Source organism: Vibrio jasicida CAIM 1864 = LMG 25398 (genome assembly GCF_000400365.1).
Lineage (GTDB): Bacteria > Pseudomonadota > Gammaproteobacteria > Enterobacterales > Vibrionaceae > Vibrio > Vibrio jasicida.
On sequence record NZ_BAOG01000063.1, the window covers coordinates 115,344 to 173,014 of the forward strand.

The following is a 57,671-nucleotide window of genomic DNA, read 5'->3' on the forward strand; positions in this document are numbered from 1 at the left end:
GAGTGTTTATGTGGCTTTAAGTCAAAAGAGTTCTTCCCAACTAACCCTTGATCATGCGTCCAGTGCTATTTTTTGTAGGGAATGAGGTTTCTATTGGAAGAATGATCAAGGACGGTACATGATCATTCTTCCGAGGTAAGCATCAAAACTGAAAGCATGATCAAGGAAACCATGCTTCTATTTACATATCTGGTTAATTTTTAAATCAGATCAATTTATCGGAAAAATGATCAAGAACGTTTTTAACACGGAAGCATGTATTTTTCCCTCTAATTTACGGAAGAATGTAGATAGACTGGGGGATAGAGAGAAAACCAGAGCGTAAAAGCCGGAACGATGAATTAAAGCATCATGTAAAATGTAGACAAGACAATCATGATCATGCTTCCGTTGATTTCATCTTAAGCCCTGTTAAGTAGCGAGATTCAACCAAAATGGTGGCGTTTTCATCAATTGAATAATTTCCGCGCGATATTGAGAGCAGAACGATGAAAATCTTCTCTCTTGATCATCGATCCGACGTTAATATGAAGACAAGTAAGCAATAACACACGATGAGTTTTCCAAGTGAAGCCCTAGCTTCTGTGGATAAGTTGTATAAACATCATGATCATCGTTTCAGCCCTATTTTGATCATCTTTTCATAAACTTAATGATCATGCTTACGGAGAGTTGTGATCATGCTTTCTGACTTTCGATGATCATACTTTCGATAGTTACATGATCATAGTTCCGAAATGGCGATTAAAAATGTCTAAGTTAAACAGCTACTTACGACGCTAAAAATGTCCAGATCATTAGATCATATAATCAATTAAGATCAGATTAATCAAAAAGATCAGTTATTTAAAAAACAAAGATTTTTTCTTTATTTATGATCTGTTTTTCTTTATTCTTCGGAACCATAGCGAAACTACGGCTAGTGTGATCTGGATCTAAAATGACGGCTGATGAAAAAATTCTGATTAAAGCGCCAAGAAGCCATAAGGATGGGCACCTTTTTGAGGTACACGAATCTTCTGCAGATTGGGTAGAACAATACCAACATTTCAAAGGGGTAACCAAAAGCATCTTAGAACTGCTTAATCTTATTTCACTGCGTGGATTCAGCAGCAAAGATGGATTAGTTTCAACAACAGAAATTGTTGGTGCTACCGACGGTCAACTTACGCGTGCTGCATTACAGCAACGTTTACGAGCAGCGGTGAATATTGGTTTATTTACGCAAACACCAGTCCGTTTTGAAGAAGGCCTTGCTGGTAAAACCATGCTGCATAAGTTCGTAAACCCGAACCAATTAATTTCGGCATTGGGAGCCACCAGCCTGGTGACAGAAAAGGTTCGTCAAAGCGAGAAGCAAAAGCGTTCCAAAGCGTTAGCACAAACACAAGTGAACAAACGCTTGCTCAATGAGCACGGTCTTAACACACCTCCAATGATGAAAGATGAAGCGGATCAATTCATCGTATCACCGACCAATTGGGCAGGGATCATTGACCAAGCCCTCGCACCACCTCGTACTCGTAAGAGTTATCAGAAATCGATGGTATCGATCTCTGGCACCAAAGCCGTGATTGAAACGCGATCTTCTAAAAACATCATGACCGTTGATGATCTGATGACCTTGTTTGCGTTGTTTACGCTTACAGTTCAATACCATGATCATCACAAAGATCAGTACCACATGGATGCAGCGCATGTCCCTAACAAGACGCCGTTGTACATTACCGATATTCTGTCTTTGCGTGGCAAAAAAGACAGTGGGCCTGCTCGAGATTCTATTCGTGACAGTATTGATCGTATTGAATTTACCGATTTCCAGTTGCATGAACTGACTGGCCGTTGGCTCAGTGAGAACATGCCTGAAGGGTTTAAGAGTGATCGTTTCCGGTTTATCGCTCGAACCATTACTGCCTCGGAAGAAGCGCCTACAGAAGGTCTGGATGGTGAGATTCGAATCAAACCTAATCTTTACATCTTGGTTTGGGAGCCTTCGTTCTACGAAGAATTGCTCACTCGTGATTACTTCTTCCTATTCCCGCCAGAAATTCTGAAGCAGCATACGCTGGTATTCCAGATGTACTCATTCTTCCGTAGTCGCCTAGTACGCAAGCATACTGATTGCATGCTGTTGAGCGAGTTAAACCAGAAATTGGCACGTAATATCGAATGGCGCCGATTCTCAATGGATTTGATCCGCGAGTTGAAGCGTTTGTCAGACGGCAAGGGGACGGAAGATCTTTTTGTCGTCAATCTTTGGGGCTATCACCTAACGATCGAAACGATGATCGAGAACGGTAAGGTGATGGATTACCAAATCGACATCAAATGTGATGTCGAAGAGGTCTTACGTTACTCACGAGCACGTACAACCAACGCTGGTAAGCGCAATATGGCGCCTACACTGCCAAATCCACTTCGCAATGAGATGGTGACAAGGCAGCAGCTAGACGAGCTCTCAGGCATCATAGACGGCGAATTTGAGCCTATTCAGCGTAAAGCACCGTCCCCTCGTGGCAATTTAGGCCGCCGAGTGAAGCAGAAAAAGCACTTGGTTGAGATCAATGCTGACGAGATCACCATTACTCTATCCAAATATACCTCTCCAGAGGCTCTAGAACGCAGTGTAACGGCTTTGTCAGCGATGACAGGGCATTCGTATGCCTCAATCAAAGAAGAGTGTTCTGACTTCATTGAGAAGCTTGATTTCTTGAGAGTAGGGGATGTTCCTCTGCCATACGAGACACTGAGTAAGACGGTGGAGCTGTTCAACAGCCAAAATGATGTAAAGCATTTGACCATTGAACGTTTGATTGCGGGCTTGGCCGTTCGTCGGAAGGTATGTCGTCAGATTTTTGATGGGCACATGGACGAGATGGTATTCAGAGCACTTGATGAAATGGCCATTTAACATGTGTTGGGTCGATGCTTTTTAAGTAATAAGCATGACCAATTGATTCAGAATGTAACAATGAATTGCACTGATGGAAATCAGACTTAACTCTTACAAACCACTGACATTGATGATCGGATGGCAGACTAAGATTTATCCCGAATAGACAACCTTTTGTCCTTTCTGATGATTAATAGATTGGCTCATATTGTTACATTCATTCTGAATAGACTTCGCGAGTTTCTCCTCAAGAAACTCGCTTTTTTTTATCTAAAATTCCGCTCAAAACCTAATTTATAGTCATCAACGGCTTGATCATTCTTCCGAATTAATGACATAAGCCTTGATCATGCTTCCTTGGTTCATTCCAATTCAACGATCGCATCAACGCTACATGCGACTCTATCAAGCAATTCGCTTGTTGTTGCCATTCGCTTTGATCTTGTTGCTGATTGCAAAATTCCAACGCTAATACCGTTAAATGTTGTAAGCGTTTTAAGCTCCAATCTTTAATCAGAATGTCTGTCATTGGTTGACATGCAGCTTGTTCGAGCTTGGCACTCGTGTATTGCAAGGTCTGATAGGCTTTTTGATGGTTTTGATACCTGGCATATTGAAATACTCTTAAGCAGCCATCGAGCCAACAAGCGATCGCTTTGCTCTGCTCGTCAGTCAATTCAGGACCAAACACTGATTCCGGTGCCTGATACAGGATCGCTTCCAATCTTTCAACTTGATCATGCTTCCGGTTTTCGTACCAATCCGAAATAAGATCTTGCCAAGTATTCAAGTCCATTAAGCTGCCTTAGTCCATTGTTTTACAAAGTGGTTTGGTCCAATTTGATCAAAGTCTTCTACCACAATACTGCTGCGGTTTCGGATCTCATCTGCATTTACTGAATAGTTTGGTTCACTTTCCACGAGATTGCCAAATGGCAGATCAGGATCTGGTACCGCAGAGATCAATAACTTAGTGTATGGATGCTGCGGATTTTTCAAGATCGCTTGCGTGTCACCCCACTCAACAATCTGGCCCTTATACATCACGGCGGTTTCTTCGGCGATGTAATGAGCGGTTGCCAGATCGTGGGTGATGTACAAGAAACCGATGCCCAAGTCTTGTTTCATTCGCTGCATCAGGTTTAACACGCCCAGACGAATTGAAACGTCCAACATTGATGTTGGTTCATCGGCAAGAATGATTTGGGAGCCTACTGCCAATGCGCGCGCCAAGTTAACGCGCTGACGTTGTCCACCACTCAGTTCATGTGGGAACTTATTTAATGTTTCTTCTGGTAGCTCCACTAGATCCAAGAGTTCGAGTAGTTTGCCCGGGATCTCTTTGTCGCTTTTAACTTGCTTATGAATCTTAAGTGGGCGAGTCAGGTGATGACGAATCGTGTGGGTTGGGTTCAAAGAGCCAAATGGGTCCTGGAACACCATTTGTACCTTGCTGCGATAGTCCTGAATTTCTGCGCGAGCGGTAATATCGTTGATGTTTTTTCCATTAAAAAGGATTTCACCATCGCTGGCCGGATACACCTTGGTAATTAATCGCGCACAGGTGCTTTTACCGCAACCTGATTCGCCAACCAGCGCGAGAGTTTTGCCTGCATAAAGGTCAAAGCTCACGCCTTGAAGCGCACGGAAGGTTTCTTCTTTCGCGAAACCACCACCGACTTTAAATTCTTTGATCACGTTTTTCATTTGGATGATTGGTTCGCTCATGATAACGCTCCTTCAGTGGCTGATTCTTTATGCACGTCGTGGATATTCGGGAATGAAGCCCATAGTTTTTGAGTGTAAGAATGCTGAGGGTTATTGCGAATTTCGTATGAACTGTTTACTTCGACAATCTTACCGTGACGCATGATGGCTATGCGGTCGCACAACTGGCTCATGAGTGCCAAATCGTGAGTGATAAACAGCACAGAGAAACCGAACTCATCACGCAGTTGATAGATTTGCTGTAAGATTTCACGCTGTACCACGACATCAAGCGCTGTGGTTGGCTCATCCATGATGATCATCTTTGGGTTGAGAGAAAGGGCGATGGCAATCACTAAACGTTGGCGCATGCCCCCGGAGAACTGGTGTGGGTACTCGCCAAGTCGATCGCGGGGAATGTTGACCAAGTCGAGCAACTTTTCTGCGCGGTCCTTGGCTTGTTCATTGGTCATGCCTTTGTGATGGCGCAGTACGTCGGCAAATTGCTCCTGAATGGTTAATACTGGATTGAGGGAGTTCATGGCACTTTGGAACACCATCGCAATCTCGCTCCAACGCAGTGTGTTTAATTCACTGTCGGATAGACTCAGAATATCTTTGCCTTCAAATAGAATTTGGCCTCCTGAGATAAACGCTGGCGGCTTGTGTAAACGGTTGATAGAGAAAGCAATGGTACTTTTACCACAGCCAGACTCACCAGCGAGGCCAAATATCTCGCCTTTGCCAATATCGAAGCTTACCGATTTCACTGCGTTAAAGTCGCCGTGATCGGTGATGTAGTCCACACATAAGTCTCTGATCTGGATGACCGGATCAGAGTGGTATGCCTGAATCAGGTTTATGTCACTCATAAAAATACCTTACCAATACAAAAGATAATTATTATCATTATCAGGTGTGCGAGTTTTACGAAAGACAGAACCGTCTAATAAGTGAAGTGACTCGAAAGTTGAGTGTAATAAAAAGAATTTTTTCGGTTATAGAAGTGTGAAGAATCACGGGAAAAATGAGAGCTGGATCAGCTCACTTTTCGTAGGGGGAATTCTTCAAATTTAATCGCTAAAACTGTGGTTTGCAAAAACTAAATGATGAATCTATTAACGAGTTGATGAAAGGTCGGGAGGGGTCACATTTCCCCACTGTTTTTCTTACCTCTGCATTGGGGGTTTGCTATAGATTACCCATCGAAAACATGGTGTGTTCGGAGGAAATATGTCCATTAATTCTATCGACCATGAAGAGATGAGCAACATCGCTCACAAATGGGAACTCCCAGAAGAAGAATCCGTTGTGAGACCTGAGAAAATCGTGAAGTCAGCAGAAGCAAGACGACGCATTGAAGCACTTCGTGAAATCCGTGAAAGCGGTTTGAGCATCGAAGAAGCAAGGGAACTTGGCTTGATTCACTAATTCTCGCACTACGGTAATACCAATCATGGGGTAGTCATAAGACTGCCCTTTTCATTTTTTGTTTTACAACCAATTGTTTGACTTTCTCCTACAGCGTTACTAAAGATTATATCAATAGCAATATGCTTTTTGTTGACTATTAAAACAGCAACGTCAGGAGTACGATTATGGTTGATCAGATCCTTTTCTATGAGCCCGATGAATCTCACGGCTTTCTTTCTAATTTCTGTCATGCCCCGATTCAAGTCTCAGCTCAATCTTGGCCCACCAGCGAACACTACTACCAAGCCCAAAAGTTCAACGACCTCAAACTGCAAAGTAAAATCCAATCAGCGAAGACGCCTGATGAAGCTTTCGCCCTCAGTCGTCAATATCAACACTTCGTGCGTGAAGACTGGGATGACGACAAACTCTCTGTGATGGCGTTTGTTGTGCGTGAGAAGTTTTTGCAAAACCCTCAGCTTGCCAAACAGTTGATGCAGACAGGAAACGCCTGTCTTACCGAACATTCACACAAAGATGCCTTCTGGGGCGATGGCGGTGATGGCTCTGGTGAAAACCATTTAGGGGAGATTCTGATGAACGTACGTGCTGAATTAAAACATATCGAGCCCAGCAGCTTGGTGAGGTTTATTGATAAAGCCAAATTACCGACTCAGTGGGGCACGTTTGTAATGTACGGTTTTATCGAGAACGCGACAGGGAAAGAACATCTCGCCTTGGTGTATGGCGACCCTACAAACACTAAAGCGCCGCTGATTCGCCTGCATTCAGAATGCTTAACTGGTGATGCGCTGTTCAGTACGCGTTGTGATTGCGGCTTCCAGCTTAACCGTGCATTGCAAAACATTGTCGAAGAAGGCTGCGGTGTGTTGCTTTATCTGCGCCAAGAGGGTAGGGGGATTGGCTTAATCAACAAGATTCGTGCGTATCACTTGCAAGACGAAGGCGCAGACACGGTCGAAGCCAATGAACGTCTTGGCTTTGCCGCAGATATGCGTGACTACGCGTTTTGCAAAGGGATGCTGGAGCATCTTGGTATTGGTGAAGTAAGGTTGATGACCAACAACCCACGTAAGCTTGCAGCGTTGAAAAAGGTCGATATCAAAGTTGTTGAGCGGGTGCCACTGCAAGAGGGCAATAACCCAAACAACCAACACTACTTACAAACCAAAGCCAATAAGCTCGGCCATATGTTCGATCCCAAATTTGTCGAACAAGATTAAGCGCTCGAACAAGATTAATCACAGAGAAGATATAAAAATGAAACCGCCAGCTTCGATAAGCTGGCGGTTTTTTCATGATTGGTTAGGTATGAGTGGTTAGATGTATTTTTTGATGATGTTGTCGATTTGCCCCGAACTTTTGAGCTCTGCTAGGCGCTTATTGATGAAGCTCTGTACTTCCGGCTTCATGTTCGGAGAGAAGGCTAGATAGATAGAGTAATCTGGGATCACATTACTAAAAGATTGGATCTGGAAATCGCTCATCGGAAGCTCTAAACGTTTGATGTTGTATACCACCCGCGATTCCATTTCAACAAATGCGGTATCGCCAGGGGTTCTTTGCAGAACTCGATACGCTGCATCGTAATCTTTGACGCGCATTTCATTCACGGTGCCGTTATCAAAAAACGGGCTGAGGTTTGGGTAATCAAAGCCGAGTAGAAGTACGATTGAGCGGCCTTGCATGTGCTCCATATCGCTGAATTTAAATGGTGCTTTACTGCTGGAAACCAATACATGTTTTACAGTGTAAATAGGTTGCTCTGACAAATTTTCTGATTGTACCTTGCCCCAATTTGGGCTGCCGTAAGTCACCCAATTCTCTTCTCCGCCCGCTTCCAAAACGGAGAGCATGCGTTTAAACGGATAAGTATGGTATTTCACTTCATAATTGGACTCGGCAAAAATTTCACTGACGATGTCCGTCACAATTCCGGAATGTTGTTCACCCTGTTGTTCTATTTGAAATGGTCTGGCTTGTTCAGAAATCACGTAGTAGTTCACTTCACTTGCCATACTGTGCGTGCTTAGGGCTATGAAACTAAAGCCCAATGTCCGTAAGAGTCCTTTCATCCTAACCTCGATTATTGTCGTGACCAGACTATATTTATAGTAGCGCAAGATTAAGGGAGTAATTTCATATGGAAAAAAAAGAGCGAACTCAACGTCGGTTTAGCATCGGCAACCAGCTTATGTTGGCGATTTTTGCGTTGAGTTTTATCTTTACCGTGATTATCTCTTCTTTGAGTTTGTATCGTGATTTCAATGATGACCTTGCTCGTTTAGATATGGAGTTGAAGCAGGTTGAAACCAGCTACTTGTCTGGTTTTTCTGCCAGCTTATGGGTGGAAGATCGAGAGCTATTATTGACACAGGCTGAAGGGGCGATGCGTTTACCTTCGGTCGACTATTTACTCATTGCTACGCCGGATGAAGTGATCGTGGAATTAGGATCGCCATTAGGATCCGACAGTATCAAGCGCCAGTGGCCATTACAGTATGACATGGGCGTCAAAACTTATGATCTTGCAGAGGTTACGGTGCAATCGGATCTGAGTCCGATCTACCAAGGATTATGGCAAACTTTCTTTTTCCTTGTGATCGCCGAGGCGATCAAGATCTTCTTGCTCATTCTTGGGGTGCTTTGGGTTACCTTTCGTTTGATGGTGAAACCATTGCAATTACTCTCTGGAGCGGTGAGCGATTTCAGTGGCGGGCATGTGCCAAGCAAATTGCAACTGCCTCAGCGTTGGTTCTTTGATGAAGTAGGGTTATTAGAACACAAATATAATCGAAGCGTTGAACGAGTTCGTGAACACCAAAGTGAAATTGAAGACGCACGTGAAAAAGCCGAAGTGGCCAATCGCAAGAAGAGTGAATTCCTTGCCACAATGAGTCACGAAATACGTACGCCGATGAACGGTATCATTGGAGTTGCATCATTACTCGGTGATACTAAGTTAGATGATCAGCAGCACGAATATGTCGACATCATCAACAGTTCATCCGGCTCACTAATGGTGATCATCGATGATATTCTTGATTTCTCCAAGATTGAAGCGGGTAAGATCGAACTCGAAGCGGCGACCTACAATCTGCTGCAGTTGCTTAATGAAGTCGGCAGCTTGCACACAGTAAAAGCACAGCAAAAACATTTACAGTTAGTGTGCGATATTGATCCGCAACTGCCGTCTGAGGTGGAAGGGGATGTTGGCCGACTGAAGCAAGTCTTGAGTAACTTACTCAGCAACGCCGTGAAATTTACAGAACGAGGCCACGTGAAACTAATGGTTTCCCTTGTGAGCAAAGAAGATAAGCTCGCACAAGTGCACTTTCGAGTTGTGGACTCTGGGATCGGTATCGCCAAAGAAAACCAGCAAGCGGTGTTTGAGAAGTTTCAGCAAGCAGATGGCAGCACCACACGTAAATATGGCGGCACTGGATTAGGATTAGCCATTTGTGCGAAGTTAGTTGAAGTGATGGGAGGGCAAATTCGTCTCACGAGTGAGCCCGGACTTGGTAGTTGTTTTGAGTTCACCATTCCTTTGATTGTCGTCAGTGATAAGCCTATCTCTCCGAGCACGCCCAACATTCCCAATATTCTCGACTTTCCGAACGGAGAAAGTAAAACGCAGAGCGTGCCTTCCTCCCCAAGAGATGAAAGTAAACCTTGGATACTAGTGGTCGAAGATACGGCTGTGAATCAGAAAGTTGTACGCATCATGTTGGAAAAATTGGGTATGCAAGTCAGTGTGGCTGAGCACGGTGAAGAAGCGTTAGAACTATGCGAAGCAAACCATTTTGATCTCATTCTCATGGACTGTCAGATGCCCGTCATGGATGGCTTTATTGCCACAGAAAATATTAGACAGATGAGCGAATGGGGCAAACAAGTGCCAATCATTGCTTTGAGTGCGAATGTCATCAAAGAAGACCAAAAACGTTGTTTTGATGTCGGAATGAATGAATTTGTCTCTAAGCCTGTGACGAAGGAGCGGTTGCAGCAAATTTTTGAGCAGCACTTACCACAAGAGCTGCAAACTCGGGATAAACCTAAAGAAGCAACTTGAAATTGATCAAGATAAGCGCGTTTCTATTCTTAAATGGTAATTCTGTATGTTATAGTGCGCGGCTAGTATTTAAAGTACCTTGAGGCTGTGAATGTCGTTCAATCTATCCTTGTTGCCGCCTAACGAGAAAAATAAAATCGAACTTGATAAACAAGCGTCGTTTTTAGTTTGGAAACTCAAAGAGGCCAAATCTGGTCCTGAGGCGATAGAAGAACAATTGTCTAAGATTAACGACGCTGGCGAAAAAGTGTTTTTTCAACAGGCAGTCGATAAGTACAAACGAGTAATGGGTGTCGCGTAAAGCGAATCGTGGCGGTAAATGAAATTACCGCGGCGGAAGAGGTGACCTCCCCATTCCTTTGCAGGGCGAAATGGAAAAAGTTTCGCTTTTTGCTAAAATCCTTCGCATTAAATTTGAATTTAGAGAGACATCCCGATGGGAAGAAGTTTTGAAGTGCGCAAAGCCTCTATGGCGAAAACTGCAGGCGCAAAAATTAAAGTTTATTCCAAATACGGTAAAGAAATTTACATGTGCGCTAAAAACGGTGGCGGTGATCCAGACATGAACTTGTCTCTGAAGCACCTGATCAGTAAAGCGAAAAGAGACCAAGTACCTGCACACGTTATCGATAAAGCGATCGATAAAGCGAACGGCGGTGGCGGTGAAGATTACGCACCAGCACGTTACGAAGGTTTTGGCCCTGGCGGCACAAGTGTGATTGTTGACTGTCTAACAGACAACGGTAACCGTACTTTCCAAGACGTTCGCCAATGTTTCGTTAAAACAGGCGCGAAGATCGGTGTTGAAGGTTCAGTTTCTCACATGTTCGATCACCAAGCAGTATTCCAGTTCAAAGGCGAAGATGATGAAGTCATTCTTGAAACGCTAATGATGGACGAGGTTGATGTTACTGACGTTGAACTAGAAGACGGCGTGATCACTGTATTTGCTCCTCATACAGAGTTCTTCAAAACGAAAACTGCACTTAACGCAGCATTCCCAGATCTCGTGATCGACGTTGAAGAAATCACATTCGTTCCGCAAACTCACACGCCAGTAGCGGGTGAAGATGCAGAGAAATTCCAGAAGTTCCTAGACCTTCTAGATGACTGTGACGACGTTCAGCAGGTATACCACAACGGCGAACTGTAATTCGGTTCTCCAGTTGTAAAAAAGGCTTCCCCGAGGGAAGCCTTTTTTGATCGTGTTGTTTGTCTTTTCTATTGTGACTAGCGTTTAGGTGTTTCGGTACTTGGAATAACACAGCGACATGATCACGCCAAAACAGATGCCTTGAGTCAGCATCGCCGTACCACCGTAGCTAAAGAATGGCAGTGGACTCCCCATTACTGGCAATAAACCACTGACCATACCTGTGTTGATGAAGGCATAAAGGAAGAAGCTCATTGCCAATGCGCCACTCACTAAGCGACTGAAGAAATGCTCAGATTGGCACGCCAGCAGCATCACACGTGCCGTAATGAACAAATACAGCGCTAACAACACCACACAACCAATAAAGCCCCATTCTTCTGCGTAGGTCGAGAAGATGAAGTCAGTATGGCTTTCAGGGATAAAGCCTAGTGTACCTTGAGTGGCATTCATCCAGCCTTTACCTTTCATGCCGCCAGAACCAATCGCAATCAATGATTGGATGATTTGGTAGCCCGAACCCAATGGATCCGATTCAGGGTGCAAGAACTGCGTTACACGGCTTTTTTGATACGCTTCCATCACAAAGAACCAAAGTATTGGTGCCAGCGTTAGAATACTCACCAAAAAGCCGCCAATTATCTTCCAGCTCATGCCAGCAAAGAACAGCACAAACAACGCGTAGATCACCGTGAAGATAGCACCGTCCAAGTCTGGTTGTAAGGCAATCAAGCCCGCAGGCACAAAGGTGATCAGCAAACAGAAAGCAATTTTGCGAATGTCTGGTCGGCCACCTTCTAGATGCAGCATCCACGCGATCATAATGGGGATTGAAAGCTTGATAAGTTCCGAAGGCTGGAAGCGGAAGAAGCCGATATCGAGCCAACGCTGCGAGCCATTGGTGCTATCGCCAAATAGGGCAACTGCCGCCAAGAGCGAAACCGCAACCAGATACAAATAAGGCGCTGCACGTTGATAGCTGGACGCTGGAATCGACGACATGACCAAAATACACACCAGCGTCAAACCGCATCGAGCGAGGTGCTTAAATAGCATAGCTTCATTAAATCCACTGGCACTCCAGAGAGTGAGCGAACTCAATAGCATGATCGGAATGATCGCCATTAGCAATGGCAAATCAATCCTAGGGAAGAAACGCTTGTTCATCTTCTACAACCTAAAAACGCCCCAACTCGGGGCGAAAACAACCAGAACTCTGCGAGCTCAAACTATTCCGATGCTAAGAATCCTATTTGGAAATAACAGACACCACGCAAAGGTGTGCAAGAGAGGAGTGTGCGACGCCGTCTGTTATGGGTAAGCTGACCTGGAAAGTCGTGGGATGGATAAATACACCAGGCTGAGGTTTTGCGCCACACTTTTTATAAGGGTGAAATAGAAATTGGTACAGACAGCGCAATGAAATGAGCGCGATAAGAACAAGGGCGCCTTAAGTATTGGGTTCTTAAGGCGATGGCACGCTTAGGCTTGAGCTTTTTCTGGTTTGTGCGTGAAATGGTATAACGCCCACAGCACAAATAAAGTCACGGTAAGCTCCCAAGCTCGGAGGAAGGTGCTCTCCAAGCCCAGTTCATTGCTGGTCATGTACAGTTGAATCGGCAACATGGTCGCCAATAACGCATCGGCATGGACGTCTTTGGCTGGGCCTTTCGCTTTTGCCATTGATGCGGTGATCATAAAGGCAAGCAGACCCAATACGATGGTGTAGTAACCGAACGTGGATTGATGCCCAGCCATCAGTAAGGTGAACACTACAGCCAATGCACAGCCGCCCACCTGAGTTTGAAAACGGCGGTCAACCACGTCGATAAAGCTTTTGTGTGTGGTTTGCGTTGCTGCGGCAATCACAGGCACCAAACAAAACGTTGCTGAGATGATGTCGACAATCATCAAGAATGCCACACCAAGACCAATCAACGCGAGTGAGATCGCTCGGTTCTCAAACGTAACAGGCTCTTCTTCAAATGCTGGTGGTTTGCCGCCACGTTCAACAGGGAACAGAGTCACCATGATTTTTGCGACGATCATGGTAATCAGCATCGATAGCAAGATTTCATGAATGCGCATTGGCATGTCCATGGTGGTGTGCTGAGCAAACACCACAATCAGAATCCAGTTGAAAGTTGGCATTAACATCTGACCTTTCTTCGGCGGCGTGGTCGCTCTGCGGCGCATAAAGTCGAAGAAGAACAAGCTAATGGTCCACACCACAAACGGATGCTGTGAAAACACTTCGGTCACCACCAGCGCTGCACTTGCTGCCGCCACAGTAGGTAAGAAAGTGCGGATCAAACCAAGCCAAGAGTAGTCTTTGTTTTTGGTCATGATGATGGTTGGGTACAGCGCCAGATAAACCGGAGAATCAAGGTTCAGCAGTTTGCCCAGCACCATACAAATTGTCACAGTAAGGGCAACACGCAATGCTTCATTGCGTTCAGAACGACTTTGAAACAAGCTTTCGAAGGTCCACATGGTTCACCCCCTAGTAGATGTAGCGGAACATCGCCACTAAGTGAATCCAAGCTGAGCCAATGACATCCATGATTGGATTGCCGCTTTCAACGATCACGCTCGCTCGTGAACCAGAAATCATCGAAGGATCCAGCTCGTTAACTGTAATGCGAGTACGCACTTTCTGTTGCTCACGGATCCAACGAGTATCATTGGTTACGCTAGAAAGCTGTCCATTAGCATTGTTGGTATCGTAAATCGCACGCTCTTGGCTGCTGACTTCACCAGTAAATACTTTGCCTGGTAGCGCATCGAAGGACACCAACACTTCGCGACCATTCGTTAGCTTATCAATGCCTTTTTCGTTGAAGTCTGCACTGATCCACGCATGAGCTTCGTCCACCAGCATCAATGACGCTGTGCCTTGTGTGATGTAGCTGCCTGATTGCAGTTGCAAGTTCGTTACCACGCCTTCGGTTTGCGCCACGATTTGGGTGTGGCTTAAATCCAGCTCCGCACTGGCAAGTTTTGCTTCTGCCAACTCGATAGCTGCCGTACGGTCTTGAGTAGAAAGCTCTGCCTCAATGCGCTTCACTTCTGCGTTCGCTGCTTCCACCGCACTGCTGGCGACTTGTGTATTAGTGATCGCGTCATCCAGCTCTTGCTCAGTTGCTAGCCCTTTATTGCGAAGTTTCTGGTTACGCGTCAGTTTTTGCTTCGCGTTATAGTATTCGAACTCGCGTTGGCTTTGGGTTTGTTTCGCTGCTGCCAATTGTTGCCATTTCGCGGAATCTGATTCACGTGCTTGGCGCAGTTCGGCTTTGGCTTGTGCCACTTTCAATTGGTAGCTGCTGGCATCGATAGCAAACAGTGGCTGACCTTTTTCAACCAATTCACCGTTATTCACCATCACATCTGTGATTACGCCAGATACCTCCGGCGCAATGGTTGCGACATTACGATGCAGTGTCGCTTGGGTGGTGAAAGGAGAAACATTGTCTGAGGTGACTAAAAAAGCGGAGAATAAAGCTGCCGCTGAAAAAACAGTGTATATCGCGTATTTATAAAAATTTTCTTTCACGTCTGTACCTAGTATTCATTCGTTAGTACGCGCCGCGTTCACGGCATATTCGGGTCTCTTTTCTACGTGGGCTAGGTTATACTCATCTAAAATTGGAAAAAATAACCAATGGAAGAAGTATGAATTCCATATTTGGAAACGTTGATGATCTGTACCTGTTTTGCTCAGTGGTTGAGCAAGGCTCTCTGCTCGCGGCGGCGAAAAAGCTCGAACTGCCGGTCTCTACTATGTCTCGTCGTTTATCGGCGCTGGAAGCGCGACTAGGATTGAGATTGCTGGAGAAGAAAGGACGTGAGTTGGTGGCAACCGAGACAGGTTTACAGGCGTTTGATCAGCTCAGCAGTGCGATGTCTCAGATTGAATCCGGCATCTTGCAGCTCAATCAGCAAAGCCAAGAAGTGGAGGGGCGAATCCGATTGGTGATGCCAAGCCGCTTCTACAATGACTTGGTCGACAAGGTGGTTGAGGATTACATCAAAACCTATCCAAAAGTGACCATTGATCTATTGCTTAGCCAAGTGAATTCGATTCCAGAAACCGATCGCGATCTGGTGGTGACGTTCGATTTGGATGGTTTGGACGATATGATCGCGCGCCCATTGTTTAAAGTAGAGCACGCTTTCTTTGTTAGCCCTGAATATCTAGCGCAAGCGGGCGGCAATATTGAAACCTTACAAGATTTAGCCAAGCAAGACTGGGTAGCCAGCACACACACCACACAAGTGCCTATCTATCAGCAAGACAAGCTGGTGGACATGCTCAACTGCAAGCCGCGTTTAGTGGTCAATGACATCACCGCGGTGATCAAAGCGGTGGAAAACGGTTTGGGAATTGCGTCGATCCCATTACGCCACGTTAAGCCTGAATTGAATCTCGTGCGCGTCGCAACATCCTACAGCCGCGGGGATCGCGAAGCCTATTTGGTTTATCGTCAGCGTAACTATCAGCCTAAAGCGCTGACCTTAATGGTCGAAGCGATTTTGCTGGCTTCAGAGGAGCGAAACCATTCATCCTCTCTCAATACCATTCACTCCACATAACTGCCATTGGTCGCATGCAAAAGCAGCGTGCGATTTTCTCCCTTAATCTGAAACCATCAAATCACGTTCAACTAAGGACAGTACATGATGGTTTCTCAATCTCGCTCAATTAAAGCTCTTAAACTCGCAAGTACGTTTATCGCCGCATTTGCACTCAGCAGCAATCTGGCTCTGGCTAACCCAAGCGAGCGCACACTCAGTCAATTCAACCAAGCGGCGCAGGGTGACTCTGGTTTAGTTGATACCGTTTACGGTGAATTATCCAAACAACTCGAAGAGCAGGGCGCAACGCCGGTGACCTTGGTTTACTTGGGCAGTGCGGAGACGTTGCAAGGTCGTGAGGCGTTTATGCCTTGGAACAAGATGAAGTTCACCGAGCGCGGTCTTGCCACAATCCAAAAAGGTTTGGATTTAATGGCGAATCAGCCAGTACCACTGCAAGAGCAACAACGCTTACAAGGCTTGCCGGAATACCAATTAGCCACCGCCATGGCAGCCACCACCTTTACTTCTCTACCTGACATGTTCAATCACTTTGAGCGTGGCTACGAGCTGTACCTTTCATTGCTCGATGAGCCGAGTTTTAGCCAACAACCTTTCGCCGCAACGTCTTGGATTTATCGCTACGCCATTGAAGCTGCACTGCGCGCAGAAGATGTTCAACAAGCCAAAACATGGTTAGCGCAAATGGAGCAATTGGGCGACAGCAATCTAGAAACGCAAACCGCGAAAGCGCTGCTAGCGAAATATTAGGGAGGCGTCATGATCGTTTTTAATCAACTTAGCCGCGATTACGCCCTTGGCAGCCAAACCGTACGTGCATTGCGAGACGTTTCTGGTGAAGTGTTTGCTGGCGAAATGGTGGCACTGTGCGGGCCGTCTGGCTCAGGCAAAAGCACCTTACTTAACGTGCTTGGCATGCTGGATACTCAATACCAAGGTCAGGTGACATTTGCAGGCAGCCCATACCCAACCGGACAAATGCAGGCGGCGAAAATGCGTCGTGAAAAGCTTGGCTTTGTGTTCCAAAAATTCAACCTTGTGCCTGTGATGACGGCGTTGGAGAACGTGGCTTATCCGTTACACCTCAACGGCTTTTCAAAAGCAGAGCAAACCGAGCTCGCTACGCAAATGCTAGAACACGTTGGTTTGGGCGAGTTTATTCATCACATGCCCGATAACCTATCAGGCGGTCAGCAACAACGCGTGGCAATTGCGCGCGCCTTAGTGCACAAACCGGCGTTGGTGATTGCCGATGAACCTACCGCAAGCCTTGATAGCCAAACTGCCAATAAGGTTATCGACATTATGAAAGGGCTCGGACACGAGCTAGGCACCACTTTTATTGTTGCTACGCACGACCCTCGTATGGCATCTCGCTGCGATCGAACCATTGAGTTGGTGGACGGCAAAATTACCCAAACGCACGCAAGTGTGGAGGAGGTTTCATGGGCAAGCTAATTCCAGTTTCCGTTCGCCTTGCTTGGTTGAACCTGCAACGCAATCGCCGTCGCAGTTTGTTGTCGATGCTGATCATTGCCATTGCCGTGTTTGCGTTAACCAGTGCGGGTGGTTTTGGGCTATACACCTACGATAGTTTGAAAGAATCGACAGCGCGTGACACGGGGCATCTGACGTTAACCACTCCGGGTTACTTCGCTAAAGAAGAAGAGATGCCACTGAGTAACGGTTTAACTCACGCCGACGATATCACCAAGCAATTGATTGGCTTAAACGAAGTGCGAGGCGTGCAACCACGAGTTGAGTTCAGTGGTTTGATTTCCAACGGCAACAAATCATCGATCTTTATCGGTATTGGCGTGAACGAGCGCGAATTCGATATGAAAGGACCGTTTTTGGATGTGCGCGAAGGGCAAACGCTGTCCAACATTCATGCATCGCGTTATGACCCAGCAGAGCCAGAAGTGATGCTTGGCGTTGATTTGGCGAACAACCTAAGCGTGCACGTTGGCGATTGGATTACCTTGCTGGCGACCACTACCGATGGCGCATTGAATGCGTATGACTTCAAAGTACGAGGCATCTACTCAACAGGCGTGCCTGAGCTTGATAAACGCCAGCTTTACGTACACATCAACAGCGCGCAATCGCTGCTCGGTTCAGACAAAGTCAGTGCGTTATCGGTCTTCCTGTTCGATACCAGTTTAACTAACCAAGTCGAGCAACAAGTGGCTTCGGTCCTGAGTAAGCAAAAGCAGAACTTTGGCGACCAAGATATTGAGATTACGCCTTGGCAAGAGCGCGCGTTCTTCTATCTCAAAGTGAAAGATTTGTACGACCGCATCTTCGGTATCATGGGCGCAGTAATGGCGTTGGTAGTCTTTGTCGCGCTGTTTAACACCATGACCATGTCGGTAACGGAACGCACACGTGAAATTGGCACCTTGTCAGCACTTGGTAGCTACCCTCGCGAAATTATTGCTGGGTTCTTGCGCGAAGCAGTGTTACTTGCCGTGATTGGCAGCTTAATCGGTGCTTTGTTTACGGCGCTAGTCACCGTCTTACTGATGGTCGTGGATGTGCAAATGCCGCCACCGCCAGGACGCACAGAAGGTTACCCATTAACGATTTACTTCTCTTGGGAGCTGGTAGCTATAGCAGGATTTGCAGTATTGATGATTTGTTTGGTTGCGGCGTTTTTCTCGGCACGCAAAGGGGTGAACAAGCCAATTACGGAGGCACTGATTTATGTTTAATTTCAAATCACTATTACCAATTGCATTGCTAACGGTAACTGGCGTTGCAAGCATGAATGTCAGTGCGAATGAAACAGCGTTAGATGCACAGCAAGTCGCGCAATTGATTGAAAAAGCCGACAGCTACCGCTTGCACGATGATTCTTCCAAAGTGGTGTCACTGGTGCGCTTATATCAAGACCAAGAGTTAGATAAAACCCGCCTTTACCACGTGTACACGCGTCCAAATCGTGAATCGCTGGTGGTATTCAAATCGGCGGTTGAAGCAGGGCAAAAGATGTTGATGATGGGCGATAACTACTGGCTGCAAATGCCAAAGAGCCGTCGGCCTATTCGAATTACGCCAATGCAAAAGCTGCTTGGTGAAGCGTCTATCGGCGACATCTCAACCCTGACGTGGAGCCAAGATTATCAAGGTGAATGGAAAGCGACAGAAACTGTTTCGGTGAATGGAGAAAGTGTTGCGGCTTATCACCTTGCCTTAACCGCGAAAACCAAAGGGGCGAGTTATCAGAAGATCGATTTATGGTTGTCTGAGCAAGATGCGTTCCCAATTAAAGCCGATCTCTACTTGCGCTCAGGCAAACTCGCCAAGCAAGCGCAATACGGACGTGCAAGCGACAACGGTGAAGACTACGTCAGTGAGATGACCTTGCTTGATAGCATTCAGCCGAGCAAAAAAACTGTTATCGAGTATCAAGAGATCGTGCCTTGGCAGCTGGATAACAAGTTCTACAACCCAAGCTATTTGCCGAAAGCCAATACGACTCAGCTTTAACCTGAACTCCGTAAATAGAACCATGAAAACGAGCAAGGAAGACACATGAAATTGCGCCAGCCTAATCTTAACAAAAGCACCAGTCTATTGATTGCTGCCTCATTGTGTGTGGGCGCATCAGCCCCAGTTTTTGCCAATGATGAACTGAGTTTTGAGTGGGATTGGGCTGTCAGTTACGAAACGGCCAAGCAACGTGACAGCGCATTTATGCAGGCGCAGGGCAGTTCTCGTGATTCACTTAATGCACTGTTGGATGTGCAGGTGAATTATCAGAACTTCAGTGGTTTGTTCGCTCTGTATAGCCAAGGTTTGTACCTCAATCAACAAGGAAAGAGTGATTGGTGGAGTGACGCTGATAACCAACTGTTGATTCGAGAGCTTGCTTGGCTAGGAGAGTGGCAAGTCGGTGACACCACTCTTGATGTGAGTTTGGGTAAGTTGTGCGTAGATTGGGGCGTGGGTTATGGCTACCGACCTTTGGATCTGTTTAAGCCTTATCGACAAAATCCTGTTGGCTTAGTAGCAGAAGAAGGTGCGGGTGTGTTTTCACTCTCACACTACGATATGGCAGGCGAGTGGACGGTGATTGCAACGGATTCAAGTTGGGGGCAACAAGACCAAAGTGCACTGGATCAAGCCGCAGAGCAGCAAGGTGTTGGTATTCGTCGATACGCGCTGGTGGGGGACACCGAGTATCAACTTATTGGTTATTACGATGATGTGCGCCGAGGTTTACTCGGAGCCAGTGCCATTGCGGTGTGGGATGAATCCATCGCCATGCACGGTTCCATGCTGTGGCAAAAGCAAAGTGTTGGGTATCAGTTTCAGCAGGATGATCTTTACCAACCCGTTTCGGTTGAGGAGCAGGGCAGCGCATTCCAAGCCTTAATTGGATTGAACTGGGCAAACCAAGCCGGACACAACGTGATTGCTGAATATTGGTACGACAGCCGAGCATGGTCGAAAAACGAATGGCAACAAGCAATAGAGCGTGGAGAATTACTCTCTCAGATCCCTGATCCTAACAACTCTCTGTTGGCTAGCAGCGCTCTACTTGCGACAAGCTACGCCCAAGGGTTTCAGCACGCTAATATCGTTCAGCATAACGTAATGCTGCACTGGAGTTGGGATGTGGAAGCGTGGGCTGCATGGAACGGTAAAGCGGATATGGGCTGGCTAAGTGATGTAACCCCCATGTTGGATGTGATGTTGTCGCCCCAAGATGGTGGTGTGATTGTCACGCAGTGGCTTAACTACCAATGGATTGATACTGGCGATCAAAGTGTAGAAGTGGAAGTTGCCGCACGCTTTTTAACCGGAGACGACCAATCTGCTTACGCACAAATCAATGATAAGCATATGATTGTATTTAACATCAAAGGGAAATTCTAAATGTGTTCAGCAAAATCAGTGGTGAAAAGTGGATGGCCGCGTAGCTTATTAGTGACCACGGCATTTTGTCTCTTTATCGCAGCAATGACGCTTTCTGTTTGGGGCGGTCCATTTTACATTCATGTAGCGGTTAGCTTTGGATTTGGCTATTCGGCTATCTTCTTCTCATGGCTTGTCGACCGCCTGTTTCCTACCATTCCTCGTTTGGCGGAAGTGGCTATCTCGCTGACGGCTTGCCTATTGTTTGGTGTGGTGAACGCCCAGCTTTGGCTTGGGGAATACTTCGGTATTTCAAGTATGCTGTCGGTTGGTCTCATGGGGTTGTTATTCAGTGCCATGTGCTTTTTCTATTTCTACTCACGCGAGCAACATGCAATCGCTCAACGAGAGTTGGAAGCCATCAGACGCGAGAAAGCAGAGCAAGATCGTGCGCTGTTGCTGAGCCAGCTTAAGCAGATGCAAAGTCAGATTGAACCGCATTTCTTATTCAATACTTTGGCAAATATCAGTGCGCTCATGTCGCAAGATGTCGATAAAGCCAAGCTCATGCTAGAACAGTTAACCGCGCTACTGCGTGCAACGCTTAAAAGCTCACGCGAAGAACACACCACCATAGACAATGAAACGGCGTTACTTGAGGCTTACTTAGGCATCCAACAAACTCGTTTGGGTGATCGACTCAGTTACAAGATTGAGGTGGAAGAGGGGTTAGGCAGAACCGAATTACCGCCGATGATGCTCCAACCTTTAATCGAAAACGCCATCATCCATGGTATTGAGCCGAAGCGAGAAGGTGGCGAAGTCAGCTTACTCATTAAGCGCGAACAACAGAACTTGAAGATTGAAGTCAGAGACACGGGTGTTGGCTTGAATCACGTTAGTGGGCACATGGGCTCTGGCGTGGGTCTAAGTAATCTCAAGCAGCGAGTTGAAGCTTTGTTCGCAGGGCAAGGAGAGGTCTCTATCAGTGAGTCTGTTCAGGGTGGCGTTTGTGTTCGCCTGAGCTGGCCAATGGAATCGTAATCAAGGAAGAAAGGAATGAATACAGGGTTTACTGCCATTATTGCTGATGATGAGCCGCTATTGAGGCGTCATCTTGATAAAAGCCTAGCTGAAGTGTGGCCAGAGCTAGAGGTAATAGCCAAAGTCGCCGATGGTGAACAAGCGTTGCAAGCCATTGAGCAAAACCAAAACCAACCTGACATTGCGTTTCTTGATATTCGTATGCCAGTTCTGGATGGCATGACACTAGCGCAAAAACTCAATCAACTCGCCAATCCACCTTTGATTGTGTTTGTCACTGCGTACGATGATTACGCCATCAAAGCCTTTGAACAAAATGCCGCCGATTATTTGCTCAAGCCTATTTCAGATGAGCGCCTCCTGACGACGTGTGAAAGAGTGAAAGCACGCCTTGCCAAGCGAGAGCAAGAAAGCAGTAATGTGCAGATGAGCAGCCTGTTAGAACAGTTACAACAATTATCCGCGCCACAAACGCCGCAATATCTTCAGTGGATCAAAGCGACGCAAGGGGAAGACATTCATCTGATCGCCACGTCTGATGTGTTGTATTTCAAAGCGGAAGAAAAATACGTTTCTGTGTATGCCCAACAAGGACAGGGCAAAGTGCAGGAGTATTTGATTCGCACATCGTTGAAAGAGTTGATAGTGCAGCTTAACCCAGAACAGTTCTGGCAAGTACACCGTTCAAGCGTTGTGCAAGTGTGCAAAATTAGCAAAGTAAACAAAGACTTTGCTGGAAGAATGTTTGTTCACGTTGGAGAAACTAAGCTCGCTGTGAGCCGTGCATCTCAAAGTTTGTTCAAAGGGATGTAATCGCTAGAACTGCTCACTCTTTACACTGTAAACTCGCTACTCTTAACCCAAATTATCAAGGAAGATAAATGAGTTATCGCGTAACCCTGTTAAATGCGACAGGAGAGTTGTCTCCAATCTCTGAGTATTTGCATCAGAAACTTGATGATCTGAGCTCACAGCTTTCTAGTTACTTTGATTTGAGTAACATTGACCTGACCGTTAGCCCGTTTGATCGCAATGACGTACCGCAGACAGGGATTGGTGGCTATTGCTTAAGTGCCTATCGTGTAGAGATTCTGCTTGATACCCAACGTGCTGATATTAAAAACGTTATTGAGAAAGAACTGGCTGCGGTGTTAGCGCATGAGTCGCATCACCTGTTCCGTATGCGAGCCGGAGAGAATGGCGTTGCACTTGGTGATGTGCTGATTATGGAAGGGTTAGCTTGTCATTTCGAACGTAAGATGAATGGCGGCGTCACTCCGAGCTTGTTTGAGCAAATCAAAGATCAAGATTGGCGTCCTTTCTACGCTGAGATGAAAGACAAATTGACCAGCTTAGATTACAACTTCGACGCTTACTTTCTTGGCAGCGATGAAAGCTGCTGGCCGAAATACATGGGGTATTGGGTTGGGTACAACCTTGTTGCTGAATATCTGGCTGATTTTCAAGGCTCTGAGCTTGATTTAGTCGGAGCAAAAGCCGAGCTTTTCTATCAATAACTCCGACACAAGCCAAACTAATCGGCTGAGTCATAAAAACAAAAAGCGCCTAAGTCACATGACGTTAGGCGCTTTTGTCGTTTTATAGCGACGATTTCTCCGAAGAGATGAATGGGTTTATTCGCTGACCGTCACTTTCTCGATAATGATTGGATCGCATGGCACATCATCGTGACCAAGCTTAGAGGTCGTTTTTACTTTCGCGATGCGGTTTACGACATCCATACCCGCGGTCACTTTACCAAACACGGCGTAGCCCCAACCTAGGTTGGTGGTTGCGGTGTGGTCTAGAAAATCATTGTCTTCCAAGTTAATGAAGAACTGTGCTGTTGCAGAGTGCGGAGCGTCGGTTCGTGCCATTGCGATAGTGCCAACAAGGTTTTTAAGACCACGGTTTGCTTCGTTCGCGATAGGGGCGCGCGTTGGCTTTTCTGCCATGTCTTCGGTGTGACCGCCACCTTGGATCATAAAGCCGTCGATAACGCGGTGAAAAATGGTGCCGTTGTAGAAGCCATCTTCACAGTATTTTTTGAAGTTCTTTGAGCTAACCGGCGCTCGTTCTAGGTTCAGTTCAATCTCGATGTCACCGAAATTGGTGGTCATAATAATCATCTGGTTTGCCCTTGTAGGTGCTTAGTTGGCGGCATTATAGCTAAGACTTCTGAGGATAGCAGAAATAAAAACAGCGACGTTTTGTCGTCGCTGTTTGCATGATGTAAGGGTGAGGAAAGCTTTAAACCGTAAAGCGACCGACCAAGTCGTACAGCTCGTTAGCTTTGTGGTTTAGGTTGCCACTGCCTGCGCGGTTTTGATTCGCAAGGTGCGCCGATTGGCTGCTTTGTTGAGAGATGACCTCGATGCGTTGTGAAATCTCTTGCCCAACTTGGCTTTGCTCTTCGGTTGCCGTTGCGATCAGGGTGTTCATGTCCATGATGTTAGCAATTGCGGCTTGGATTTCTTGCAGTGCGGCAGAGGCAGCTCGTGCTTCCTCAACCGTTGCTTCACCGCGCGCTTGGCTTGAACCCATGGCTTTCACTGCCGCATCCGAACCAGACTTCAACTGCTCAATCATTTGGTGAATTTCGCCTGTGCTGTCTTGAGTGCGACTCGCCAGTTTACGAACCTCATCGGCAACGACTGCGAAGCCGCGGCCTTGTTCGCCTGCACGGGCTGCTTCAATGGCTGCGTTCAGTGCCAATAGGTTGGTTTGCTCGGCGATGTCTTGAATCACTTCTAGCGAAGAAGAAATGTTTTGTACATCGCTTTCTAAGCGAGAAATCACCGTGCTGGCTTCCGACACCTCTAGCGCGAGCGCTTCGACGGAGTTCGCTGCGGAATCAACAATGTGTTTCGCTTGCTGTGAATTTTCATCGGCGTCTTTGGCGGATTGCGCCGCTTGGTTAGCGTTGCTGGAAATCTCGTGCGCCGTTGCTGTCATCTCGGTCATTGCCGCAGCGACCTGTTCGGTTTCTTCACGTTGACCTGAAGCCAACTCGTCCACTTGCGATGCTCGCTGTGACATGTCGTTGGTCTCTGAAACCACTTCTTGCCCGACATGGCTAACGCTCTTGATGATGCCTTGCAGGCTTTCAACGAAGATATTGAAGTTACGGCTCAACTGAGTGAACTCCGGCACGCTTGATTCTTCCATCCGCGCGGTTAAGTCTGCATCGCCTTGCGCGAAAGAGTGAATTGAAGCATCAAACTGCTCAATAGGCTTCATGATGCTGCGGTTAACAAACACCGCGAAGACCGCGACGATCGCAGCAATCGAGACACAGAACAGAGCAATTGCCGTCAGTGTGGTGTTGAGGGCCTGATGCGCGGCTTCTTCCATGTTTGCCACAATGGCGTCGATATCGTCAGTGTAGAAACCCGTTCCCAACATCAAATCCCATTCAGGAATAAAGACCGAGTAGCTCAGTTTCGGTAGCGCTTCGCTCTGACCGAGTTTCGGGAAATAATAAGTCGTGAACGCACCTGTTTTGGAATTTTTGATCAAATCCTGAATCAGGTAATTGCCTTTCTTGTCCTGCAAGTTATAGAAGTTCTCTCCGATGCCTTTGGTGTTTTTACCCACCACGACACGCACGCCTTTTGAATCGTAACCGAAGATGTAGCCGGATTGGCCAAACTCCAACTGTTTCAAGATAGGCAGTGCTTCTTCAAGCGAGGCATTTTGAGCGAGTAGTGGCTCGACGGCGGAGCGCGCCATTTGGACGTAGTTTTTGAGCTCGGCTTTTTTCATCTCCATCATTTGACTTCGAGTCTGCTCAATCTCGTGTTCGTTGTAGGCTGTGGTTTGTAGATAGGTGAACCACATCATGCCTACTGCCATGGTTAGAATTGGAATTATTGAAAGGATATATAGTCGTTTTCTGATCGTCAGATTCATAGAGACGTCCTTCTCTCGGCGCAGCGTTACAAGTGACAAGCTGAATAAGCTTGCCTGATAAAATTATTAATACTTATTGTTGTAATGCTTAGAGATTAACCGAGTTAATCAATCAGAAGTACTGGAAGTTTATAAATTTAGACTAAGGTCGTAGCATTTTTAAGCAGGATCACAATTAACGTGAACACGAACCGTTATTGCAGCGAGAAGTGCCCGTTAACCAGTAGGAGACGCGGTAACGGTTTTTGGCAAATTTGAGGTAAAGCCAATCCGCAACAGGTTTGACAGCGCGCCAACGCAGCGGTGCATACAACCAACCGCGACCGACCAGTTGCCATGCACGATGAGTCACGTCCAACCCAAGCAGCAGCTCACCCTTATCGTTGAGGGCGTGCAAAATGGTGTTGGCTTGCTCCGGATCGATCTGCGGATAAGCGACGAACGCCTCGCTGTAGATGTCGACGGTTTTGATTTGTTGCTTGGCATCGCGTTGTTTTAACGCCTTCATCTCTTTGGCGCACAAGGGACAAGTGCCATCGTAAAATACGGTCAGTTTGGTCATGATTGAGCTCATTATTGGCGGTTCTTATCCCTTTTACGCGATTATTTTTCTTTTAGTTCATTGTCTTGCAAGTAATGCAGCCAATTATCACGGATGTTGCCGTAATTGAATTGGCAGAACTCTTTACGATCGCGTAAGTAATCTTTTTCTACTTCATCTAATAAGGCTTTGTATTGCTCTGGATCGCTGCCGTAGACCAGACACAGGGTAGAGAAATAACGCTGTAGATCGAAACTGTGCTCGTCAATGTACTCGCCAAAATCGTAGTAGTCCGGTCTGTCGTCGGATTCGAATGCGAACATGTCTGCAGCACTGATCGCCACATCGGCACCTTCATCAACGTAGTCAATCAACAAAATGGTAGCGAAGTTATCGACCGCATCTTCCTCTTTACCCAGTACCGGAATGTTTTGATCGGCAATGTAAGCGTGTCCGGCTTCGTGCAATAGCATGTGCAGCAAAGTATCGAGCGCGCCCGTTTTCGGTGATTTACCGTAACGTTCTTGGTATTTGTTGTTGGTGAAGTAGTTGAATGATTCCAGATAGAAGGTGTAGGGAATATGGATGGTGTGGGTTTCTGGATCGTAAAGTGGACCGTCTTCGCCACCGTAGGTCAGTGTTAGTGGGTTATCAAACGGGAAGTAATTATCAGAAAGCTGGACAAAGATGTCGCTCACTTCACTGCTTTCAATCACTTGCGCAGCAAAGCGATCGTCGGCAGTTTCCGCTGGAAGGTATTCGATTTTAATGTTTTCGCTCGCAGACACTGTGGCAGCAAACAGCAGCAGAGAGGCAAAGGCAGAGTGACTTTTCATTTTCGGAATCTTGTTATTTGTTTGGTTTGCTTGAAAATTATACATGGTTTTTATAGGGTGCACGCTGAACTCTGCATGTTGAGGATACTTAGGTATATGAACAATCCATTATTACTGCAGCCCCGCATCCAATAGGCGTCGTTGACTGAGAACGCAGCAACAACGCCACGAGAAATCGTTCCGTGGCATACATTTACTCTATTGAGGTAATTGCCATGAAAAAACATTGGTCCAAATTTCAGTACCTGCACCAAGTGGTGCAAAACCAAAACATCCACATCAAAGGCACCCACAGTTATTACAGCGATTGTTGGGATAACGGCTTTGAAGATTCGGTCGTGCGTTATCTGCATGGCGATGAAATCAGTAAAGCGTGGCAGCCGAGGTGGGAAGTCGATCAACTCTACATCGGTGATTACGTTTGTATCGCGGCTGAAGTGGTGATTTTGATGGGCGGCAACCACAATCACAGGACTGACTGGTTCTGTCTGTATCCGTTCCTTGATGACATTGAGCAATCTTACCAAGGCAAAGGCGATACCGTGATTGGTGACGCGGCTTGGATTGGTATGCGCGCGATGATCATGCCTGGTGTCAAAATTGGGGAAGGCGCAGTGATTGCCGCAAACAGCGTCGTGACTAAAGATGTTCCACCGTACACCGTGGTGGCAGGATCTCCGGCAAAGCCTGTTAAGCTTCGCTTTGAGCAAGACACCATCGATAAGCTGCTCGCGCTGCAAATCTACACGTGGGATGAAGATAAGTTTGAGGCGCTTCGCTCTTTCGTCTGCAACAATGATATAGAACAGTTAATCATTGCAGAAGAAAAGTATAAAAGTGGCGAATAGCACTGAAATGAGGAAAATTTTCAGCGATATGTTATAATCTCGCTCCGTTGTAACGAGAACACTTGTTGCAAGCTTGAGAATTTCCTTGGATTCGGCTCGTTTTAATCATCATGAGTCAGAGTTATTGAACTACGATAGGATACAAGCAAACCCAGATGTTAGAGCGCCACCACGGCGCTCTATTCGTTATAACGGGAAGGAACTTTGCCCAATAGTGAGGATGACTTTCTGTTTAAGTAAGGGAGCCCGATAGCGGTTCAGAAAGTCTCTCTCGGACAATACTCACAACACTATATGTCCATCCACATCAAGCAGTCATTTTTGCTTGGAATGTGAACCGGATAAGAAGGAGCTTAATCGGCTCCTTTTACATTTTAGGGCTTGCGAATAGCGCATAAATCAGAACATCGCTTAACGACCGTCCCTTAAACTAGCCTAAGGCGCATTTAACACAACCTTTTGAGTATTTTCGAAAAAATATAGCGAGAAAATTTGCTATTGAGCGAAGGTTAAACTAACACTCAATCATTACGGAGGATGAAGAGAACAATAATAAGAGGCGATATGAATCATTTGATATCTGTAGGTGCACTGGAGTCCTTTTTGGTTGCGATCAGTGTGCTTTTTTTGGGGCATTTCATTAATGCTAAGCTACCGATCTTAAAGAAATTCAACATACCTGAGCCGATTGTAGGGGGCTTGATAGTCGCCTGCGCCATTACTGCTCTTCATTTCAACGGTATCGATCTGGAATTCGATTTGCCGTTGCAGAACACATTTATGCTGATGTTCTTTGCTACTGTTGGTTTAGCAGCAAACTACACTCAGTTGATGAAAGGGGGCGCGAAGGTCTTTATCTTCTTAGCGGTCGCGTCGTTCTACATCATCATACAAAACGGTGTCGGTGTTTCATTAGCGGCGGCATTGGGTTTAGATCCGCTGATGGGGCTTATCGCAGGTTCGATTACTCTTTCAGGTGGCCACGGCACAGGTGCGGCATGGTCACAAACGTTCCAAGACGTGTATGGATTAAATAACGTGTTGGAAATCGCGATGGCGTCAGCAACATTCGGTTTGATCATCGGTGGTATCATCGGTAGTCCGGTTGCTCAGCGATTGATCGAAAAGAACAAGATCGAATCTGAGTATGGTCCTGGGGGCAGAGATGCCAAAACCCACGAAAAATTCCCAGAATTGGTGACGTACAACGAATACGAAGAAGACAAAGTAACCGCGAAAAAAGTGGTTGAGAAATTGTTCTTCCTATTGATCTGTGTGACAGGCGCTAAGTACGTAGAGCAATGGGTGAGCACTTACGATATTCAATGGCTGATGATTCCAGACTTCGTCTACGCATTGTTCATTGGTGTGATCATCACTAACTTCTTGGAAGTAACTAAAGTCCGTAAGTTAGATACAGAAACGGTCGATATGCTAGGTACGGTATCGTTGTCTCTGTTCTTGGCAATGGCATTGATGAGCCTGAAACTGTGGAACATTTTCGACCTAGCGATCCCATTCTTGGTGATTCTGGGCGTGCAATCGGTGATTCTGGCTATCTTTACCTACTACGTAACGTTCAAGGTGATGGGTAGTAACTATGATGCAGCGGTTATCTCTGGTGGTCACTGTGGTTTTGGTTTGGGGGCAACCCCAACAGCGGTAATGAACATGGGTTCTATCGTTAACCGCTTTGGTCCGTCGCCACAAGCTTTCATGGTTGTACCGATTGTTGGTGCCTTCTTCATCGACATCGTTAACTTGATCATTCTGCAAGGCTACATTTCGTTCCTTGGCTAGATTGATAAAAAATACTTATAGAGGCCACAGTTTATCTGTGGCCTTTTTTTGTATTTATTGATGATGTGAACGGGTAGAATAAAAAATATTCTAAATAAATGTATGAATAATAAGGAAATAACCAAATATACCTATTGGTAGGTAGATAAAGTTGTTGACGTGAAAATAATATGATCTTAGAGTAACAACCACTGACGAGGAGCTGGTTCCCAAACCACCTCCTTTTTTAATAAAAACACTGCCTACTTACTAGTAGGTAGTCTAATAAAGGACAGGAAACGTATTATGTTCAACACATCTTCAATTGCACTTATCGTAGGCGGCTCATCAGGTATGGGTAAAGCGACAGCGGAGCGACTTCTTAAAGCTGGTGTACCCGTCATGATTCTTTCGCACGATAAAAACAATCTTGCTGAAGCAAAGCAGGATTTAGAAAGTGTGACCAAAGGCCTAGTAGAAACCGCTCAAGTTGATCTGTATGACCCAAGTGCAGTGAAAAGCTTCATCGAACAATTGAATGCTGAAAAACGTCATATTGGTTACTTGGTTAATGCTGCTGGCTTCTTCAAACCGGTTGATTTCCTTGACCACTCAGAGCGTGATTACGACCTACAACTAGACATGAACCGCGCGTTTTTCTTCATCACTCAGGCTGTGGCGAAAAACATGAAAGAGCACGGTGGCGGTGCGATCGTAAATATCGGTTCTATGTGGGCTCACCAAGCAATTAAAGCAACGCCATCATCAGCGTACTCAATGCAAAAAGCGGGTCTTCATGCTCTGACGAAAAACCTAGCAATTGAACTTGGTGATCACGGCGTACGCGTAAATGCTGTAGCACCAGCTGTTGTGATGTCGACGATTTACAAGTCATTTATCGCGGAAGAAGAAATCGAATCAGCACTACAAGGCTTCAATGATTTCCACCCGATTGGCCGTATCGGTTCAACAAAAGATGTGGCGGACGCGATTGAGTACTTACTGTCAGACAAATCATCTTGGGTGACTGGCACTGTGCTTAACGTCGACGGCGGCGTAATGGCTGGCCGTAATTAACCTCACTAAACGTGCGAATTGGGGCCTTTCACTCGATCCCTAAAGGCCCCAATTAAAAATTCAGTAGTAAACACGACATCAAATAATAACAAGGACATATCATGGATAACTCACCACTAAACGGCATTAAACTCGATGACCTAGCGGCTTACACTCAAGTGATCACTGAAGACGCAACGCAGGCGATCTCTGAATACGGCATTGTTGCTGAATGGAAAGGCGGCGTTCACAGTGAAATCCGTACTTTGAATCAAAAGGTTGGCGGAAAAGAAATCGTAAAAGACTTCAGCTTTGAAGTTGGTGAGCCAGAAGAGCTATTGGGCAACAATGCATACCCAACACCTCAAGATTACCTATTGGGCGGCATGGCTGGTTGCATGATGGTGGGTTTTGTTGCGGGCGTAAGTGCTCGTGGTATCAAGCTAGATGCTGTGAAGTTAACCATCAAGGGCGCTCTGGATTTACGTGGCTTCCTAAATGTGAGTGAAGAAGCGCCAGTTGGCTTTGATGAAATCCAATTTCAATTTGAAGTAAAAGGTGAGGGGACTCAGGCTGATTATGACGAAGTCATTGCGAGCGTACAGCAGTTCTCTCCAAACTATCGCACCATTAGCGATGCGGTCAAAGTTTCAGCCATCGTTGCATAACTAAAATATTAATCAAAATCACGCACACTTTTTCACTGCTTTGAGCCTATATTTCGATATAGGCTCTTTTTTTATTAAGCAGTACCGAGTACAAATTATTGCGCTGATACGCAGTCTTTGACCTTCAATCGATTTTTGTTGTCTCGGTTGGTAATCACTTGTTGATGGTCGTCAATCGTGCCCAGATTTTTAGCCAAACGATCATACAAGACAACATTGACCGTTGCCGCCAAGTTCATGCAGCCATTGGTGGGAACATACACTACGTGGTCAGCCTTATCGACAACCTCTTGCGGCAGTGAGCCATCTTCTGGGCCAAAAATATACACCGCGTTTTCTGGGTGAGTAAAAAGAGGCAACGCCGTAGCGCCAACTGCCAACTCAACACACACCACTTTCACGTCTTCAGCAAGGTGAGCGGTGAGATCGTCCATTTCGATCAAATTGATACGTTCGTGCATGTTCTTCGTGTCGGTTCGGAATTTTACCGCACGATTATAGCGAGTACCGTTATAACGAACTTGTGTGGCGTCATAACAACCTGCTGCGCGCATTACCGCTCCCACATTGGTTGGATCTTTCGGGTTATACAGTCCAAGAATGACCGTTGACTGTGCTGTCATTGCTGTTGTTCTACTTAATGGTTTCAAGATAAGAGCTTGATGCTCGTTGATCGTGGGATTATGGACTTAACCCGCCAGAAGTACTATCACAATATTTTTTAGAAGTAGAAGTAGAAGTAGAAGTAGAAGTAGAAGTAGAAGTAGAAGCAGAACTAAGGGACGAGTGGGTTACGGGGAGCAACAACCTCCCCATAAATGAATGGATAGAGCAATTTAACGAGCGGCAAGCTTTTCAATAACACTCTCTGCTGCTTCTAACGCGCCCTCAATAAATCCACCGAACTCTTGTGCTGATTCCGTTCCCGCAAAGTACATGCCCTGTTGGCTTAATTGCTCCAGTGATGCGTTGAGCCCATAACGCGGGTGATGAGTTGGCATGGTGTGATCCTTTTCAACCGCCGTGTATGCCTCTTTCGACCAGTCGAGCAGCTTTACTTCAGTGACGTTATACGCCTCGGGGCCAAAGAGTCTCGCTAGTTGCTCAACTGCCATGGTTTTCAATTCGGTGGCGCCTAGCTGTGCGCGAGCTTGAGCATCGTAACCGATAAAACCGAACAGGGCGGCATGGCCATTTTCAGCACTGGCGTCATGAATTTCCACCAATGGACCAACTTGGCTGTTTGCGTAACCAGACAATCCGTTTTCACGCCAGAAAGGTCGGTCATAAATGGCGAAGAATTTCGCGTGAGCGGCCATCCATGTGGGCGTTTTGTCCAGCGCATTTAACGCCGTTTCTGGAAGGGTTGGCGTAAAGCGGATGTTATTAGCAATCAAACGATGAGGGAGCGCAAAGATGATGTTCTCACTCTCTAAAGTCAGCAGCTCTGCTTGGTGGATGACATCGACGCTATAACCTTGAGCTTCATTATGGCTTACTGCGTGCACTTGATGCTCATATTTGATGTTTTCTGGGTTGAGTAACTTTGCTACTCCTGCTACCAATTGCGCCATGCCACCCGATACTCTCATGGATTGAGGAGAAGAAAAGAATTGATTCGATACTTGACGAATACCAGCCTGCCCGGCTTGTTCGATTAACATATCGCCAGTTTCATACTGTTCTACGATCGGAAGCGATAAGTTGTCGACAAGCCTCATGACGCGATGATTCATCTTGGGCCAAAACCAAGATGGGCCGAGGTCAAATTGGTCGTGTTGACTGTTTGCTGCCAAGCTCGCAGAAGAAAGAATTCGACCGCCGAGTCTGCTTCTCGCCTCAAGTAGCAAGTAGTTATGCCCCACTTTTTCTAGGTACGCTGCGGTGTAGAGACCGCTCAAACCGCCTCCGATAATAATAAAATCGTATTTCATTGTTTGCCTTTAATGTTAATTATCTACTGGTAGGTAGGTTAAGTCTTTTTTGAAAAAGAAACAATACCTACCAGTAGGTAGACAGGTTTGTGAGGGCATGCTATCTTTTGCAAAAATGTTTAAGGTGGAAGCCACATGAAAGAACTTAGCCCGACGGCTGCAAAGATTGCCGACCTTGCTGAAAGCTACATACAAAGCCGAGGTTTTAATGGTTTTAGCTTTCGCGACATCCAAAATGAGCTGGGTATTAAGACCGCGAGTATTCATTACCATTTTAAAACCAAGCAAGACTTGGCTGAAGCGGTGTTTGAACGCTATCTCGCAAACTACGAAGCGGCGTTAATTCAGATCGAGAGCCAACCAAGCAGTGCTGAGGAAAAAATTGAAGCGCTGGCTGATATTTTTATTGGCGTACGCGAGCAAGATAAGTTGTGTTTGTGTGGTATGTACGCTTCTGACTTTTACTCTTTGGCAGATGGCCTAGAAGGGCTGCTGTCGCGTTTTGTGCAAACGAATGAGCAATGGCTACAAAAAATCATTGATCAGGGTGTAGAGAACGGAGAGTTCGACTTACGAGTGGAATCAGCCCAAGTTGCAAGGCTAATCTTTGTTGCGCTGGAAGGCAGTATGTTACTTTCTCAGTTTAAAGATGCCGATTACATTCGCAGCGTGAAGGCGAGTTGTCTCGCACTCCTTAAACGCTAATATTATTCATAATACTGCCCGCGATAAGTGCGGGTATTATTTTAAATTTAATGGCTATCTACTAGTAGGTATGTGATGGTTAAAGACAAAAGAACGCTAGAGATGAACGGCATTGATGCTGCAGGCGCAGAACAATTTGAACGGATTCTCGAAGATACGTTGACCTTTCTTCCCAGTGCAATGAGCGATCTCGATCAACTGCTACTGCTCTATCCGGACTTTATGATGGGATGGATTTTTAAGGCGTACAGCCATGCGAGTGATGGGCGTCGTTCTACTTTACCCATCGTGGCTAAAATGGTTACGCAGTTGGATCAGTTAGCGCAATCGGCCACCAAGCGTGAAGCGCTGCACATGCATGCGTTGAAACAATGGAGCCAAAGCAATCTGAAGGGGGCTCTGGATACATGGCAACATATTCTGAGTCTTTGGCCTTTGGATATCATTGCCTATCGCCAATTTACGGGGCAAACATTTTGGTTTGGCCAAAAGCAACGGGCACTGCACGTTTCTTTGCAAGTCTTACCTTATTGGGATGAGCTGACGTCAGGATATTGGATGTTTGCCGCCGCTCATGCCTTTGCACTCGAAGAGGCGGGGGAATATGAATTGGCAGAAGCGTTTGCGCGCCAGACGTTAGTGTTGAACCATCAAGACCTAATTGCCAAGCATACGATGGCTCATATTTTTGAGATGCAAGGCGAGGCGAAAGAGGGCATCGAGTTCTTACAAGGTCATGCGAATACGTTTTCAAATCACAATGCGTTTCGCGGCCATCTTTGGTGGCACCTAGCGTTGTTCCATCTTGAGCAAGGCAATATTGATGGCGCCTTGGTTTTGTTTGATCAGTACATCTACCCTGCAGAGTCTTCGATATACCTTGATATCCAAAACGCAGCTTCGTTATTGGCTCGCTTGGAGTTCATGGGAGCTGATGTTGGAGAACGTTGGCATCGATTGAGTGCCGGAGCACTAGAGATTTCTGCCGACAGCACTATCATGTTTACTGAAATTCACAATGCCATGGTGTTAGCGAAAACCGATCATCATGACCAGTTAGATGCCAATATAACGCAAATTATCAGTTCGCCACTACAAACTCAGGAAGTGGAGTTTATGACAGGCAGCAAGTTGATGCAGGCCATCAAGGCGTACCACAGTTCGAACTACCGTCATTGCATTGAGTTGATTAACCAGGTGAGAGATGTGCACAGCAAGCTGGGGGGAAGTCACGCGCAGCAAGACGTCATTTCACAATACCTGCTGATGGCCCATGCGCATATACAACAGTGGGACCAAGTGGCGTGTCTGTTGAAAAATCGCTATATCGCAAGAGCACAAGCGCTGCCAGCAGAACAGATAAAGCGAAAGTTGGCTCAGTTCGATGAAGTGAAAAACATCGACGCTCTGCTGCCTAGTTTAGTCAAAGTGGTTTAGCACAAATGCTGCTTGGGCGCGGAAATAAAATGGGCGCGGAAATAAAAAAGCGAGGACAGTACCTCGCTTTTGATGGGTTTGTTTTGCCCGTGTTTGCTAGTTCACGGTGCGGCTGAATTTGATGCTCGCTGTCCAAGCAAGTACGCCGATGAACGCATAAATACCGACATTCATCCAACCTGCATCTGGAATCGCGCTGAACGGGTTTGGCGCAAGAATCGCGTGCAGTGGTAGATAGAAAATTGCTGAGAAGAAGTCATCCAGACCATAGTAGTTGAACATCGCAATTGGCATCCAACGTAGCGCGTAAATACCAATCAAGATCACCAACAGTGGTGAGTTCACTTTCTGTGAGATTGCCATTGCGGTTAGTGCGAGCGGTAATAACAACACGCCAGCTACCACCATTCGAAGCAAGAATTCAATCCAGTTCAGCAGCACGAAGCCCAATGATGCCTGGCGATACAATAACGCCAGCTGGTGGTCGGTTGAAACATTCAACATCCACAGCATAAAGTCGGCAGCGAAAACCAATACCGAGCACACCAATGGAATAACCAATAAACCAAACGCCAGCTTCACCAGATGGGTTTTTACGTCACTGACAGGCATACTGCGCCAAAACATGATACTGCCCTCTGAGCGCTCTTTACGCAGCGTTCTTGGGAAGTATTGAGTGCCAAGCAGTATAGACAACAAACCAATGCCACCGGTGATCAGCATGTTGACGTCATCGCCGAGTTCTTTGTGGATGTCACTGACATCACCGCCAAAGCTCATTTGGAAGAACATATTGTGTTGCAGTGTCGAGCTACTCATCAAGCTGACAAACAGCAGCACGCCACAGGCAAACATAAATAATGGCACGCGCGTAGCCAATGGGTTCTCTAGCCATTCTTTACGCAACATCGCGACAATCGATTTCATTGTGTTGCCTCCTTCTGCAATGCCAAGAACAGATCCGCAAGCTTGACGCCATACACATTACCCAGACCTGCAACTTGCTCTGCGTATTGGGAAGACAGCAACCATTTAGTTGTACCTAAGCCCTTTTGCGATGACAGTGGTTTCAGCGCTTCGATTTGTGCACGATGCTCATCACTGGCATCGAGAATGAAGTAATCTTCGCTGATGCTGTCCATTGAGGTTTGCAGAACAGGTCGACCGTGTTTAAGGATCAGCACGTCCGTCAGTAGGTGTTCAATTTCCGATACTTCATGGCTCGCTATGATCAGCACACGCTCGCCATCGTGGAACCATTCCAGCAGATGACGGTAGAAGGTATCGCGATAAACCAAATCCAAACCAAGCGTTGGCTCGTCTAGAATCAGAATCTGCGTATTGGTCGCGATGACGACTGCCAAGTGCAATTGTACCTTCATGCCCTTCGATAGGGATTTGATGCGTGCACGCGGCTTGATGTCGGTTTGACGAAGCATGCTATCGGCTTTGCTGCGATTAAAACCTGGGTGTACGCCCTCGGTGTAATCGAGCAGCTGAGCAACCGTCATCCAGTTTGGCAACACGTTCACATCCGAGATGTAAGACAAGCTCTGCATGATTTTGTTGCGTTGCATGATTGGCTCAAAGCCGTTGATGCGAATGGTGCCCTGATATTCGTGTGCACCAAGTAGGGCGTTAATGAGAGTCGATTTACCCGCACCGTTATGACCTAGCAAACCAAGCACCTGACCCGCTTGTAGATCAAAGCTCACGTCATGCAGCGCTTCACCCTGCTGACGATATTGCTTGGAGACGTGTTTTACACTGACTAATGCGCTCATTGGTCACCTTCAATATGTGTTTGGATTTGTTGGATAAATTCATCAAGAGACATATCCAGACGTTGTAGTGTGTCGGCGATCTGCGGAATTTGTTGTTCAAGGAAACGGGCTTTTTCATCAGCAAGCAGCTGTTTTTTTGCACCTTGGGCGACAAACATGCCTTGCCCACGTTTCTTCTCAATCAATCCTTCATCAACCAATAACTGATAGCCCTTCATGACCGTCAGGTGATTAATCTTCATATCCGCAGAGACACTGCGTACCGAAGGCAAAGCTTCGCCCTCTTGCCAGATGCCTTGCAAAATTTGCTGGGTGATCTGGTCAGCCAACTGACGGAAAATCGGTTGGCGATCATGCCAATGCGTCATGATTGGTTTCCTTGGCTGAATTGGTGTTATATATATGTATAACACCTTGGCGATGGGATAGAAAGCGCCAATCTTCTTGCGCTGTTTTCTCAATCACTTTTGTCGATGAAAATTCGACAAAGTTTGCACCAGACTTTCACGCAAAATTTGCACGCAATCGCATACGTTTTTGCCTTCAAAAACTGGTAAAAAATTGTTCACTTCTCATAAGTTGAGAAGATCCAAAAAAACGAGAAAATTGCGCCAAAAAACTTGGTGAAAAAGTATGTTTTTTCATTGAATGAGAATTAGGTAAATATCCGAGCTATTGCTTTCTTATTTAATGAGAATTTGGTGGGTTTGGACCCTAGAAAACCACACGTTCAGTAGGCACTCTGACCTGCCTAAATACCGCTCAACCTGCGAGTTGTTACTCAAAGGATGAGAAAAAGGAGGCAAAGAGGTTTTATGAATCAGGTCATTTCTGTCGGTCCACAAGAGTCGTTTCTCGTCGCTATTTGTGTGTTGTTCTTGGGACAATTCGTTAACGCTAAATTACCGATCTTAAAGAAATTTAATATTCCCGAGCCAATCGTGGGTGGTTTGATTGTCGCATGTGCGATCACCGCGATGCATTTCAATGGCGTGGATTTAGTTTTCGATTTACCGCTGCAAAACACTTTCATGTTGATGTTCTTCGCCACCGTTGGCTTGGCTGCAAATTACACCCAGTTGATTAAAGGCGGCGCTAAGGTGTTTATCTTCTTAGCCGTGGCATCGGTGTACATTCTTATCCAAAACGCGGTCGGTGTCTCCTTGGCAACGGCGCTCGGCTTAGACCCGCTAATGGGCTTGATTGCAGGTTCGATTACGCTGTCTGGTGGTCACGGTACGGGCGCAGCATGGTCACAAACCTTCCAAGACATGTACGGCTTGCACAACGTACTAGAAGTGGCAATGGCATCCGCTACCTTTGGTTTGGTCATTGGTGGCATCATTGGCAGCCCAGTAGCACAACGCTTGATCGATAAACGTAACCTTGAATCTGAATATGGACGCACCAACCAGACTCACGAACGTTTCCCTGAATTGGTGACCTATAACGAGCACGAAGAAGACCGCGTGACGGCGAAGAAAGTGGTCGAGAGTTTATCGATCATTCTATTGTGTGTTACTGGTGCCGATTACTTAGAAGGTTGGGTGAGCAGCTTTGGTATCAAATGGCTGATGATTCCAGACTTCGTTTACGCGCTGTTTATCGGTGTGGTGATCACCAACATCATGGAAGTGACCAAAGTACGCAAAGTGGATGTCGAGACGGTCGATATTCTTGGTACGGTTTCGCTGTCTTTGTTCCTCGCGATGGCACTAATGAGCTTAAAACTATGGAACATCTTCGACTTAGCAATCCCGTTCCTCATTATTTTGGCGGTACAATCGGTGATTCTGGCAGTCTTCGCGTACTACGTGACGTTCCGCGTGATGGGCAGCAACTACGATGCAGCAGTCATCGCAAGCGGTCACTGTGGTTTTGGTCTGGGCGCAACCCCAACCGCAGTCATGAACATGGGCTCCATCGTTAATCGCTTCGGTCCATCACCACAAGCCTTTATGGTGGTGCCTATCGTTGGCGCGTTCTTTATCGACATCGTTAACCTAGTGATTCTGCAAGGCTGTATTTCATTTATTAAGTAACCAGCCGTGCTCCACAAAACAAAGCCAGTCCCGAGAGACTGGCTTTTTTGATTTGACGTACTTCTTCTCTTGAATGAGTTGTGGCGCAAGGCTTCTCTCCTTTAGATTCTCAAGCAAGTTACAGTGAAAAACCGTCAACTTCCGGTATGAGACCCAAATAAAAAACGAACGTGCTAGGGTGCAGAGTCACCATTAAGTTTGTTTGTTAAGGATATCAACCTCTTGTAGGTCTTTAGGAGATTTATGGGCCTCTTAAAACGTATTTTTGGACACTCGTGCGAGAACACGCATTACCAAGTCAACCGTGTCCAATCACACTATGTTTCTATACCTTGTGAAGCTTATTGTAAAACGACGGATGCTTGTCTGATTCACCTCTACAGGGATAAACATCAACGTTTGGCAGATCGCTTCATCAACCGTTCTACTTTTTATTACTCGGATCAGGAAGATCCCAATGAGCTTGTGACTTTATTGGACCTTGCTTGGCGTGGTTTATGCCCGAAGGCTAAAGTGCCAGCGGTGAGAAAGGCCATCTGTGAAAAGCAGCAGGAAGCACTTGAGAGCCTCCAAGGTATGGACAGCTACATCTTGCTGGTCGGTTCATGGTTGGGTGTGGAAGTCAGTAATTTCAAACGCAATGTGCAAACCAAGCATCAAGAAATGATAGAAGATTGCTTGTTGATATTTGGCGAGGAAGCGGAGGCGTTCCCTATTACGGAGGAATATGGCAGTGAGCTGTATTTTTATAAGTACCAACTGCTGCTAGACATTACGATTAGGGCAAATGAACTTAACGTAAAAAACGTCGTCGCTCGGTGTACTTTCCGCTGGTTTGACACGATATTAGCGGGCATTTTTCTGGGGAGTTTGGATCGAGAGGTGATTGAGGAAATCCTTGATATGCACAATTACCATCAGAACGTGCTTAATCAGATTTTTGAGCTGGCGGGAATCGGTTCACTAGAGCAATTTCTTTTAAACGTAAAGCTGGCGTAGATGCATGATAAGCGTATCAACCAAAGGTGTGGTGATACGCTTTCACAAGTTTTAGCCTTTTCGATGCAATTTCTCATAGGTTGCAAAGCTAAAAGCGCAAGCTGAGGAGATCAGATCTTGCTTTATGATGGTGACGGCATTGGCATCAGTGTTGGCGTAGTGCTTAGTAAAATGGACTTCTAGCGTACCCTTGTCTCGATACCCACTCATTACCGGCTTTATCGATATCTCTTGGTTGAGTCCTTCCGCTTCGTTGGGCTCGCCTAAGCTGAGTACTTTCCCCACATATAACCTTCTATCCGACAGTGTCAGCATGACCATTTTGTCCCCTTTTTCTAACGCAGACTTAAAGAGAAAGTCATCCAGTGAGCTGTCGGAAAAGACTCTCGCATTAAGCCGTTCTTTTGGGCTTAACGTCATGTAGCGAACGCAATATTTGATGTAGGCGAGTAGAGACCAGAACACAGGCACAAGCAACATCGAAAACGTAATCATGGTTACCCAGGTGAGATTGATTACCTCTTGATTGGTAAAGGCATCCAGTTCATAGAGTAGGTTCGATGTGAACTCATAAGGCGTCTGTGCAAATAATGCGTCAGGCAACCATTTTATCGGAGCGACATGTGTGATGGCTGTGAAAAAATACGCGTGGCGATTAACGATCAAGACTAAGCCTAAGGCGATAAACAAACACATCATGCCTAAGTTTGCGCTTTTTAAATACAGGTACTGCCCTTCATAACGGTGTACCTTGTATCGATAGAACGGATGGATATGACAAACCAAAAAACCACTTACCAAGATTGGTAAGATTAGCAACAAAAACAACTATTTCTCCTCAACGAGTAACCGAGCTCTTTCATAAGTATTGTTCGTCATTAGGTCTTGATGAACCTCTTTGGCAGATATAAACACGGTCCCCCTGCCAACGACTTTTAATGATGTGTAAGAATGATTGATCTTTCTTGAAAGGTGTCGCTCTTCCTTCGTTCCCCAAAGTCCGAAAGTAAAAAATCGAATAATTCGCTCCATAATTCCTTCGATAAATGTGGTATGTCATCAGATGATTTAAAAAATATAAACAGAAACCCAGATAGTGTACCAACCTAGCTGTGTTATATCGAATAAGCGAATAACTAAGTGGTTGTTATTATAAGTTATTAAATAACAAGGGCAGGATTTTCTGTCTGTTTTCTATAATAAACAGCCGCTTATCATGTTAACTGCATTTTTTTACCAGAAAATACACCAATAAATACGAAATGTAGAAATACCATCATATTATTTTGAAAATATCTCATTGATTATGGCTCACGATGTTTTCAGTAGGAGGAGTGATACTCTCAGAAAAAAGCATCAGGTTATTCGCATATGTTTTTCCATCAAGTTCAATCAAAGAAAGTCACATTGAAGCCCTACCGTTCGAAAAGGAGCTTACTCGTTCGGATCTCCAATTACCAAGGGTTCATCGCCATCAACGGAAACGAAGTGCCATTGTTTAACAATAGCTTACTGGTTATCCCAGAAGGGGCGATGGTGGAGTGCGATCTGCTTAGGCAGGGGGATGAGAACTCATTTGAGGTCGTGACTCTCAACAAGACTGACATCAAAAAGATGAAGGTGAAGCTCGAAAAGCTTAATGACCTCATCTTAAACAAAAACAAGAATGAGTCATTTATTCTGTATAAGAGTAAAGAACTGTGCGAAATTTTTTACTCAAATAGACAACTTAATAATTGCCAAAAGCTGAAAAGCATTAAAAATATCGCATTGAAGCAGAGTATCTTTCACTTGGTATTACTGCTGTATAAAAAAGGTGTGGATGTCAGCATATTGTTTAACAGTGATTATCACATATCGTTGTCTTCTCGTTTAGCCAAGCTGTTTATGTCTGAACCAACGAAGAAGTGGACGTTAGACTTGGCGGCGAGTTGTATGTTTACCAGCCCTTCTACGTTACGTAGAAACCTCTCTAAGGAAGGAGGAGCCTTCTCGCACATTCTCAATGATGTAAGGTTAGGTATCTCCATCAACTACTTAACGTTCACTTCATACAACGTTTTAAAAATCAGTGAACTCAGTGGTTTCAATAGCTCGGCGTACTTTTGTACGATCTTTAAGAAGAAGTATGGTGTAACGCCTCAGGAGTTCAGAAAAAACTCCAAAGAAAACAATGTCTAAAGATGATGGTTATATGGTAGCTCAGCGTTAGTTTGAGAACTGAGACCTAAAAAAGTAGATGGCATGGGTTAGTAAATCTTTATCCATGGAAGATAGAGTATCGTCATTTTTCTTGAGCAGAATGTCGAGTGAATTGATGAGTCCATTGCTCATGATGGAGCTTAATGGCAAACAAAACTTCGAGAGATATAAATCAGTGGTGGTTTTGTATAACTTGACATAAACCGTTGTTAAACATGATGTAATTTTAATTTTTTCACTGCAATTGCTCAAGGGGGATGAAAAGTCTGTGTTTATATAGCAGTTACTCGACATCGAATAACTCGGTAATAGAGGGATCTTTTTAGGCAGAAACATAAAGTTATAAATATTAAGTCAGATTGTTTTTAGTCAGTTGTTTATCTCAATGTAACGAAACGATAAGAATAAGTCATTGCGCGATCTGCCTATTGTGTTTTGATGTTTCTCCCTAATAAATAGCATTATTTATATTTTTGCTCATATTATATCGGTCATTGATTTAACCTTATATATCAATTGAATTTAATTGGGAAAATTGAATAAATAATAAAGTTGTTGGTAAGAATAAATGAACTGATTTTTAATGATTAGCTATAAACCAGTGTTTCTCGTTTTGGGATTCCTGTTATCTAAACTCGCATTGTTTATGTATATCCCATTTTTGATGGCTGTAGTGACAGGGACTCAAGGGGCGTTAGATTTTGGTTTATCAGCAATCATTACCCATATCGGTGGATTAGTGTGCGTGGCGATTGGCGGGAAAACATCAATCGCTCTCAAGGTAAAAGATGCATTTTTGATCACCACGCTAGTCTGGGTTCTAGGCAGCGCGTTTGCGTCACTTCCCTTTGTGTTCATCAATGAAATCAGCTTCACCAACGCTTATTTTGAAACCATGTCTGGTATCACCACGACTGGGTCTACGGTTCTTGCTGGTCTTGATAACATGGCTCCCAGCATATTGCTTTGGCGTTCGCTGCTTCAGTGGTTTGGTGGCGTAGGGTTCATCGTGATGGCTATCGCTATTCTACCCATGATCAATGTTGGTGGGATGCGACTCTTCCAAACCGAATCCTCTGATTGGTCAACAAAAAGTGCACCTCGAATGAAGAGTGTTGCCAAGAGTATTCTGTCTGTTTATCTGCTGCTGACTTTTCTTTGTGTGATGAGCTACTTGCTATCTGGCATGACTGTATTTGATGCGATAAACCACGCACTGACCACTGTATCTACCGGAGGGTATTCAACGACCGATGCCTCCATGAACGGCTTCTCGCCAATGGCTCATTGGGTGGCGATCATCTTTATGTTTGCGGGTGGTATGCCATTCATTCAGTTTGTGGCAGCAATCAACCAAAAGAGTCTGTCGTGTTTAGTGAAAGACGCGCAAATCAGAGCCTATTTTAAGTTGGTGGTTGCGTTGAGTTTGGTTGTTGCTTGCTGGTTGGCATTGAAGCTCGATTACCCGTTTATCGACGCGATTCGTATTGCGACCTTTAATATCGTTACGGTGATGACCACCACGGGTTTTGCATTAGACGATTTCTCCAGTTGGGGGAGTTTACCAACCATTTTGTTTTGCTTCGTTCTTTTGATGGGTGCGTGCTCTGGCTCAACGTCAGGGGGCTTCAAAATCTTCCGAATTCAGATAGCGACCTCACTCCTTAAAAAGCAGGTTTTCCAACTGGTACACCCTTCTGGTGTCTTTACCTTGCGTTACAACAAAGCACGTTTGTCAGACAGTATTGTGCAAGGTGTAACGGCATTCGCTTTTGTTTATGCATTAACCATTATTTTTATCGCAATGTTATTGGCAATCATAGGCTTAGACCCTGTCACGAGCTTGTCCGGTGCCATTACTTCGGTGGCGAATGTTGGTCCTGGTCTAGGTTCCATTATTGGTCCTACTGGCAATTTCTCGACACTACCAGATGCAGCAAAGTGGATTTTGAGCCTCGGAATGCTGATGGGACGCTTGGAGATCCTAACCATTGTGGTCGTTTTGTCTCCTTGTTTCTGGCGTATTTAACCTCGCCGATTTTTCTAACACTCACTTTAAATGCTAGTGAGCTCTTCAGGTCTTTATTTTTAAATTATGATTATGAAATTGGTATTTTTTGCGAAAGAGATTCATCACTTTATCTTGCGTATTCATGCTGTGGATGGGAGAAAAAAGAAAGAAATTAGAACGTTAAGGCAAGGCTTATGTCGCACCCTACAGTTTGAAGGCGCGGGGTTTGAGCTCTATTCCTTGTTAGAACCAACACATGATATCTCCAAGGCTCAAGTGATACGTCTTGCTAAAGATAAACTGAAAATCTTAGTCCGAAAGTTCAAAAAAGAATTCGAGGAAAAAGAAAACGATGCCTTTGATGCTTTAGAGAACCAAGTTGTTGGTTATTTATTTAACTCTGAGCAGAAGGTGAGCCTAAAAGAGCTTTCTCAAAACCTCTATATCAAGGGTGTTTATGACCAAGAGATGCTCGTTACCACCATGAGTCGGTTGGTAAAAAATAACAAGGTGAATGTGATCCACACGGCTCTGGGCAGTATGTATTACATTAATTATCGCAATAACTGGGTCTATGATGGTTCCAACCAATCCTACGTCCAATGTAAATGTCATTATCACTGTGCAACCTGCGAGCTGAACTTGGACTGTGCCTATCAGCCAAAACACAAAATCGTGCGTGAGTTCTATAAGTTGATTGATGCTGGCTTGGCTGTCGCTACGGGAAAGTTGGAGAAAGAGAGTGATAGCTTGCTTGGTGACACCATTCGCTTTTACTCGAGTATTAAAACACCGAGCGAGACAAGAATATCGGAAGGTGTGGATTACACCGTGATCAACTCAACGGATGATCAGTTCGTTGTCATTGATAACTTGGGCGACCCATATAACGTGTTATTGGAAGACTTAAATTGGTTTCGTATGGATTTGGGTAATCAATGTAAGAGCAAGCAAGAGGAGGTTGCCGTCAAAAGGCGATTTATCAGCAACTACGAGTCAAAGCGTAAGACCAGAAATTGCATTGTTCAGTGCTTGTCATCCATCGGCGACACTTCGGTATCGGTCGATACGTTAATGATAAAGCTAGGGTTGTTAAGACTGCCTATTGAAAAAGCGCTCACTCTGCTTGAAGAAGAAGGGGTGGTCAAAAGCCTAACTGAGGCTAACACCAAGAAGTACTTGCTATGCTAGTTGAGTTTCGTGCTTTTAGCGGAGCGGTCATCTTTTCCTATCAAATCACGCCATCTTCACGATGGCACTGCGACCAGTTTTCTATAAGGGTAGGGGAGTGATTTAGATTTGAAGTCATATACCTTCATTTATGGATTGATTATCTATACATGTCGCACAAAGAATCGACTATCTTGCTAGTATGCTTGACAGTATATAGATGTTAATTATTTGATAGCAATGTTTTTTCATAATATTAATGCCAGCAATTTTAGACTACACAATTACAGAACTAAAAAGACCATATTTGTCAGAGTCTCAGGTTATCAAGGAGACATTACTATTAATGGTTCTCCCATTCAGGAGTTTAACAATAGCTTAATTATCATTCCAAAAAACTCGTTTATTCACGTTAATATATCAAAGTTAACTGAGCAGTCTGAATTAGACTTCATTAGCTTAAATGATTTTGATATTGGCTTTATTAAGCGAGACCTTTACGAGTTAAACAAGTTTATCTTTGATAAGAGAAATCGAAAATTGTGTCGTTCGAGTGATGGCGGAAATTTCTTAAAAGCTCATAACAAAGATTTTTGTGATGTCTTTTTAATGAATCGGGTCGTTGATGGGCACCGTTGTATGGGGCGGTTGAACAAAGCGCTGCTTAGACAGAGTGTGGTTGACCTTCTGATTCACCTACATCTGGAAAACAAAGACATCAATATCGTCTTAAACATGAAAACTGATCTGTCGGTTTCTGAGAGATTGTCCAATCTGCTTATGCGTGAACCGAGGAAGCATTGGACGCTTGAGGCGGCGGCTTTGTCTATGGCGACCAGCATTTCTACCTTGAGGAGAGGATTATCAGCAGAGCAGAAGTCTTTCTCTTGCATCCTCAACGAGGTGAGGCTCAATGTCGCGATTCGGTATCTGAAGTTTAGTAACTTCAGCATATTGAAGATAAGCAACCTGAGTGGATTTAAGAGCTCCGCCTATTTCTGCACTGTGTTTAAAAAAAATAAACTTACCACACCTCAGCAGTTCAGAAGCCGCTTCAGAAAATCCATTGTTTAAGTTTATCGGTTTCCGGTAGTTCACTCTTATCTCATCGTTTAGCAATGATAGAAATTGTGAGTAAATTCACTGTTTATATTTTTTATTTAGTAACTCAGAAATAGTTTTAAACATTCCATTAATAATGAATTGATGCTGACATTTATATTGTAATCTTTTGGGCAAAATGTCTAATTTAGACTCCGCTTGATTCCTGTATATTGTGTCCATTCGTTACAGCATCGATATAGAAATCCATGTGATTGTGTCAGTTTATTAATAGTGACGCTATGGGTGAAATTAAAGAAGAGAATTATTAAGCCTCTTTTTTTTTCACTAGGCGTTATTTATTACTCGTGATTTCTATTCCTATTCAGCGTTATTCGTTGAAGTTTGACCTATTTCACTCGTTACCAATGAAACGGTAATAAGCATTTTAATCCTAAATTTTTATTTAAAGGTAGGTAGAAAGGTATGTTCATATGACAGATTTCCAAACGACAACGACTGACAAAACCAATACACCTCGTGTTGAACAAGGTTTTGGTCTCAATCGTCAGTGGTTAGCGTCTTTGACATTAAAATTTGGTGCTCATGCTGAAGGCAATTCTAGTGTCACACGATTAAATACCCTACGACACTTTGGACCCCTGATTGTCCAAAGACCTTTCTATCCTGAGGGCAAAGATGGCTGTTGCCATGTCTACATTCTGCACCCGCCTGGTGGCTTGGTGAGTGGTGACGAGCTGAACTTCAACATTGGTGTACAAAGTGACGCTCACGCTTTAGTGACAACCCCCGCCGCAAACAAGCTGTACAAAGCTGACCGCAACTTGGTGCCGTGGAAACAACATACCAACTTGGATGTTGAGGATAACGCCATTTTAGAGTGGCTTCCTCAAGAGTCGATTGCTTTTGATGGTTCTATTGGTGACCAAACTTGCACGATCAACTTGGGTACAAATGCCAAGTGTCTTGGCTGGGAAATTACCGTTCTTGGGCGACCTGCCAGTGAGTTGCCATTCAACAGTGGGTGTATCACCCAGCAATTTAACCTCTACCAAAATGGCAAACCGCTGTGGCTTGAAAGACAAAAGGTCGACCCGACTCATCCGCGTTTTACCGGTAAGTGGGGACAAGGCGGTTCAACGGTTCACGCCAATATGTGGGCGGTGGGTCTAGACGATCCAAAACAAGCCATTTTAGCGCTTCGAGAGCACATGCCAGCATCCGACCGTTGGGCGGTGAGTGAGCGACGTGGCGTGTTAGTCGTTCGTTATCTCGGTACCGAAAGAAACGAAGTTTGGGACTTATTCCAACAAGCGAGAGAGGTGTTGCGTCCGATGCTTATTGGCATGGAACCGGTGATACCAAGAATCTGGCTGACTTAATCAAACTCGAATTATAACGCCTTATTAAACATCTAATAACGCGATTTTATATTGAAAATCATGAAACGGAGTAAACGATGGAATTAACACCTAGAGATAAAGACAAATTACTTTTGTTCACTGCAGGTCTGCTTGCTGAAAGACGTAAAGAAAAAGGCATCAAGCTGAATTACCCAGAATCTGTTGCGCTGATCAGCTGCGCAATCATGGAAGGTGCACGTGAAGGGCGCACCGTTGCAGAAATGATGAGTGCAGGTCGTGAAATCTTAACTCGTGCTGATGTTCAGCCTGGCATTGCTGAAATGATTGAAACAGTACAAGTAGAAGCAACTTTCCCTGACGGCACAAAGCTAGTGACTGTGCACAACCCGATTATTTAAGGAGACCGCCATGTTTGCAGGTGAATACCAACTAAAAGCGGATGACATTGAGCTGTGTACTGACCGCACAACTATCCCAGTGAAAGTTTCTAATACGGGTGACCGCCCTGTTCAGGTTGGCTCGCACTACCACTTTGCTGAAGCGAACCGCGCTTTATCTTTTGACCGAGAGCTTGCTTACGGTCACCGTCTAGCGATCGCCGCTGGCATGTCAATCCGATTCGAACCAGGTCAAACCCGCGAAGTGGAGCTGATTCCGTTCGCTGGCTTACGTCAAGTTTACGGCTTCCGTGGCGACGTGATGGGCTCACTAGATAACAATTCTAAGTAAAGGTAACAGTAATGAAGATTTCTAGACAAGCGTATGTAGACATGTACGGTCCTACGACGGGCGACAAAGTCCGTCTGGGTGATACAGAGCTATGGATTGAGATTGAAAAAGACCACACGCACTACGGTGAAGAAGTCGTATTTGGTGGCGGTAAAGTAATCCGTGACGGTATGGGTCAGAGCCAGCGTTGTGATGACGCAGTAATGGATACGGTTATTACTAACGTTATCATCATGGATTACTGGGGCATCGTTAAAGCTGACGTTGGCCTTAAGCAAGGTCGTATCGCAGCTATCGGTAAAGCGGGCAACCCAGACGTACAGCCGAATGTTGATATCATCATTGGTCCTGGTACTGAAATTATCGCAGGTGAGAACCAAATTCTAACCGCAGGTGGTATCGATACACACATCCATTTTATCTGTCCGCAACAGATTGATGAAGCTCTGATGAGCGGTGTAACGACCATGATTGGCGGCGGTACGGGTCCTGCAACAGGCAGTCTAGCGACAACCAGCACATCGGGTCCTTGGCACATTGGCAAGATGATGCAAGCGGTCGATGATCTACCAATGAACATTGGTCTACTGGGCAAAGGCAGTGCAAGTACGCCTGAAGCGCTTGAGCAACAAGTTAAAGCGGGCGCAATGAGTCTGAAGATTCACGAAGACTTTGGTGCGACTGCCGCATGTATTCACAACGCCTTGAACGTTGCAGATCGCTACGATGTTCAGGTTGCGCTTCACTCAGATAGCTTGAACGAATCTGGCTTCCTACAAGATACGCTGGCTGCATTTAAAGATCGTTGTATCCATACCTACCACACTGAAGGTGCGGGCGGTGGTCACGCTCCAGACATCATTGCAGCGTGTGCACTGCCAAATGTACTGCCTTCTTCAACAAACCCAACGCGTCCGTACACCATCAATACCGTTGATGAGCACTTGGATATGTTGATGGAGTGTCACCACCTAGATCCAAACATCCCTGAAGACGTTGCATTTGCTGACTCTCGTATTCGTCGCGAAAGTATTGCCGCAGAAGACATTCTTCACGATATGGGCGTGATCTCGATGATGTCATCAGATTCACAAGCAATGGGACGTGTGGGTGAAGTGGTATGTCGTACTTGGCAGACAGCGAACAAGATGCGAGTACAGCGCGGTCTACTTCCTGAAGACCAAGATCTTGGCGCAGATAACTTCCGTGCGAAGCGCTACATCGCGAAATACACCATTAACCCAGCCATCACTCACGGTATCGCACACGAAGTGGGCTCGATTGAAGTAGGTAAATTCGCTGACTTGGTGCTTTGGAAACCAGCATTCTTCGGCGTTAAGCCGTCCATCATCTTGAAAGGTGGCATGATCGCAGGCGCTGCGATGGGCGATCCAAACGCGGCGATCTCAACGCCTCAGCCAGTTCACTACCGCAACATGTTTGGCTCACTAGGTCGCGCAGTGTCAGCGACGCGCATGACGTTTGTTAGCCAAGCTGCGATGAACACGGGTCTAGAAGAAAAGCTGGGTCTGAACAGCCCGCTTGTTGCGTGTAAAGACGTTCGTAACAAGACCAAACAAGACATGAAGCACAACGATGTGTGTCCTGAACTGACCGTTGACCCACAAACTTATGAAGTAAGTGCAGACGGCGTTCTATTGACGTGTGAACCAGCAACAGAAGTTCCGTTGGCTCAACGCTACCATTTGTTCTAATTAACAGTAAGGGCTTGCAATGCTTGAACTAACAAAACGATTAGATACCAATACGGAATGTGAGGTATTCGATAGTCTTATTCTTCCTTATGAGCTGCGTATCCGAGGGCGCCTGAAAGGAGTGACGGAAAAGGGACATGATGTCGGTTTGTTTCTCGATCGTGGACCAGTATTACGTGATGGCGACCTGCTAGAAGCGAAAACGGGTGAAGTGATTCGTGTCCATGCAGCGAACGAACCCGTCACGACGGCTTACATCAACGGCACGCTTCCTCTCGCTCGCCTTTGTTATCACCTAGGCAACCGCCACACGTTGCTTGCGGTTGGTCAGGATGAAGACGGACGTTGTTGGGTACGAATGACGCCGGACCATGTGCTTGAAGAATTGGCACTGCTGCTTGGTGCAACATTGACGCATCATCAAGCGCCTTTTGACCCAGAATCCGGTGCGTACGCGCATGTTGGTCGTGAGCAATCTCATGATCACTCTCATGGTCACCATCACCACGGGCATCAGCATGAACACTAATACTTCTGATCGTGAAGTCGGTGATCTAGCACTACTTGGTTTGATGCAATTTATTAGCCCAGCACTTCCTATTGGTGCGTTTGCTTGGTCGCAAGGGCTAGAAAGCGCTTTTGAGCTTGGTTGGGTGAAAAACGAAGAAGAGCTTGGTGCGTGGCTGGAAGGCGTGCTTGATGACGGTTTATCGCGTTGCGAATTACCTGTGCTAGCGCGCTTGTATCACTCGTGGGCGAATCGTGATTGCCAAGAAGTGACGTTTTGGAACGATTGGCTGTTAGCGAATCGCGAAACCTCTGAGTTATGCGAAGAAGACATTCGTCTTGGTCAAGCATTAATAGACTTACTGACCAATCTTGAAATGCACCCTCAGCTGCATGTTGAAGGGGCAAAACAGCTTCAAGAACCTGGATACGTGACTATGTTTGCTTGGGTTACACAGCTTAACCATATTCCTGTTCGACAAAGCCTGCTTGGCTTTGCATGGGGATGGTTAGAAAACCAATTGGCGGTGGCATGTAAAGCACTACCGCTGGGGCATACCGCAGCACAGCGTCTGTGTATTCGACTGCAACCTAAGCTTGTTGAAGCGGTCGAATCAGCCCTCTGTTTAGAGGATTGGGAGCTAGGTCCAACGCTTCCTGGCTTAGCGCTAGGAAGTGCAAAACATGAAACGCAATATTCAAGACTATTTCGAAGCTAATTTGCTTTAAAGAACAAAAGGAAAATTAATATGACACAGTGTTTACGTGTTGGTGTAGGCGGTCCTGTTGGTTCTGGTAAAACAGCGTTGCTACGTAAATTGTGTAAAGCACTTAAAGATCATTACAACATCGCGGTTGTAACGAACGATATTTACACCCGTGAAGATGCGGACTTCTTGCTAAAACATGACGCGCTGCCATCGGATCGTATTCTTGGCGTAGAAACAGGCGGCTGCCCACATACTGCGATCCGTGAAGACGCTTCGATGAACCTAGCGGCGGTGAACGACTTACAATCGCGTCATCCAGACCTTGAGCTAGTGATGATCGAATCTGGTGGTGATAACTTGGCTGCGACATTTAGCCCAGAGCTGTCTGACCTAACGATTTACGTTATTGATGTGTCTGCAGGCGACAAGATCCCACGTAAAGGTGGTCCGGGTATCACTAAGTCAGATCTATTGATCATTAATAAAATCGACATTGCTGAATATGTACACGCGTCTCTCGATATTATGGACCGTGATGCGAAGAAGATGCGTGGCGATCGTCCATTTATTTTCGCGAACTTACATGACGGTGTTGGTTTAGAAGATATTATTCGCTTTATTTTGAAAGAAGGTATGCTGCCTGACCGTAGATAGCATCAATCTTCTTTTAATATAAAAACGATATTTACCCTAGCGTCTCCCTACGAAAATTATTTAACTCTGTATTAATTAAGCCATACCAGTCATTGAGTACTGGTATGGCTTATTAATGCATATTTTTATTTTGCTAAATAACAATGTGCGTTAATTAAAAAATCCAATATTACTTTTATTTACATTCTGGGGCTATTTATGTCTGAAGTTAGAACCGCGTCCACATCTGGACCAGAAAATAAAATGAGCAAACCACTTGCTTATATGTTTATTATGATTGGTATTATTGCGTTAGCATTTTCTGCCATCATGGTAAAAGAGGCCAACTTTGAACCAGCAACCAACGCGTTTTTACGTTGTTTAGTAGGTTTCTTAGTTTTAATTCCTTTTGCTGTCTCTGAAATTAAAAAGAAAGGCTTAATTAACAAATCAGGTTTTGCACTCGCTATCGTCGCTGGTATTTTCCTTGGTCTTGATATGACCTCTTGGAACTTTGCGATCTTCTTTATTGGTGCGGGCATCTCATCTATCTTGCTTAACCTACAGATCATCATCATGCCATTGCTTGCCATGACGTTTGATAAGTTTAAGCCGGAGAAAAGCTTCTGGTTCCTAGTACCGATTATGTTGTTCGGTATTGTTCTAGCGGGTGGTGTTCTAGAAGGCGGTCCATCCGAAGGTCCAAGCACCATGTGGGGCTATCCAATTGCGCTAGTGGGTACGATTCTGGGTATTAAATCGGGTATTTGTTACGCGCTATACCTCTACACTAGCCGTAAGTCGGGCACACTGAACGCAGGTCGCTACTTCCAGCCACTGATGTGGGTATTCCTTGCTCAGCTTATCCCTGCTGCGATTGTTATGGCGACGACGCACGGTTTCAACATTACCACGGGTGTTCTTGTCGACGGCAAACTGCCACTATCAGCGGCTGATGGTTCGATTGCGGGTGATGCGATTAATATGAGCAACTGGATCTGGATTGTGATCTTAGGTGTTGTTGGTCATGCGGTTGCTTGGGTATTTGTACAAATTGGTTCGGTAAACTTGGACCCAACCGTTGTTGCAGGTCTATTGCTATTAAGCCCAATTACTACCGTTCTTGTTGCACCATTTACAAGTGGTGAGTCGGTGACGCTATTGCAGTCAATCGGTGTGGTGATTGTACTCGTTGCGGTGGCGTATCAGAATGGTCTGCATACTGCCGTGCTAAACAAGTTCAAAGGCGAGCCAGCGAAAGTGGAAGGCTAAGCTTCAGTTCTTATAAACATAATAGAAAGCCCAATATTAACGCCAATATTGGGCTTTTTTAGGTTTTGTGGATTATGAGCTTCGATTGTGTTTGTTTGGCTATGAGGGAGTGATTAGTACTTGAGTGTCAGCAGTGATGAACCGTTGTTTTCTCTAGAATATTGTCTGAACTTTGAGGGCGTAAGATTGTACTTTCGTTTGAATGCATCACAGAAGTAAGCCGAACTACCAAAGCCACAACGATGGCTGATCTCACTGACATTGTAGGAAGTGAACGTCAGCATATTGAGTGCAATGCCCATTCTTACATCTAACAGCAATTGGCTGAAAGAGACGTCTTCTTTATTCAAGTGTCTTCTTAGCGTGGAAGAGGAGATGAACAGCTTGCTGGCGACTTCCTCAATTTGCCACTTATGAGTCGGATCTTGGCTTATCATCCGAGTGATAACTTCTCGCTTTGATTGGTAATGATCGGATTTGAACATTCGAACAATATCCATTTCATAGTAACTCATTGTTAAGAATATAAAAAACAGAGATTCCTCAACCAGTAACGTCTTTAAGGTGTGGTTACTTAAGGTGTCATGCCCCTCTTTTAATATTTTGAATCTGTCCTTTATCTCGAAGTTGTCACTGATAGCGTAAGAGATATTATTGGCACCAAATGCCCGTTGTGGAACTTTAGCAATCAGAGAGTCGATCGTATGGTTGGATACAGTCAGTATTTGAACCTCAATGCACTGTGTTGGGCTCTCACTGCGTAAGTCACACCAAACCCGGCTGTATTGGGGAACCATCAAGATAGTTGGGGAGGTAATGGCGATTTTACTGTCATTGATGGACACCAGTCCTTTGGCTTCAGAGAGATATATTATGTAATGATGTTCCACATAAAACTCTCTGAGCGTTATCGTTTTACAGTCAATTACTTTTCTATACTTCATATCTATTATCACGATTGGAAATTTAGCTATTTGATATAGTAGTTTTTCAATTAACTTTGCTATTTATTTCACATGAACAAAGGATAGGGCTCTATTTCTAAGTAAAATGAATATATTTCTAAATCATAATTAAAAACATATTTTTTATTTTCTGTTTTTATTGACTAAGGTTTTTTTTATTTGATAATGGCTAAATATTAACTAGCAAGGCTTATTAATGTGAAAGAAGTGTTAACCATTAAGGGATTGTCACTGGGCATTAAAACGGAGTTAGTTAGGGATATTAGCTTTAGTCTAAAAGAGAAAGAGTTCTTAGCGGTTGTTGGTCCTAATGGGTGCGGAAAATCGACCTTTATTCGCACCATTATGGGAACGGTGAATATGTTCTCTGGTGAATTGAGTTTTCTTGGTAAACCACTTTCGAGTTATAACCATAAAATGCGTTCAAGATATATTGCATTTATGGGGCAGAATAATACCGTCGACCCACAAATGAGAGTGCTTGATTATATTTCACTGGGGCGATTTCCTCATTTTCACTATTCCACACGCCAATACGACAACGAATGCATTACCCGCGTGATCGCCGAGCTTGGACTGGAAATGTTAAGAGAGCAAAAAGTTGGGCAGCTTTCTGGTGGAGAGTTTCAGCGCGTCAACTTAGCGCGAGTGTTGGTGCAAGAGCCCAAGTTGCTGCTTTTAGATGAGCCGACGAATCACTTAGACCCTAAAGCGAGAATAGAGCTCCTCAAAATCGTTAAGGATAAGCAGATTACAACGATTGCCGTGTTACATGATTTAAACCTTGCCGAATACTTTGCCGACCAAGTGATGATCATTAATCGAGGCAAAATGCAGGTGTGCGATACGGTCGAAAACACGCTCAACGCTCACTGGATAAAAGATACTTTTGATTTGAATACCCTTCATTTCTTACATCCTACAACAGGAAAAGCGATCCGTTTTTTTGAAATATATTAAGGAGTTACCGTGAAAAAAATATGCTTGATGCCGTTGTTTTTATCTGTCTCTGTTTACGCAAACACCAATGCACCGACGGAACCACATTACCCAGTCAGTGTTGAAAGCTGCGGGGACGTGTTGACGTTTGAACAAGCACCAAAACGCGCGGTATTCCAAGACCTCAATATGACGGAAATGGCGTTCGCATTGGGGCTACAACCTAACATGGTGGCGGTAAATGGTATTACAGGTTGGTATCAAGTATCCGATCAGTTCAAGGCAGACTTAGGTGATATTCCCGAAATCTCTGGGCGTTACTTAACGCTAGAACCTTTACTAGAAAAGAATCCAGACTTCCTGTTTGCTGGTTGGAACTACGGTCTTAAATTTGGCTCAGATCTGACGCCACAAAACTTGGCGCACTTTGGAGTAAAGACGCTGGTACTCAGCGAAAGCTGCGCTCATATCACTAAGAAGAAGCAAGAAGCTTCCATGGAGTTGCTTTACGGCGATGTTCTTAAGCTAGGCAAAGTCTTCGATAAGAGTGATAAAGCACAGAGCTTAGTCGAGAGCTGGAAAAAAGACCTCAACGAAATAGAGGCAAAGGTAGCCGCTTATCCAACCAAGAAAGTGTTCCTCTACGATTCAGGCATTGATCAGCCCTTTACCAGTGGGCGCTTTGCCATGCCTCATGCGCTGATCAAAGCGGCTGGTGGCGTCAACGTGATGGGCAACGAAAACTTTAGTTGGGGCACCGCGCCATGGGAAAAAGTCGCCATTCATAATCCCGATATGATTATTTTGGTGGATTATGGCAGCTCAGATGATGCAGCGATCAACAGCTCGATAAAAGCTCTGAGTGATAACCCTCTAATGCGCCAAACGAATGCGGTGAAAAATGGTCAATTTTTGCGGTTGAAGTACAGTGAGCTGACGCCAGGTCCCAACAATGTGGTTGCTATCAAGAAGATTGCAGCCAAGCTCCATCCCGAGGCTGGTATCGTGATTAATGAGTAATTCGAATGTAAAGTTTTGGCTTGCTATCGTGACAAGCCTGATGTTGCTATCGGTCATACTGTTCCTTTCGCTCTCTTACGGAACAATAAACATACCCTTTTCCTCGGTTTATCAGTTTTTTACCTTTGGCCACGCCTCGCTACCTGCAATGACCAACGTTATTTTGAGTGAGATTAGAATTCCTAGATTTCTTCTCGCGATTTTAGTTGGTGCTGGGCTTGCTATGGTGGGGGCGCTATTGCAGACCGTGACTAAGAACGACTTGGCTGATCCATTCTTGTTCGGGTTATCTGCAGGTGCATCGGCTGGCGTTGTTGCGGTTATTAGCCATTTCGATTTGGCGTTAGGTCAATGGTCTTTACCGGTGGCAGCATTTGCTGGGGCAACCTTATCGGCGGCTTCGGTCATCCTAGTGTTCTTTCTGCAAAAGTCTCAAGGAGTTGAGCGCCTGATTTTATCTGGATTGGCGGTTTCGTTCCTGTTCAGTGCCATTACTGGATATTTGATTTATACCGGCGATCAACGTTCGGCGAGTAATATTCTCTTTTGGTCGATGGGAGGCTTAGGGCTGGCAAAATGGGAAAATCTGCCGTTTGCCTCTGTTGGGGTTATTTTGCTCGCACTGTTTACCATGTTGCGCTGGCGTTCGCTTGATGCCATGTTGGTGGATGAGGACACCAGTAACTCACTGGGTGTAAGCGTAAAATTCCTCCGCGTGACCGTGTTTATCTTATCGGCACTCTCTACAGCGATCTTTGTCTCTTTAAGCGGCGTGATTGGCTTTGTTGGACTCATCGTGCCGCATCTTGCGAAACCATTTTCCGGACCAAGTCATCGTTATCTATTGCCTTTATGTGCTTTTATTGGCGCGATGCTGCTCTCAGCCAGTGACTTAATGAGCCGAGTGCTGATCCCCGGTCAGGAGTTACCCATAGGTCTGATGACTTCAGCAATTGGATCTATGTTTATTCTGTTTTTCGTACTTAGAAAGAAATAAGGCGAGATAGAATCCCAAGGTCATGGAGATAACTCTGCTATATAAGTCGGCCTCACCGTTTAAAGTGGTGAG

At 45.3% G+C, this 57,671-nt stretch carries 56 protein-coding genes; 38 read left to right on the plus strand and 18 right to left on the minus strand.

Features of this window, described 5'->3' with window-relative positions; all coding sequences use genetic code 11:
• Positions 1 to 940: 940 nt before the first annotated feature.
• The gene (locus VJL_RS17950) at positions 941 to 2,911 is read left to right on the plus strand and encodes a replication initiator protein RctB domain-containing protein (RefSeq protein WP_038880013.1); all 1,971 of its coding nucleotides are present in this window, start codon (positions 941 to 943) and stop codon (positions 2,909 to 2,911) included.
• Positions 2,912 to 3,221: 310 nt separating this feature from the next.
• Here VJL_RS17950 and VJL_RS17955 read toward each other — a convergent pair whose 3' ends face one another.
• From VJL_RS17955 to VJL_RS17965, 3 genes are read right to left on the minus strand one after another with little or no spacing between them, the layout of a single operon-like run.
• Positions 3,222 to 3,689, minus strand: coding sequence for a hypothetical protein (locus tag VJL_RS17955; protein WP_038880016.1), 468 nt, complete (start codon positions 3,687 to 3,689; stop codon positions 3,222 to 3,224).
• A complete protein-coding gene (locus VJL_RS17960; RefSeq protein WP_038880020.1) occupies positions 3,689 to 4,621 on the minus strand; it encodes an ATP-binding cassette domain-containing protein in 933 nt (310 codons plus the stop codon). The genes VJL_RS17955 and VJL_RS17960 overlap by 1 nt, the downstream gene beginning before the upstream one ends.
• Complete coding sequence (locus tag VJL_RS17965; RefSeq protein WP_038869895.1) at positions 4,618 to 5,472, minus strand: ABC transporter ATP-binding protein; 855 nt, start codon at positions 5,470 to 5,472, stop codon at positions 4,618 to 4,620. Before VJL_RS17965 ends, VJL_RS17960 begins: the two co-directional genes overlap by 4 nt.
• Positions 5,473 to 5,833: 361 nt before the next feature.
• Between VJL_RS17965 and VJL_RS17970 the strand changes: the two genes are divergently transcribed.
• Positions 5,834 to 6,031, plus strand: coding sequence for a hypothetical protein (locus tag VJL_RS17970; protein ID WP_038869893.1), 198 nt, complete (start codon positions 5,834 to 5,836; stop codon positions 6,029 to 6,031).
• Positions 6,032 to 6,198: 167 nt separating this feature from the next.
• Positions 6,199 to 7,257 carry a GTP cyclohydrolase II gene (gene ribA / locus VJL_RS28040; RefSeq protein WP_081634998.1) on the plus strand — a complete coding sequence of 353 codons (1,059 nt, stop codon included), beginning with the start codon at positions 6,199 to 6,201 and terminating at the stop codon, positions 7,255 to 7,257.
• Between the two features lie 96 nt (positions 7,258 to 7,353).
• Here the strand turns inward: ribA and VJL_RS17985 are convergent, their stop codons facing one another.
• Complete coding sequence (locus VJL_RS17985) at positions 7,354 to 8,109, minus strand: substrate-binding periplasmic protein (RefSeq protein WP_038880024.1); 756 nt, start codon at positions 8,107 to 8,109, stop codon at positions 7,354 to 7,356.
• 68 nt (positions 8,110 to 8,177) lie between these two features.
• Between VJL_RS17985 and VJL_RS17990 the strand changes: the two genes are divergently transcribed.
• From VJL_RS17990 to VJL_RS18000, 3 genes are all read left to right on the plus strand, one after another.
• Positions 8,178 to 10,106 carry an ATP-binding protein gene (locus VJL_RS17990; protein ID WP_038880027.1) on the plus strand — a complete coding sequence of 643 codons (1,929 nt, stop codon included), beginning with the start codon at positions 8,178 to 8,180 and terminating at the stop codon, positions 10,104 to 10,106.
• Positions 10,107 to 10,197: 91 nt separating this feature from the next.
• A complete protein-coding gene (locus tag VJL_RS17995; RefSeq protein WP_038880029.1) occupies positions 10,198 to 10,407 on the plus strand; it encodes a DUF3283 family protein in 210 nt (69 codons plus the stop codon).
• A gap of 135 nt (positions 10,408 to 10,542) precedes the next feature.
• Positions 10,543 to 11,259, plus strand: coding sequence for a YebC/PmpR family DNA-binding transcriptional regulator (locus tag VJL_RS18000; RefSeq protein ID WP_038880031.1), 717 nt, complete (start codon positions 10,543 to 10,545; stop codon positions 11,257 to 11,259).
• An 84-nt stretch (positions 11,260 to 11,343) separates the two neighbouring features.
• Here the strand turns inward: VJL_RS18000 and rodA are convergent, their stop codons facing one another.
• The 3 genes from rodA to VJL_RS18015 all read right to left on the minus strand — a co-directional run bounded on the left by rodA (position 11,344) and on the right by VJL_RS18015 (position 14,812).
• Positions 11,344 to 12,426: a rod shape-determining protein RodA gene (gene rodA / locus VJL_RS18005; protein WP_038869887.1), complete on the minus strand. Its 1,083-nt coding sequence runs from the start codon at positions 12,424 to 12,426 to the stop codon at positions 11,344 to 11,346.
• 315 nt (positions 12,427 to 12,741) lie between these two features.
• Positions 12,742 to 13,752 (minus strand): DUF2955 domain-containing protein, encoded by a 1,011-nt coding sequence (locus VJL_RS18010; RefSeq protein ID WP_038880034.1) that lies wholly within the window; start codon positions 13,750 to 13,752, stop codon positions 12,742 to 12,744.
• A gap of 10 nt (positions 13,753 to 13,762) precedes the next feature.
• Positions 13,763 to 14,812: an HlyD family secretion protein gene (locus tag VJL_RS18015; RefSeq protein ID WP_038880037.1), complete on the minus strand. Its 1,050-nt coding sequence runs from the start codon at positions 14,810 to 14,812 to the stop codon at positions 13,763 to 13,765.
• Positions 14,813 to 14,931: 119 nt separating this feature from the next.
• Between VJL_RS18015 and VJL_RS18020 the strand changes: the two genes are divergently transcribed.
• The 9 genes from VJL_RS18020 (at position 14,932) to VJL_RS18060 (ending at position 23,279) form a co-directional block, all read left to right on the plus strand.
• Entirely contained in the window at positions 14,932 to 15,852 is a 921-nt protein-coding gene (locus VJL_RS18020) for a LysR family transcriptional regulator (RefSeq protein ID WP_038880040.1), read from the plus strand.
• A gap of 84 nt (positions 15,853 to 15,936) precedes the next feature.
• Positions 15,937 to 16,605, plus strand: coding sequence for a hypothetical protein (locus tag VJL_RS18025; protein ID WP_017189795.1), 669 nt, complete (start codon positions 15,937 to 15,939; stop codon positions 16,603 to 16,605).
• Between the two features lie 9 nt (positions 16,606 to 16,614).
• A complete protein-coding gene (locus VJL_RS18030) occupies positions 16,615 to 17,313 on the plus strand; it encodes an ABC transporter ATP-binding protein (RefSeq protein WP_005374479.1) in 699 nt (232 codons plus the stop codon).
• On the plus strand, positions 17,301 to 18,569 hold the full coding sequence (locus tag VJL_RS18035) for an ABC transporter permease (protein ID WP_038880043.1): 1,269 nt from the start codon (positions 17,301 to 17,303) through the stop codon (positions 18,567 to 18,569). The genes VJL_RS18030 and VJL_RS18035 overlap by 13 nt, the downstream gene beginning before the upstream one ends.
• A complete protein-coding gene (locus VJL_RS18040; protein WP_038880046.1) occupies positions 18,562 to 19,347 on the plus strand; it encodes an outer membrane lipoprotein-sorting protein in 786 nt (261 codons plus the stop codon). The genes VJL_RS18035 and VJL_RS18040 overlap by 8 nt, the downstream gene beginning before the upstream one ends.
• Before the next feature lie 45 nt (positions 19,348 to 19,392).
• Positions 19,393 to 20,739 (plus strand): hypothetical protein, encoded by a 1,347-nt coding sequence (locus tag VJL_RS18045; protein WP_038880048.1) that lies wholly within the window; start codon positions 19,393 to 19,395, stop codon positions 20,737 to 20,739.
• Positions 20,740 to 21,762 carry a sensor histidine kinase gene (locus VJL_RS18050; RefSeq protein WP_038880051.1) on the plus strand — a complete coding sequence of 341 codons (1,023 nt, stop codon included), beginning with the start codon at positions 20,740 to 20,742 and terminating at the stop codon, positions 21,760 to 21,762. It begins immediately after the preceding gene.
• A gap of 15 nt (positions 21,763 to 21,777) precedes the next feature.
• Entirely contained in the window at positions 21,778 to 22,575 is a 798-nt protein-coding gene (locus VJL_RS18055) for a LytR/AlgR family response regulator transcription factor (RefSeq protein ID WP_038880054.1), read from the plus strand.
• Positions 22,576 to 22,643: 68 nt separating this feature from the next.
• Positions 22,644 to 23,279, plus strand: coding sequence for a DUF2268 domain-containing putative Zn-dependent protease (locus VJL_RS18060; protein ID WP_038880057.1), 636 nt, complete (start codon positions 22,644 to 22,646; stop codon positions 23,277 to 23,279).
• A gap of 117 nt (positions 23,280 to 23,396) precedes the next feature.
• Here the strand turns inward: VJL_RS18060 and VJL_RS18065 are convergent, their stop codons facing one another.
• The 4 genes from VJL_RS18065 to VJL_RS18080 all read right to left on the minus strand — a co-directional run bounded on the left by VJL_RS18065 (position 23,397) and on the right by VJL_RS18080 (position 27,051).
• Positions 23,397 to 23,891: a peptidylprolyl isomerase gene (locus VJL_RS18065; protein WP_005448882.1), complete on the minus strand. Its 495-nt coding sequence runs from the start codon at positions 23,889 to 23,891 to the stop codon at positions 23,397 to 23,399.
• A gap of 121 nt (positions 23,892 to 24,012) precedes the next feature.
• Positions 24,013 to 25,674, minus strand: coding sequence for a methyl-accepting chemotaxis protein (locus VJL_RS18070; RefSeq protein ID WP_038880061.1), 1,662 nt, complete (start codon positions 25,672 to 25,674; stop codon positions 24,013 to 24,015).
• Between the two features lie 175 nt (positions 25,675 to 25,849).
• Positions 25,850 to 26,236 carry a thiol-disulfide oxidoreductase DCC family protein gene (locus tag VJL_RS18075; protein WP_038869868.1) on the minus strand — a complete coding sequence of 129 codons (387 nt, stop codon included), beginning with the start codon at positions 26,234 to 26,236 and terminating at the stop codon, positions 25,850 to 25,852.
• Positions 26,237 to 26,277: 41 nt separating this feature from the next.
• Positions 26,278 to 27,051, minus strand: a complete 774-nt coding sequence (locus tag VJL_RS18080; RefSeq protein WP_038880316.1) for a DUF4344 domain-containing metallopeptidase — start codon at positions 27,049 to 27,051, stop codon at positions 26,278 to 26,280.
• 215 nt (positions 27,052 to 27,266) lie between these two features.
• Here VJL_RS18080 and VJL_RS18085 point away from each other — a divergent pair, with 215 nt between their 5' ends.
• From VJL_RS18085 to VJL_RS18100, 4 genes are all read left to right on the plus strand, one after another.
• Complete coding sequence (locus VJL_RS18085) at positions 27,267 to 27,899, plus strand: CatB-related O-acetyltransferase (RefSeq protein WP_038880065.1); 633 nt, start codon at positions 27,267 to 27,269, stop codon at positions 27,897 to 27,899.
• 564 nt (positions 27,900 to 28,463) lie between these two features.
• The gene (gene gltS, locus VJL_RS18090) at positions 28,464 to 29,699 is read left to right on the plus strand and encodes a sodium/glutamate symporter (RefSeq protein ID WP_038869865.1); all 1,236 of its coding nucleotides are present in this window, start codon (positions 28,464 to 28,466) and stop codon (positions 29,697 to 29,699) included.
• A gap of 285 nt (positions 29,700 to 29,984) precedes the next feature.
• Entirely contained in the window at positions 29,985 to 30,755 is a 771-nt protein-coding gene (locus VJL_RS18095) for an SDR family NAD(P)-dependent oxidoreductase (RefSeq protein WP_038880068.1), read from the plus strand.
• Positions 30,756 to 30,856: 101 nt separating this feature from the next.
• Positions 30,857 to 31,402 carry an OsmC family protein gene (locus VJL_RS18100; RefSeq protein WP_038880071.1) on the plus strand — a complete coding sequence of 182 codons (546 nt, stop codon included), beginning with the start codon at positions 30,857 to 30,859 and terminating at the stop codon, positions 31,400 to 31,402.
• Positions 31,403 to 31,497: 95 nt separating this feature from the next.
• On the opposite strand, the gene VJL_RS18105 is transcribed toward VJL_RS18100, so the two are convergent.
• Complete coding sequence (locus VJL_RS18105) at positions 31,498 to 32,025, minus strand: RNA methyltransferase (RefSeq protein WP_038880074.1); 528 nt, start codon at positions 32,023 to 32,025, stop codon at positions 31,498 to 31,500.
• A gap of 213 nt (positions 32,026 to 32,238) precedes the next feature.
• Positions 32,239 to 33,336 carry a flavin monoamine oxidase family protein gene (locus VJL_RS18110; RefSeq protein ID WP_038880077.1) on the minus strand — a complete coding sequence of 366 codons (1,098 nt, stop codon included), beginning with the start codon at positions 33,334 to 33,336 and terminating at the stop codon, positions 32,239 to 32,241.
• A 135-nt stretch (positions 33,337 to 33,471) separates the two neighbouring features.
• On the opposite strand from VJL_RS18110, the gene VJL_RS18115 reads away from it, so the two are divergent.
• Positions 33,472 to 34,041 (plus strand): TetR/AcrR family transcriptional regulator, encoded by a 570-nt coding sequence (locus VJL_RS18115; RefSeq protein WP_010644408.1) that lies wholly within the window; start codon positions 33,472 to 33,474, stop codon positions 34,039 to 34,041.
• 75 nt (positions 34,042 to 34,116) lie between these two features.
• Positions 34,117 to 35,478, plus strand: a complete 1,362-nt coding sequence (locus VJL_RS18120; protein ID WP_038880080.1) for a tetratricopeptide repeat protein — start codon at positions 34,117 to 34,119, stop codon at positions 35,476 to 35,478.
• 96 nt (positions 35,479 to 35,574) lie between these two features.
• On the opposite strand, the gene VJL_RS18125 is transcribed toward VJL_RS18120, so the two are convergent.
• The 3 genes from VJL_RS18125 to VJL_RS18135 are packed head-to-tail and all read right to left on the minus strand — an operon-like array spanning position 35,575 to position 37,630.
• Positions 35,575 to 36,405, minus strand: a complete 831-nt coding sequence (locus VJL_RS18125; protein ID WP_038880083.1) for a membrane protein — start codon at positions 36,403 to 36,405, stop codon at positions 35,575 to 35,577.
• Positions 36,402 to 37,262 carry an ABC transporter ATP-binding protein gene (locus VJL_RS18130; RefSeq protein WP_038880086.1) on the minus strand — a complete coding sequence of 287 codons (861 nt, stop codon included), beginning with the start codon at positions 37,260 to 37,262 and terminating at the stop codon, positions 36,402 to 36,404. The genes VJL_RS18125 and VJL_RS18130 overlap by 4 nt, the downstream gene beginning before the upstream one ends.
• Positions 37,259 to 37,630 (minus strand): GntR family transcriptional regulator, encoded by a 372-nt coding sequence (locus VJL_RS18135; RefSeq protein WP_009706721.1) that lies wholly within the window; start codon positions 37,628 to 37,630, stop codon positions 37,259 to 37,261. Before VJL_RS18135 ends, VJL_RS18130 begins: the two co-directional genes overlap by 4 nt.
• Positions 37,631 to 38,077: 447 nt before the next feature.
• Here VJL_RS18135 and gltS (VJL_RS18140) point away from each other — a divergent pair, with 447 nt between their 5' ends.
• On the plus strand, positions 38,078 to 39,304 hold the full coding sequence (gltS, locus tag VJL_RS18140; RefSeq protein WP_005428834.1) for a sodium/glutamate symporter: 1,227 nt from the start codon (positions 38,078 to 38,080) through the stop codon (positions 39,302 to 39,304).
• 243 nt (positions 39,305 to 39,547) lie between these two features.
• Positions 39,548 to 40,303 (plus strand): hypothetical protein, encoded by a 756-nt coding sequence (locus tag VJL_RS18145; protein ID WP_038880089.1) that lies wholly within the window; start codon positions 39,548 to 39,550, stop codon positions 40,301 to 40,303.
• A 51-nt stretch (positions 40,304 to 40,354) separates the two neighbouring features.
• On the opposite strand, the gene VJL_RS18150 is transcribed toward VJL_RS18145, so the two are convergent.
• Positions 40,355 to 41,131 carry a hypothetical protein gene (locus VJL_RS18150; RefSeq protein ID WP_038880092.1) on the minus strand — a complete coding sequence of 259 codons (777 nt, stop codon included), beginning with the start codon at positions 41,129 to 41,131 and terminating at the stop codon, positions 40,355 to 40,357.
• A gap of 660 nt (positions 41,132 to 41,791) precedes the next feature.
• Between VJL_RS18150 and VJL_RS18160 the strand changes: the two genes are divergently transcribed.
• The 12 genes from VJL_RS18160 (at position 41,792) to VJL_RS18215 (ending at position 53,678) form a co-directional block, all read left to right on the plus strand.
• Positions 41,792 to 42,484 carry a helix-turn-helix domain-containing protein gene (locus VJL_RS18160; RefSeq protein WP_227741140.1) on the plus strand — a complete coding sequence of 231 codons (693 nt, stop codon included), beginning with the start codon at positions 41,792 to 41,794 and terminating at the stop codon, positions 42,482 to 42,484.
• 604 nt (positions 42,485 to 43,088) lie between these two features.
• Positions 43,089 to 44,534: a TrkH family potassium uptake protein gene (locus tag VJL_RS18165; RefSeq protein ID WP_017189782.1), complete on the plus strand. Its 1,446-nt coding sequence runs from the start codon at positions 43,089 to 43,091 to the stop codon at positions 44,532 to 44,534.
• 72 nt (positions 44,535 to 44,606) lie between these two features.
• The gene (locus tag VJL_RS18170) at positions 44,607 to 45,707 is read left to right on the plus strand and encodes a hypothetical protein (protein WP_227741141.1); all 1,101 of its coding nucleotides are present in this window, start codon (positions 44,607 to 44,609) and stop codon (positions 45,705 to 45,707) included.
• A gap of 219 nt (positions 45,708 to 45,926) precedes the next feature.
• Positions 45,927 to 46,760, plus strand: coding sequence for a helix-turn-helix transcriptional regulator (locus VJL_RS18175; RefSeq protein ID WP_038880103.1), 834 nt, complete (start codon positions 45,927 to 45,929; stop codon positions 46,758 to 46,760).
• 461 nt (positions 46,761 to 47,221) lie between these two features.
• On the plus strand, positions 47,222 to 48,130 hold the full coding sequence (locus tag VJL_RS18180) for an urease accessory protein UreD (protein WP_038880106.1): 909 nt from the start codon (positions 47,222 to 47,224) through the stop codon (positions 48,128 to 48,130).
• Between the two features lie 77 nt (positions 48,131 to 48,207).
• A complete protein-coding gene (ureA, locus tag VJL_RS18185) occupies positions 48,208 to 48,510 on the plus strand; it encodes an urease subunit gamma (RefSeq protein ID WP_009696559.1) in 303 nt (100 codons plus the stop codon).
• Between the two features lie 10 nt (positions 48,511 to 48,520).
• Entirely contained in the window at positions 48,521 to 48,841 is a 321-nt protein-coding gene (locus VJL_RS18190; protein ID WP_009696560.1) for an urease subunit beta, read from the plus strand.
• A gap of 11 nt (positions 48,842 to 48,852) precedes the next feature.
• The gene (ureC, locus tag VJL_RS18195; RefSeq protein ID WP_038869838.1) at positions 48,853 to 50,556 is read left to right on the plus strand and encodes an urease subunit alpha; all 1,704 of its coding nucleotides are present in this window, start codon (positions 48,853 to 48,855) and stop codon (positions 50,554 to 50,556) included.
• A gap of 19 nt (positions 50,557 to 50,575) precedes the next feature.
• Positions 50,576 to 51,085 carry an urease accessory protein UreE gene (gene ureE, locus VJL_RS18200; protein WP_038880109.1) on the plus strand — a complete coding sequence of 170 codons (510 nt, stop codon included), beginning with the start codon at positions 50,576 to 50,578 and terminating at the stop codon, positions 51,083 to 51,085.
• The gene (locus tag VJL_RS18205) at positions 51,036 to 51,782 is read left to right on the plus strand and encodes an urease accessory protein UreF (protein WP_227741142.1); all 747 of its coding nucleotides are present in this window, start codon (positions 51,036 to 51,038) and stop codon (positions 51,780 to 51,782) included. Before ureE ends, VJL_RS18205 begins: the two co-directional genes overlap by 50 nt.
• A 30-nt stretch (positions 51,783 to 51,812) precedes the next feature.
• The gene (gene ureG / locus VJL_RS18210; protein WP_038869832.1) at positions 51,813 to 52,427 is read left to right on the plus strand and encodes an urease accessory protein UreG; all 615 of its coding nucleotides are present in this window, start codon (positions 51,813 to 51,815) and stop codon (positions 52,425 to 52,427) included.
• A gap of 198 nt (positions 52,428 to 52,625) precedes the next feature.
• Positions 52,626 to 53,678 carry a DMT family transporter gene (locus VJL_RS18215; protein WP_038869830.1) on the plus strand — a complete coding sequence of 351 codons (1,053 nt, stop codon included), beginning with the start codon at positions 52,626 to 52,628 and terminating at the stop codon, positions 53,676 to 53,678.
• Between the two features lie 113 nt (positions 53,679 to 53,791).
• On the opposite strand, the gene VJL_RS18220 is transcribed toward VJL_RS18215, so the two are convergent.
• Complete coding sequence (locus VJL_RS18220) at positions 53,792 to 54,568, minus strand: AraC family transcriptional regulator (RefSeq protein WP_227741143.1); 777 nt, start codon at positions 54,566 to 54,568, stop codon at positions 53,792 to 53,794.
• A 273-nt stretch (positions 54,569 to 54,841) separates the two neighbouring features.
• Here VJL_RS18220 and VJL_RS18225 point away from each other — a divergent pair, with 273 nt between their 5' ends.
• From VJL_RS18225 to VJL_RS18235, 3 genes are read left to right on the plus strand one after another with little or no spacing between them, the layout of a single operon-like run.
• Positions 54,842 to 55,603: an ABC transporter ATP-binding protein gene (locus tag VJL_RS18225; protein WP_038880115.1), complete on the plus strand. Its 762-nt coding sequence runs from the start codon at positions 54,842 to 54,844 to the stop codon at positions 55,601 to 55,603.
• A gap of 9 nt (positions 55,604 to 55,612) precedes the next feature.
• Positions 55,613 to 56,602 carry an ABC transporter substrate-binding protein gene (locus VJL_RS18230; RefSeq protein WP_152436663.1) on the plus strand — a complete coding sequence of 330 codons (990 nt, stop codon included), beginning with the start codon at positions 55,613 to 55,615 and terminating at the stop codon, positions 56,600 to 56,602.
• A complete protein-coding gene (locus VJL_RS18235) occupies positions 56,595 to 57,599 on the plus strand; it encodes a FecCD family ABC transporter permease (RefSeq protein WP_038880120.1) in 1,005 nt (334 codons plus the stop codon). Before VJL_RS18230 ends, VJL_RS18235 begins: the two co-directional genes overlap by 8 nt.
• Positions 57,600 to 57,671 lie beyond the last annotated feature (72 nt).

Excerpts from the sequence above, each read along its gene's own strand:
- VJL_RS17950 (WP_038880013.1), top strand. The coding sequence starts at position 941 with ATGACGGCTGATGAAAAAATTCTGATTAAAGCGCCAAGAAGCCATAAG.
- VJL_RS17955 (WP_038880016.1), bottom strand. The coding sequence starts at position 3,689 with ATGGACTTGAATACTTGGCAAGATCTTATTTCGGATTGGTACGAAAAC.
- VJL_RS17960 (WP_038880020.1), bottom strand. The coding sequence starts at position 4,621 with ATGAGCGAACCAATCATCCAAATGAAAAACGTGATCAAAGAATTTAAA.
- VJL_RS17965 (WP_038869895.1), bottom strand. The coding sequence starts at position 5,472 with ATGAGTGACATAAACCTGATTCAGGCATACCACTCTGATCCGGTCATC.
- VJL_RS17970 (WP_038869893.1), top strand. The coding sequence starts at position 5,834 with ATGTCCATTAATTCTATCGACCATGAAGAGATGAGCAACATCGCTCAC.
- ribA (WP_081634998.1), top strand. The coding sequence starts at position 6,199 with ATGGTTGATCAGATCCTTTTCTATGAGCCCGATGAATCTCACGGCTTT.
- VJL_RS17985 (WP_038880024.1), bottom strand. The coding sequence starts at position 8,109 with ATGAAAGGACTCTTACGGACATTGGGCTTTAGTTTCATAGCCCTAAGC.
- VJL_RS17990 (WP_038880027.1), top strand. The coding sequence starts at position 8,178 with ATGGAAAAAAAAGAGCGAACTCAACGTCGGTTTAGCATCGGCAACCAG.
- VJL_RS17995 (WP_038880029.1), top strand. The coding sequence starts at position 10,198 with ATGTCGTTCAATCTATCCTTGTTGCCGCCTAACGAGAAAAATAAAATC.
- VJL_RS18000 (WP_038880031.1), top strand. The coding sequence starts at position 10,543 with ATGGGAAGAAGTTTTGAAGTGCGCAAAGCCTCTATGGCGAAAACTGCA.
- rodA (WP_038869887.1), bottom strand. The coding sequence starts at position 12,426 with ATGAACAAGCGTTTCTTCCCTAGGATTGATTTGCCATTGCTAATGGCG.
- VJL_RS18010 (WP_038880034.1), bottom strand. The coding sequence starts at position 13,752 with ATGTGGACCTTCGAAAGCTTGTTTCAAAGTCGTTCTGAACGCAATGAA.
- VJL_RS18020 (WP_038880040.1), top strand. The coding sequence starts at position 14,932 with ATGAATTCCATATTTGGAAACGTTGATGATCTGTACCTGTTTTGCTCA.
- VJL_RS18025 (WP_017189795.1), top strand. The coding sequence starts at position 15,937 with ATGATGGTTTCTCAATCTCGCTCAATTAAAGCTCTTAAACTCGCAAGT.
- VJL_RS18030 (WP_005374479.1), top strand. The coding sequence starts at position 16,615 with ATGATCGTTTTTAATCAACTTAGCCGCGATTACGCCCTTGGCAGCCAA.
- VJL_RS18035 (WP_038880043.1), top strand. The coding sequence starts at position 17,301 with ATGGGCAAGCTAATTCCAGTTTCCGTTCGCCTTGCTTGGTTGAACCTG.
- VJL_RS18040 (WP_038880046.1), top strand. The coding sequence starts at position 18,562 with ATGTTTAATTTCAAATCACTATTACCAATTGCATTGCTAACGGTAACT.
- VJL_RS18045 (WP_038880048.1), top strand. The coding sequence starts at position 19,393 with ATGAAATTGCGCCAGCCTAATCTTAACAAAAGCACCAGTCTATTGATT.
- VJL_RS18050 (WP_038880051.1), top strand. The coding sequence starts at position 20,740 with ATGTGTTCAGCAAAATCAGTGGTGAAAAGTGGATGGCCGCGTAGCTTA.
- VJL_RS18055 (WP_038880054.1), top strand. The coding sequence starts at position 21,778 with ATGAATACAGGGTTTACTGCCATTATTGCTGATGATGAGCCGCTATTG.
- VJL_RS18060 (WP_038880057.1), top strand. The coding sequence starts at position 22,644 with ATGAGTTATCGCGTAACCCTGTTAAATGCGACAGGAGAGTTGTCTCCA.
- VJL_RS18065 (WP_005448882.1), bottom strand. The coding sequence starts at position 23,891 with ATGATTATTATGACCACCAATTTCGGTGACATCGAGATTGAACTGAAC.
- VJL_RS18070 (WP_038880061.1), bottom strand. The coding sequence starts at position 25,674 with ATGAATCTGACGATCAGAAAACGACTATATATCCTTTCAATAATTCCA.
- VJL_RS18075 (WP_038869868.1), bottom strand. The coding sequence starts at position 26,236 with ATGACCAAACTGACCGTATTTTACGATGGCACTTGTCCCTTGTGCGCC.
- VJL_RS18080 (WP_038880316.1), bottom strand. The coding sequence starts at position 27,051 with ATGAAAAGTCACTCTGCCTTTGCCTCTCTGCTGCTGTTTGCTGCCACA.
- VJL_RS18085 (WP_038880065.1), top strand. The coding sequence starts at position 27,267 with ATGAAAAAACATTGGTCCAAATTTCAGTACCTGCACCAAGTGGTGCAA.
- gltS (WP_038869865.1), top strand. The coding sequence starts at position 28,464 with ATGAATCATTTGATATCTGTAGGTGCACTGGAGTCCTTTTTGGTTGCG.
- VJL_RS18095 (WP_038880068.1), top strand. The coding sequence starts at position 29,985 with ATGTTCAACACATCTTCAATTGCACTTATCGTAGGCGGCTCATCAGGT.
- VJL_RS18100 (WP_038880071.1), top strand. The coding sequence starts at position 30,857 with ATGGATAACTCACCACTAAACGGCATTAAACTCGATGACCTAGCGGCT.
- VJL_RS18105 (WP_038880074.1), bottom strand. The coding sequence starts at position 32,025 with ATGACAGCACAGTCAACGGTCATTCTTGGACTGTATAACCCGAAAGAT.
- VJL_RS18110 (WP_038880077.1), bottom strand. The coding sequence starts at position 33,336 with ATGAAATACGATTTTATTATTATCGGAGGCGGTTTGAGCGGTCTCTAC.
- VJL_RS18115 (WP_010644408.1), top strand. The coding sequence starts at position 33,472 with ATGAAAGAACTTAGCCCGACGGCTGCAAAGATTGCCGACCTTGCTGAA.
- VJL_RS18120 (WP_038880080.1), top strand. The coding sequence starts at position 34,117 with ATGGTTAAAGACAAAAGAACGCTAGAGATGAACGGCATTGATGCTGCA.
- VJL_RS18125 (WP_038880083.1), bottom strand. The coding sequence starts at position 36,405 with ATGAAATCGATTGTCGCGATGTTGCGTAAAGAATGGCTAGAGAACCCA.
- VJL_RS18130 (WP_038880086.1), bottom strand. The coding sequence starts at position 37,262 with ATGAGCGCATTAGTCAGTGTAAAACACGTCTCCAAGCAATATCGTCAG.
- VJL_RS18135 (WP_009706721.1), bottom strand. The coding sequence starts at position 37,630 with ATGACGCATTGGCATGATCGCCAACCGATTTTCCGTCAGTTGGCTGAC.
- gltS (WP_005428834.1), top strand. The coding sequence starts at position 38,078 with ATGAATCAGGTCATTTCTGTCGGTCCACAAGAGTCGTTTCTCGTCGCT.
- VJL_RS18145 (WP_038880089.1), top strand. The coding sequence starts at position 39,548 with ATGGGCCTCTTAAAACGTATTTTTGGACACTCGTGCGAGAACACGCAT.
- VJL_RS18165 (WP_017189782.1), top strand. The coding sequence starts at position 43,089 with ATGATTAGCTATAAACCAGTGTTTCTCGTTTTGGGATTCCTGTTATCT.
- VJL_RS18170 (WP_227741141.1), top strand. The coding sequence starts at position 44,607 with ATGAAATTGGTATTTTTTGCGAAAGAGATTCATCACTTTATCTTGCGT.
- VJL_RS18175 (WP_038880103.1), top strand. The coding sequence starts at position 45,927 with ATGTTTTTTCATAATATTAATGCCAGCAATTTTAGACTACACAATTAC.
- VJL_RS18180 (WP_038880106.1), top strand. The coding sequence starts at position 47,222 with ATGACAGATTTCCAAACGACAACGACTGACAAAACCAATACACCTCGT.
- ureA (WP_009696559.1), top strand. The coding sequence starts at position 48,208 with ATGGAATTAACACCTAGAGATAAAGACAAATTACTTTTGTTCACTGCA.
- VJL_RS18190 (WP_009696560.1), top strand. The coding sequence starts at position 48,521 with ATGTTTGCAGGTGAATACCAACTAAAAGCGGATGACATTGAGCTGTGT.
- ureC (WP_038869838.1), top strand. The coding sequence starts at position 48,853 with ATGAAGATTTCTAGACAAGCGTATGTAGACATGTACGGTCCTACGACG.
- ureE (WP_038880109.1), top strand. The coding sequence starts at position 50,576 with ATGCTTGAACTAACAAAACGATTAGATACCAATACGGAATGTGAGGTA.
- VJL_RS18205 (WP_227741142.1), top strand. The coding sequence starts at position 51,036 with ATGATCACTCTCATGGTCACCATCACCACGGGCATCAGCATGAACACT.
- ureG (WP_038869832.1), top strand. The coding sequence starts at position 51,813 with ATGACACAGTGTTTACGTGTTGGTGTAGGCGGTCCTGTTGGTTCTGGT.
- VJL_RS18215 (WP_038869830.1), top strand. The coding sequence starts at position 52,626 with ATGTCTGAAGTTAGAACCGCGTCCACATCTGGACCAGAAAATAAAATG.
- VJL_RS18235 (WP_038880120.1), top strand. The coding sequence starts at position 56,595 with ATGAGTAATTCGAATGTAAAGTTTTGGCTTGCTATCGTGACAAGCCTG.